Raw genomic sequence first — 57671 nt, 5'->3', positions numbered from 1 at the left:
GCCACGAACTGTGCACCGCCGGAGAGCTCCGTGCTCGCGAAGCCGACACCGGCATTTGCCAGCGCGAACAGCGGCATGATTCCGTAAGCGACCCAGGGATGCAGCGCCGTCTCCACGCGGATGACAGGCGGCACGATCTCGGGACGGGGCGACCGCACCGGCGTGATCAGGCCGAGGACGACGCCTGCGAGCGTCGGATGGACCCCGGCCATGAGAAAGCCCGCCCAGACGATAAACCCAGGCACCACATAGGCGTACGCCGAACCAAGTCCCATCCACTGAAAGCCAAGCACGACCAGAACGCCGAGCGCAGCGACGGCGAAACCGTTGAGATCGAGTCCGTTGGTGTAGAACGCTGCGATGATGAGAACCGCGATGATGTCGTCGATGATGGCGAGCGCCAGCAGAAACACCCGAACATTGCCCGGGATCGATCTTCCGAGCAGCGCGAGCACGCCGACGGCGAAAGCGATGTCGGTTGCTGTCGGGATCGCCCAGCCTTGGCTGCGGCCCGGAGCAGCGTTGAAGCTCAGGTAGATCAGCGCGGGAACGACGACGCCGCCGACAGCCGCGAGCACCGGCAGAATGGCCTGATCAAACCGGCTCAGTGCGCCCTCGTGGATTTCGCGACGGATCTCCATGCCGACGACCAGGAAGAAGATCGTCATCAAGGCGTCGTTGATCCAGAAATGCAGCGACCTCTCGAAGGCGAAGTCGCCGAGGCGAAGCGGAATCTCCAGGTGCCAGAGATCATGATACAGAATCGGCGAAGGGTGAGTTGGCCCAGAGCAGCGCGGCCGCGGCGGCCACGAGCAGCACGATGCCGCTGATGGCCTCGACATGCAGGAATTGCTGGAGTGTGGAAAGCGCCCGCTCAACGAAAAGAGGCGCTTTGGGCAGGTCCCTGCCGGGCAGTTGGTCGTTCATGGGCACAAGCATCCGGCGTGGCGGCCCGACCATCGCTTGACCTGTCGCTGCCACATGCAGCGAGCACCCGGACGTGTTCTACACGGCGCCGGGCATAAGGCAACCCTGCTCCACGCGCATATGGGTCCAGCCCATGCGGCGGGAACTCCGGAGCGGTAAGGATCGTTGGCACACCTCACGACACATCCTGACGGGAACCCCATGTGCCGCTGGATCGCCTACCGGGGCGAGACGACCTCGTTCGAGCCTTACGTCACCGAGCCAGAGCATTCGCTGATCGCGCAAAGCATCCGCTCGCTGCAATCGACGGCGGGCTCGAATGGCGACGGCTTCGGTCTCGGCTGGTACGGCGAGCACCCGGAGCCTGGGCTTTATCGCGAGACACGCCCCGCCTGGTCGGATGAAAACCTCCGCTACCTCTGCCGCCATCTCCGCTCGCACCTGTTCTTCGCCCATGTGCGCGCCGCCACCGGCACGGCGGTGACGCGGCAGAACTGCCATCCCTTCGCCTGCGGCCAGTGGATGTTCATGCACAACGGCTTCGTCGGCAGCTGGAATCGCCTGCGTCGGAAGGTCGAGGCGCTGATCCCCGACGCCTACTATCCGTCGCGACTGGGTTCGACGGACTCCGAAGCCGTGTTCCTCGCCATCATGGGCGCCGGTCTCGACAGCGATCCGGTCGGCGCGACGCACCGCGTGCTGCGGTCGCTTGCCGGTCTCGTCAACGAAGGCGAACACCGCGAGAGGCTGCGATTCACCAGCGCGGTCGCGAACGGCCGCGATCTCTACGCCTTCCGCGTTTCGGTCAACGATGCCGCGAACACGCTGTATTTTCGCAGAATCCGGCGGCCAGGTCGTCGTCGTGTCCGAGCCGTTCGACAAGGAAACGGACTGGACCGAAGTGCCGCCCAATCACGCTCTGATCGCGCGCGCGTCCGAAAGGGTGAAGATTGTTCCGTTCGACCTTGCAATTTCCAGTGTGTCCGGCGCGGAACCCGCCTCCGTCAGGAGGATTATCGCCCGCAGGTAATACCATCGCCGGGTGGACAATGACATTGGCTTCGGACGTTTTGAAACTGCTGCGCCTCGATTCCTCCGACGACAAGCAGCACCTCGTTATTCGCTCGGCCGGTGGCAGCGGCAAGGCGGCCGAATATTCATTCGGCATCGAGGAGGAGTATTTCCTCGCCGATCGCCGGACATTCGAGGTCGCGATCGAAACGCCCAACGCCCTGTTCGAGATCGGCGAACTGGTCCACCGGCGGCCAGGCCATGCGCGAGATGCTGCAATCCCAGCTCGAGGTCGCTACCAATGTTCACGTCGACGTCAATGACGCCCGGGAAGAACTGAGATTTCTGCGCCGCGAGGTCGCCAACGTCGCCGCGCAATATGGCTTCGTCATCATGGCCTGCGGCACCCATCCCACCGCAGTCTGGCGCATGTCGCAGCCGAGCCCGAGGCCGCGCTACGAGGAGATGATCGAGGATCTCCGCAGCATCGGCCACCGCAACATGATGTGCGGCATGCATGTGCACGTCCAGCTGCCGGATCCCGAGAAGCGGATGGCCGTGATGCGGGCGATGCTGCCGCATCTGCCGCTGTTCATCGCGCTGGCTGCCTCCTCCCCGTTCTGGAATTCTCACAAGACGGGACTGAAGGGCTACCGGTTGGCCGCCTATAGCGAGCTGCCACGCACCGGCATGCCAGAACTGTTCGAAAACCGGCAGGACTACGACGCCTATGTCGGCGCACTGCAGCGCTCGGGCGTGATCCCCGACGAGAGTCACATCTGGTGGGCGATGCGCCCGTCCATGAAGCATCCGACGCTCGAGCTTCGCGCACCCGACACCTGCACCTTCGTCGACGACGCCCTCGCGATCGCCTCGCTCTATCGCTGCCTGACGCGGCACCTCAACCTGCGGCCACATCTGTCGAAGGAGGTCACCGTGGTCGAACGCGCGATCGCGGTCGAGAACAAATGGCGCGCCCAGCGTTACGGCACCGACTGCATCTTTGCTTCCAAGGATGGTCCGGTCACGATCTCCGAGCTGCTTACGCGCGTCATCGACGACACCGCCGAGGACGCGGCCGCGCTGAACTGCGCCGCGGAGGTCGAGCACTGCCGGACCATCGTGGAACGCGGCAGTTCGGCCGAGTTCCAGCTTCGCGCCTATCGCGAAACCGGCGACGACATCGCATCGGTGTCACGATGGATTGCTACAGCTACGATGTCAGGGACCAGTGCTCCGATCGGACGCAGTGCTCAGGCGCCGACATAGCGTCCGCACAAGCTTCGAAAACGATAAGGGCGCTGCGGAGTTTTGCCGTGGCACGGAGAACGCATGACCGAGATCACCTGTTGCGCAGGCTGTGGTCACAGCCTGGTCCCCATGCTGACCAGCAAGGGCTCGACGGAGTTCACCTGTCTCTGGTGCGAAAGCATCAACGCCCGGGCAATGGACATGGCGAAGTGGACGGACAGCCCAACGGGCAAGCCCCAACGGTCCTCGGCTGCACATTCCCCATCGCGCCTGCCGCCAAATTAGACAAACGGCGGCGCATCCGGGGGTCGCACCGCCTACAAAGCGGGTAAGTCGTCCGGCGAGATCGGTCGACCTAACTACCGGTGCAACCAGCGGATTTTGCCTGCTCCGCCATGGCGCGCGAGCAGTCCCATCGCCGGAACCGAACTGGCCCAAAATTCGCAAAGCAGCGTTCAGACTTTCCGTCTCCGCTGCCCGCCAGATCGCGCGCGGATGACCGGCACAGATCGGAGAATGCCATGAACGTGCATGCTGCCGGCGATCTCAAATTCACCGGCCTCACCCGCCCGAACGGCGCGCCACTTCGCCTCAACGACCAGGATTTCGTGGCCATCGACCGCGACAAGAATGCGAAGTATGAGGCGACCTACCGGCCGCAGGCACTCTACAACCGAGCGAACGAAGGCTTTCACGCCAACAACGAAACCTTCCTGCTGCATGAAGTCGCGACCAACCTGCCGATCTACCGCCCGGACACCGGCCCCACCGATTTCCACCTTCATCTGCCGCCGGGCGGCTTTCAGCTCGTGCTGGTCACCTCAGGCGCATTCACCTTCGACTACGACGGGCGCTTCTACAATGTAGGCCCCGGCGCGGTAATGTTGCAAAGCGCGATCGTGCACCGCCAGTTGTTCTACACCTGGTCGGGACTGTCGACGGAGGAGAACCTGAAGACGGCGCAGACCGTGGTGCCGGACCCTATCTCGATGGGCTATTCTGGCAAATTCCTCGAAGCCTTCATCACCGACCCCACGACCTTTCCGAATCCGACGATCGTCGGTCCGGACCAGATCAACGAGGCCGAGACGCCACGCGTGGCCTGGAATCATCCGCTGCATGATCGCCCGGCCGATGCTGGCTTCTGGCTGCAGGACCCCCTGGCGCTGGATGCGCTGTTCAAGCCGCTGACCGACAATTCGGTCAAATCGGCCACGGCGGTCTATGTGCGCGATATCGGCATCGAGATTCCGAGCGGCCATCTCGTCACCGGCCACATCATCGCAACCGACCCGCGCGGCCAGTCGCTGCTGCCCAAGAGCACGTCGATCGCCGCCGACGCCGCCTTTTTGCCAAGGGCGAGGTCGTGATCTACCGCGTCATTCGCGGCACGGCCGAGTTCAGGAAGAAGTCCGGCGAGAGCTTTGAACTCTCCGCCGGCGACGTCGTGACGGCGGGCAAGGAGTCGGTCAGCCTGATCGGCCTCGGCGAGAACACCCAGGTGCTCCGGCTCGGCCTGCTCAAGGGCATGAACGAGCTGCGCAGTTGGACCCCGACGCAGCGCGATGAGATCGACGGCCTCGCCGGCCAGATCATCACGCAGAGGGACGTTCGCCCCCTGCGCACCGAGGGCAAGCCGGTCGGCTATCTGTACGCCTAGCCCAAAAGAACGGCCCGCCGAAGCGGGCCGTCGAACTCTCATTTAGCGGAGCGATCCGCCGTAGAGCTGCCGCTCCTTGCGGACCTCTTCCGCGCCATAGGGTTTGCTCGCGGGGTCGAACGACGTCCACCCGGTCTTCTGCCAGGCGGCGCTACGGTCCCGCAAATCGACGGACGACTCGTTCAGGATCGTATCGAGGCGCGCGCGATCGCTATCGGCGACCCGCGCGGACACGAGCGTGCCTCCGCGGCGAACGCCCTCGGCATAGGAGTCTGCATCCTCCTTCGAAATGCCGGCTTCAGTCAACGCTCCAACGACGCCGCCGGTCGCAGCACCAGCGGCCGCACCGACCGCAGTCGCGGCGAGCCAACCGGCTGCCACGACCGGGCCAAGACCGGGGATCGCCAGCAGGCCGAGCCCGGCGAGAAGGCCTGCGGTTCCGCCGACACCCGCACCGATGCCGGCGCCCTTGCCCGCACCTTCGGCACGATCGTCGACGCCATCGCGGTCACGATCCACCTTCTTGTCGGTGTTGAACCAGCTGTCTGAATTGTTGGCGACGATGCTGATGTCCGCGTGTGGCACGCCGGCAGCTTCGAGCCGCTGAACAGCCTGCTGCGCGTTGGTGTAGTTGTCGTAAAGACGAGAGATTGTAACGGTCATTTTGAGTCCTTGCTTACTTGGCCGAATTCACGTTGCCCTGGAAGTCGACGCTGACCGCAGTGGCTGATCCGCCCTTGCTGGCCTGGCCGCGCCAGACTCCCTTGTCGTCCTTCTTCAGTTCGGTGACGTTGGCGTAGCCGGCGTCCTCGATCCTGGACTTGGCCTGACCTTCAGTGAAACTGTTGCGACCCGCGACAGGCGCGTCGGAGTTGTTCTGCCCCGCACTGTTGACCGCGTTATTGTTCGGCCCAGACTGCGCCGGCGGATTCTGCGCTGACGCAGGAGTGAATGCTGTGGCCGCCGCGAATAAAGAAATGCAAACGAACAGTGATAGGCGCTTCATGATTGTCTCCAGTGACTAAGGAATGAGCCAAGCCCCCAACGGAGCTTTCGTTCCTACGTCGCACGCCGAGACATCGCCTGCGCATTCAAGTCTTGAAGAAAATCATCCACGTGACGGCCAGGATGAGAACCGCAAGTCCCACGCTCACACCAAGCAGCATCAGGACGCTGGGGCCCAGCTCGCCCTGGCGTGCTTCGACCGCCGTCTCCACGACGTGTCCACTCTTGTCTTTATCCATGACATTGCTCCCGAGGGATCGGCTTGACAGTGCGCGGCGCTGATAACGCGGTGCCGCGGCACAAAAGCCGCATGCGGGTTGATGCCGCACTCTGCGTGTTCAGGCCGAACCGTCGATGAGATCTCAAGCGCCCCCCGGTAGGTTCGTTCCTAAACGCGCTGCAGACGCAGGGAGGTTCGGTTCATCATCGCCGATGCTGGCACCAGCACGCGCAGCCTTGGCCGGCCTGAGAGCCCCCTTCTGACAGCGGCATTGCCCCGCCTGACCCGACTGTCGCGCTCATTAGATTTAGGAACCTCCCTCCATCCGTTCTGTTGCTTTTGCACGACATGACCCGTGAATGCGCATGCCGTCCCCAAAATGGAGATATGACCATGCGTGCACTCTGTTGGCACGGCAAAGGCGACGTTCGGATCGACACGGTTCCGGATCCCAAAATCCAGCATCCGCGCGACGCGATCATCAAAATCACCGCCTGCGCCATCTGCGGTTCTGATCTGCATCTCTTTGACGGCTACCAGCCGACCATGGAGAGCGGCGATATCCTCGGACATGAAAACATGGGCGAGGTGATCGAGCTGGGATCTGAGGTCACCAATCTGAAGATCGGCGATCGTGTCGTTGTTCCCTTCACGATCAGCTGCGGCAATTGCTGGTTCTGCCAGCAGGGATTGTTCTCCTGCTGCGACCGCACCAACCCGAACGCGGAGATCGCGGCCAAGGCCATGGGTCAATCGCCAGCCGGGCTTTTTGGCTTCAGCCATATGTTGGGCGGGTATTCGGGCGGACAGGCGGAGTACCTGCGCGTGCCGATGGCCGATATCGGGCCTATCAAGATTCCCGACAGCATCACGGACGAGCAGGCGCTGTTTCTGTCCGACATTTTCCCAACCGGCTACATGGCCGCCGTCAACGCGCAGATCGAGCCGGGAGATACGGTCGCGATCTGGGGATGCGGCCCTGTCGGCCAGTTCGCAATTCGCTCCGCCCTGATGCTGGGAGCCGGACGCGCCATCGCGATCGACGAAGTTGCTGAGCGCCTCGACATGGCGGAAGCCGGCGGCGCCGAGACGATCGATTTCTCGAAGTCCGACGTCCATGAAGAACTGATGCGGCGAACCAACAAGCGCGGTCCGGACAGCTGCATTGATGCGGTCGGTTGCGAAGCTTCGGGTCATGGCTCGGCGGACGCGGTGATCGACAAGGTCAAGGCCGCGACCTTCCTGGCAACGGATCGTGTTCACGTTCTCCGCCAGGCGATCATGGCCTGTCGCAAGGCGGGCACCATCTCGATTCCAGGCGTCTATGTCGGGATGGGCGACAAGATCCCGCTGGGCGCCGCCATGAACAAGGGACTGACCATCAAGACCGGTCAAACTCACGTCCAAGCCTATACCAAGCCGTTGCTCGCCAAGATCGTCGCGGGCGAAATCGATCCCAGCTTCGTGGTGACACATCCGGCCAGTCTCGAAGACGCGCCCGAGATGTACCAGAAGTTCCGCGACAAGGAAGCTGGGGTCATCAAAGTCGTGATGAGACCGGGACGATAGATCGGCGTCCCCACCTGCTCTCCAACAGCTGGCTCCAGCCAGCGAAAGTGCACATGCGCATCCTGAAAAAACGCTCGCCGTCGTTGGCGACCATGGCCCTTCGAACTCTCGGGAACTATCCCATCGCGTCCGCCCTCGTCGCCACGGCCGGCTTGATGGCCGCCGCCGCCGTCGTCAATCGGCGCCTTGCCGACAAGGCGCAACGCGATAACCCGCCTCAAGGACGGTTCATCGACATCAACGGGGTGCGCCTGCACTATGTCGAGCGGGGATCCGGTCGTCCTCTCGTACTGCTCCACGGCAATGGCAGCATGATCCAGGATTTCGAGTCCAGCGGTCTGATCGATCTCGCAGCCAAGGACTATCGCGTCATCGTATTCGACCGTCCCGGCTTCGGCCACAGCCTGAGGCCTCGCAACGTGGTGTGGACGCCTGCGGCGCAAGCCGACCTCTTCAAGGAGGCGCTTGCGCATCTGGGCATCGAAAAGGCGATCGTGCTCGGGCATTCCTGGGGCGCATCGGTTGCGGTCGCACTCGCAAGCAGACACCCGTCATTCGTCGAGGCTTTGATACTTGCATCCGGCTATTATTTCCCGACAGCCCGCACCGACGCGATGATGGCGATGGCCGGGCCGGCGATCCCAGGGTTCGGCGACCTTCTCAGTCACACGATTTCGCCGATCCTCAGCCGCCTGATGTGGCCCGCGATGCTGCGGCAGCTGTTCGGGCCGAAGTCCGTCCCGCAGAAATTCGACGGCTTCCCCAAATCTCTGGCGGTGCGCCCATCGCAGCTTCGTGCCGGAGCGGCCGAGGCGGCATTGATGGTGCCTTCGGCAATGCTGTCTGCGAAGACCTATGGCGAGCTTGCCATGCCCGTCACCATCCTCGCCGGCGAGGACGATGGCATCATCGACATCGACGAGCAATCCGGTCGGCTGCATGGAGAAATCAAGCACAGCAAGATGCGCCGCGTCCCGAATGCGGGTCACATGATCCAGCAGTCGGATACGGCCGACCTCATGGCTGCGGTCGACGAGGCCGCGGCGGAAACGCTGCATTGAGAACCTGATCATCGCGAGGGAATTATGGTCGCGCACGATCCGAATTAGGAACGTCCGATGCAGCTCTCGGTTGGCCCGGCATCTCCAGCAAATAAAGGTCTATCATGTACCATCACGTCAAGAAGCTCATGTTCACAGTGCGTGTCGACGAGCCCGATCCGCGGTTCGGCAACATGCTGCTGGAGCAGTTCGGCGGGGCCAACGGTGAGCTGGCCGCTGCCATGCAGTACTCCATTCAGGGTCTCAATTGCGAAGATCCGGACCGCAAGGATCTCCTGATGGATATCGGAACCGAGGAACTGAGCCACCTCGAAGTGGTCGGATCGCTCGCACGACTTCACTTGAAGCCGATGAAGTTTGATCGCGAAGCGGCCGAAGCCGATCCGCTGATTGCGATCGCCGGCGGCGGCGGCGTCAACCTGTTCAACTCTCAAGGCAGTGCCTGGACGGCGGACTACCTCAAGATCACCGGTGAACTCGACGTCGATCTGCGCAGCAACATTGCCGCCGAAGCCCGTGCCAAGATCGTGTATGAGCGCCTGATCAACTTCTGTGACGACGCCGGCACCAAGGATGCGTTGCAATTCCTGATGACGCGCGAGATCACCCACATGAAGGCGTTCTCGCGCGCGCTCGAGAGCATGAACAAGCCGGCATTCAGCATTGGCCGTATCGCTCCGACGCCCGGGCTGGTGGATCAGTTCCTCAACGATTCAACGGGGTCCGGCGACTACGGCGAAATCGACACCAGAGGACCGTGGAACGAGGGCGAGGACTGGGTCTTCATGGAATCTCCGGCACTCCAGACCGGCGATGCAGGCGCTGCGCCCTCGATCGTGGCCGAGAGTTCGCCGCCGGAGGCTCTCGTCGGTCTTGACGATCTGCTGATCGAGCAGCTGCGGGACCTCCTGCATGCCGAGAAGCAGGTGACGAAGGCACTGCCGCAAATGATCGAGGCCGCGCGCTACGACCAGCTCAGCGAATTGTTCAGCCTGCACCTCGCCGAAACCGAGGCGCAGATCGAGCGTATCGGGGAGTGCTTCGAACTGCTCGGGAAGAAGCCACGCGCCAAGGCCTGCAAGGGCATGCAGGGGCTCGTTGAAGAAGGCGACGAGGTGATCAAGGAAGGCGCAGGGAAGGATGACGCCGCCGCCGACCTCGCCCTGATCGGCGCGGCACAGCGCGTCGAGCACTACGAGATCGCCGGTTACACGACGGCGCGCAATCTGGCGCAGCAGCTGCGTCACGGTGCCGTCGTCGCGCTGCTTTCGAAGAATCTGGCTGAGGAGGAAAATGCGGATCAGTTGCTCAACCAGGTCGCGCGTTCTTTGATGTCGGTCGCGAAAATGCCCGCCGCGATCGAGCAGACCTCGGTCGAGGACGAGCCCGCCGGAGGTTGAGCGGCAGGACAGTAACGAACAATCCAGCGGCCCCGAGTGGGCCGCTGCGCTACTCCGCCGCCTGCCGCACGTGGCGCGCGGTTGGTGTCCGCATGGTGACGAGTTCTTCGGCCGCGGTCGGATGCAGAGCGATGGTCGAGTCGAAATCGGCCTTGGTCGCCTTCATCTTGATCGCGATCGCGACCACCTGCGTGACCTCGGCGGCACAATCGCCGACGATGTGACAGCCCAGCACGCGGTCGGTCGAGCCGTCGACGACGAGCTTCATCAGCACGCGGGTGTCGCGCCCGGACATCGTCGCCTTGATCGGACGGAAATTGGTCTTGTAGATGTCGACGTGGCTGAACTGCGCGCGCGCCTCGGTCTCCGTCAGGCCGACCGTGCCGACCTCCGGCTGCGAGAACACTGCGGTCGGAATGCTGGAATGATCGACCTGCACCTCGCGCTTGCCGAACACGGTGTCGGCGAAGGCGTGGCCCTCGCGGATCGCGACCGGCGTCAGGTTGAAGCGATGGGTGACGTCGCCGATCGCATAGATGCTGTCGACCGAGCTCCTGGAGAAATGATCGACCGCGATGCCGCCATTCGCGGGGTTGATGGCGACGCCGGCGTTCTCGAGGCCGAGATTGGCGACGGCCGGATGGCGGCCGATCGCGAACATCACCTGGTCCGAGGCAATGCTCGATCCGTTCGACAGATGCGTGGTGAACTCGTCGCCGTGACGATCGACCTTCGCGACCGTGCAGCCGGTCAGGATGGTGATGCCCTGCTTCTCCATCTCGCTGCGGACGTGAGCGCGGACGTCCTCGTCGAAGCCGCGCAGGATGTTGTCGCCGCGATAGATCACGGTGACGTCGGAGCCGAAGCCGGCGAAGATGCCGGCGAACTCCAGCGCGATGTAGCCGCCGCCCTGGATCACGATCCGCTTCGGCAGCTTCTCGAGGTGAAACGCCTCGTTGGATGAGATCACATGCTCGATGCCGGGAATCGAGGCGCCGTGGTTGGGCGCCCCGCCGGTGGCGATCAGGATGTATTTTGCTGTGATCTTTCGGTCGTTCTCGAGCAGGCGAACCGTGTGCTTGTCCTCGATCACCGCGCGGCTCTTGACGATCTGCGCGCCGGACTTCTCGACATTGGTCGTGTAAGCCGCCTCCAGCCGCGCGATCTCCTTGTCCTTGTTGGCGATCAGCGTCGGCCAGTCGAAGCTGGCGGGCGGGACGGTCCAGCCGAAGCCGGCGGCGTCCTCGAGTTCGTGTCGGAAATGCGAGCCGATCACGAACAGCTTCTTCGGCACGCAGCCGCGGATCACGCAGGTCCCGCCCATGCGGTACTCTTCCGCGATCGTCACGCGGGCGCCGTGGCCAGCCGCGATGCGGGCGGCACGCACGCCGCCCGAGCCGCCACCGATGACAAAGAGGTCGACGTCGAATTCAGCCATTGTCCACTCCGACCTCTGTCATCAACTCCTGACTAGATAGGTATTGTCAGATTTCCTTGCCACGCTTGCGCATCTCGGCGCGGAAGGCGCCCATCACGGTCTCGGCGAAGTTCTGGGCCCAGGAGTTCATGAAGGCCATGCTGAGGCCAATGGCGCGCGGCTCGGCAGCGATCAGCTTCTGTCCGAGCGGCGACTTGTAGAAGGTGACGAGGTCCTTCAGCTCCTGCTCGGTGAATTCGCTGGCGTAAATCTCTGCCATGCCTTGGCCGATCTCGTTCTGGCGGCCGGCGAGCTGCTGGGCGACGATCGGGGCGACCTCGTTGAGGTCCTTCTGGTAGTTGAGATTCTGCTGGGTCAGCGCGATCTTGGTCTTCTCGACCAGGCCGGGCACGGCGCCGGCATACATCGCGTTGGCGTTCTTGATTTGGAGGATCTCCTTGGCCGCCGCGATCGCCGCCGGCGTGGATTTCGGCTGGGCCGGTGCGGCGGCCTTCGGCTGAGCCGGCGCCGCCTGCTGCGCGACAGCCGGGGCTGCCGAAAGCGCCAGTCCCACAGCGAGGGTCGCGGCCGGCAAAAACTTCAATACGCTCGTCATTCCTAGTCTCCTTTCGGCTTTCGCCGTTCAATCACGCGGATTCCCTCGCCACCCGCCAAAACAGCCGAGCTGGCCAAGCCGATGAACAACCCATGCTCGACCACGCCGGGGATCGTGCTCAACGCCTTGGCGAGGCGTGGTGGATCCACGATACGTCCGAGCTGGGCATCGAGGATCCAGTGGCCGCCGTCGGTGACGAAAACGTGGCCGTCCTTGTCCCCGCCTTTGGCCTTGCGGACCGCCATTTGCCCGGAAACGCCGCTTTCCGCAAATGCCTTCTCGATCGCGCGGCGCGTCGCGCCAAGCCCGAACGGGATGACCTCGATCGGCAGCGGAAAGCGGCCGAGCGTCGGCACCCATTTGGTGTCGTCGGCAATCACGATCATGCGATCCGAAGCGGCCGCCACGATCTTCTCGCGCAGCAGCGCGCCGCCGCCGCCCTTGATCAGGTTGAGCTCGGGATCGATCTCGTCGGCGCCGTCGATCGTGATGTCGAGATGGTCGATCTCGTCGAGCGTGGTCAGGGGCACGCCGCAGCGCATCGCATCGAGGCGCGTCGCCTCGGAGGTCGGCACGCCGATCACCTTGAGTCCGGCGGCGACGCGCTCTCCGAGCAGCTCGACGAAATGCTTGGCGGTCGAGCCGGTGCCGAGCCCGAGCTGCATGCCGTCGCGCACCTCCTCGAGGGCGCGCGCCGCGGCCTGCCGCTTCAACTGGTCCATGTTCACGATGCGCCCGCCCCTGATTGAATAGAGTGTGCCGCCGAGTCTGGCCGCTTGCGGCGGCCTGTGTAGCCTCGTTTTCCTCGCGGGAACAGGCCCATAAGCTGATCTTATGGCGCCACCCCTTGCGCAGGTCCGGCCGGGCCGGTAGCGCTTGCACCATGACCTCCCCCTACACCCTCGTCTTCGATCTCGACGGCACGCTCGTGGATACGGCGCCCGACCTGATCACCGCGCTGAATTACGTGCTCGACCGCGAAGGGCTGCCGCCGGTGCCGATGGCCTCGGCCCGCAACATGATCGGTGCCGGTGCCCGCAAGCTGATCGAGCGGGGCCTGGAGGCCGAGGGCCGCAACGTGAGCGTCGCGGACATGGACCGGATGACGGCCGATTTCATCGCCTATTATGCCGACCACATCGCGGTCGAATCCCGGCCCTTCGAGGGGCTGGAAGCCGCGCTCGACCATTTTGCCGCCCAGGGCCATAGGCTGGCGGTCTGCACCAACAAGCTGGAATGGCTGTCCAAGCGTCTGCTGGACCAGCTCGACATGACCCGTCGCTTCGCGGCGATCTGCGGCGCCGACACCTTCGGGGTCCAGAAGCCCGATCCGACCATTTTTCGCGAGACCGTGGCGCGCGCAGGCGGCCAGGTGAAGGCCAGCATCATGGTCGGCGACGCCGGAACCGACGTGGGCGTGGCCCGCCGGGCCGGGGTGCCCGTGATCGGGGTCAGCTTCGGCTATACGGACGTGCCGATCGCCGAGCTGAAGCCGGACCGGCTGATCCACCATATGCGCGACCTGCCGGCGGCTGCCCTCAGCCTGATGACAGGCTAAGCCACTGATTTGGGATAACTATTTTTCGGAACCCTGCGTAAACCATCTATTATCTATGCGCGGTGCGCCGGTTGCCTGCCCGAAACGACACTCCTATGGTCCGGCCGGGGATGTGGCGGTTCGTCGCAGTAGAAGTGGATGGTCATGCATCGTGTCATCGCGATTGCGTTAGCGGGGGCGAGCCTCCTGGGGGCAACAAGTCTGGGGGCTGCTCCTCGATGCCCTCGATGTCCTGGGACATGTTCAAATCGGCGCCGCCGACCGTTCAGGTCCGGCTCGAATCCAGCCCTCCGGGCGCCGACGCCACGACCTCGCTGGGTTCGGGCTGCAAGACCCCCTGCTCCGTCTCGATTCCCGCTCCCGACGCGCCGTTCACGGTGGCTTTCGCGCTGCCGAAATATCAGCCGGCCAGCGTGCCCGTGAACGTGATCCGAAATCCCGGTGATTTCACCACGCCCGCCTCGGTGACGACAGACCCCAATCCGGTGTTCGCGGAACTTCAGCCCGCAGTGCCAGCGAAGCCGGTCCGCAAGCCGCACCGGCCGAAGAAGCCGAAACCGGCGGCTGCCGCTGCGGCCCCGGCGGAGACGGCTCCTGCCGCAGGCTCGCCGTTCCCCGATCCGAACGCGGGCAAGCGCTGATCTCCGTGCACTGCACGATTGTCCTTGTCGCATCTGATGCTTAGATTGCTTCCACAGCACCGTTGAAGCAAAAGGTGCGCCCGTCGCCGTAAGTGACAAGGCATTTGTATGAACGGACCTTCCGCGAGTTCCCGCGCCGCGCTGTCGAGCGCCATGACCGATCCGTTCGGGCGGACCATCTCCTACTTGCGCGTCTCCGTCACCGACCGCTGCGACCTGCGCTGCTTCTACTGCATGTCGGAAGACATGACGTTCCTGCCCAAGGCGGACCTGCTGACGCTGGAGGAGCTCGACCGGCTCTGCACGGCCTTCATCGCCAAGGGCGTGAAGAAGCTGCGGCTCACCGGCGGCGAGCCGCTGGTCCGCCGCAACGTGATGACGCTGGTCCGCTCGCTGTCGCGGCATCTGACGAGCGGCGCGCTGAACGAGCTGACGCTGACCACCAATGGCACCCAGCTCGCCAAGCATGCGCAGGAGCTCGCCGATTGCGGCGTCCGCCGCATCAACGTCTCGCTCGACACGCTCGATCCCCAAAAGTTTCGCGAGATCACCCGCTGGGGCGAGATCGACAAGGTGCTGGAAGGCATCGAGGCCGCGCGCGCCGCGGGCCTTGGCGTGAAGATCAACGCGGTGGCGCTGAAGAACCTCAACGAGGACGAGCTTCCCGAGCTGATGCGCTGGGCCCACGGCAAGGGCATGGGCCTGACGCTGATCGAAGTCATGCCGATGGGCGAGATCGGCTCGGGCCGCATCGACCAGTATCTGCCGCTGTCGCTGGTGCGCGCGCGCCTGGCCCAGCAGTTCACGCTGACGGATCTGGCCGAGAGCACCGGCGGGCCCGCGCGCTATGTCAGCGTCGCCGAGACCGGCGGCAAGCTCGGCTTCATCACGCCGATGACCCATAATTTCTGCGAATCGTGCAACCGGGTGCGCGTCACCTGCACCGGCACGCTGCACACCTGCCTCGGCCACGAGGATGCCTCCGATTTGCGCAAACCTCTACGTGCATCGGCTGACGATGCGCTGCTTGCGGATGCGATCGACCGCGCCATCGGGCTCAAGCCCAAGGGCCACGATTTCATCATCGACCGCCGCCACGACCGCCCCAGCGTCTCCAGGCATATGAGCGTGACAGGCGGCTGACGTTAACCGCCACCTGCGGCTCTATTCCCCTTACTTATCAACAAACTTCCGATTGACTGGCGGCACAGCCGCTGATTTTGTGCGTCTGCCTTAAGCCTTTTCGGCGGGACAAGCCGACGCGCCGGTCGGCGCGGACCAAGGATGGCAGGGCGAAATCGGGGGAGGACCTATCGTTGCAAGCGCTCTTGAAGCTGAGCCGCGGAATTGACTCGTTCACACGTTGGACCGGCAAGCGTCTGGCTTGGCTGATCCTGGTTGCAGTGGTCGTCTCCGCCGTCAACGCGATTATCCGCAAGGCATTCGATACCTCGTCCAATTCATGGCTCGAGCTGCAGTGGGTGCTTTTCAGCGTCGTCTTCCTGCTCTGTGCGCCATGGACCCTGCTCGACAACGAGCATATCCGGATCGACATCTTCAACAGTATGATGTCGAAGAAGGCGCGCAACATCATCGACGTCATCGGCCATGCATTTTCCTGCTGCCGCTGACGGTCGTGATGATGATTACCGGCGTCCCCTTCTTTGAACGTTCCTTCCAAATCAACGAACAATCGGGCAATGCCGGCGGCCTGCCGCAATGGCCGGCGAAATCGCTGGTCATGATCGCGTTCGCCTTCCTGTTCGTTCAGGGCGTTTCCGAATTGATCAAGCGAATTGCAGTGATGCGCGGGTTGATTCCCGATCCTCACGAATCGCAGGTGAAGACGATCGAAGCCGAGGTCGAGCACCTCGTCCAAGTGATCGAAAAGAAGTGACTGCGAGCGGCTTTTTTCGGGGGACTCTATGACCGCGTTTCTTATCGCCAATATGGCGCCGATCATGTTTGCGTCGCTGGTGGTCTTGCTGCTGCTCGGCTATCCCGCGGCGTTTTCGCTCGGCGCGGTCGGCCTCATCTTTGCAGTCGTCGGAATCGAGCTCGGCGAATTCCGCCCGGACTTCCTGCAGGCCCTGCCCGAACGCGTCTACGGCGTGATGAACAACGATACGCTGCTCGCGATTCCGTTCTTCACCTTCATGGGGCTGGTGCTCGAGCGATCGGGCATGGCCGAAGACTTGCTCGACACCATCGGGCAGCTGTTCGGCACCATCCGCGGCGGCCTCGCCTATGCGGTGGTGTTCGTCGGCGCACTGCTTGCGGCGACCACCGGCGTCGTTGCTGCATCCGTGATCTCGATGGGCCTGATCTCGCTGCCGATCATGCTACGCTACGGCTATGACCGGCGCGTGGCCACCGGCATCATTGCCGCGTCCGGTACGCTCGCCCAGATCATTCCGCCCTCGCTCGTTCTGATCGTGATGGCCGACCAGCTCGGCAAGTCGGTCGGCGACATGTACGAGGGTGCATTCATTCCGGGCCTGGTGCTGGCCGGGCTTTACGCAAGCTACGCCTTCCTCGTCAGCATGATCTTCCCGAAGGCCGCTCCCGGCCTGCCCAAGGAAGCGATCGGTTTCCGCGAAGACAGCGGCGACCGCGGGCTGCGGTCGCTCGGCGTGCTGTTCCTGGCAAGCTGCGGGTTCGGCTGGCTCATGATGCGGGGCTCCGAGACGCATGGCGCCGATTTCGTCGTGCTCAGCATGTTCTTCGGCATCCTGTTCGCCTTCTTCGTCGCTGTCGTAAACTGGTTGAGCGACCGGTTCTTCGGCTTCCGTTTCCTCTCCAAGATGGCGCAGCAAACCACCTTCGTGATGGTGCCGCCGCTGTTCCTGATCTTCCTCGTGCTGGGAACCATCTTCATCGGCATTGCGACGCCGACAGAAGGCGGCGCCATGGGTGCGGCGGGCGCTATCATTCTCGGCGCTGCAAAGCGGCGGCTGTCCTGGGATCTGATCCGCCAGGCCGTTGAATCCACGGCGAAACTGTCCGCTTTCGTGGTCTTCATCCTGGTCGGTGCGCGCGTGTTCTCGCTGACCTTCTACGGTGTCAACGGCCACGTCTGGGTCGAGCACCTGCTCACCTCTCTGCCCGGAGGCCAGATCGGCTTCCTGATCTTCGTCAACATCTTCGTCTTCGTGCTGGCGTTCTTCCTCGACTTCTTCGAGCTGGCCTTCATCGTGATCCCGCTGCTCGGGCCCGCGGCCGAACATCTCGGCATCGACCTGATCTGGTTCGGCGTCATCCTCGGCGTCAACATGCAGACCTCGTTCATGCATCCGCCGTTCGGATTTGCGCTGTTCTATCTGCGCTCGGTCGCACCGAAAGAGTCCTATATCGACCGGCTCACCAAGAAGCGCATGGAGCCGGTGACGACGGGACAGATCTATTGGGGTGCGGTCCCGTTCGTGGTCATCCAGATGATCATGGTGGGGCTTGTCATCACGTTCCCGTCGATGGTGATGCACTACAAGGGCGTGCAGTCGAACATCGATCCTTCCACGATCAAGATCGACATCCCGCAGATCGATCTGCCGCCGCTCGATTTCGGCCAGCCCAAGCAGTAGCGGTTCAACCCGCAGATCCCGAGCCGGTCTGACGACCGGCTGGGGACGCCTCCCGGACGGGCTGGAACTGCAGCGTGAACTGCGCGCCTCCGCCCGCCAGGTTCTCGACCGCGATCGTGGCGGCATGGTCGTCGGCCACGCCGCGCACGATGGACAATCCCAGCCCCGCGCCGTCGACGCGCTGACGGTCGCCGCGCCAGAAGCGCTGAAAGATCAGGTCGCGCTCCTCTTCGGCGATGCCCGGCCCGCAATCGCGCACCCGCACCGAGCCGTCCTCCCCGACCTCGACATCGACCGACGTACCCCGAGCGGTGAACTTGATCGCGTTTTCGGCGAGGTTGAAGATCGCACGCTGGAGCATCACCGCGTTGCCGTAGATCAGGACCGGCGCGTCCGTGCCCTTCAGCGCGATGTCCTTGTGCTGCGCGATCGCGAACGGTGCGATCGCGCCGACCACGTCGGCACAGACGGCGCGCAAGTCGGCCGTCTCGCCGGGATCGAGCACCAGCGTGTCGAGCTCGGCGATCTCCAGCAGCTGGACGACGATACGGCTCATGCCTTCGATGTCGTCATGGAGCGCTTGCCGTGCGGCCGCGTCATTCAACGTTTCGATCCGTGTCCGCAGGATCGTGAGCGGCGTGCGTAGTTGATGCGCGGCATCGGCCGTGAACTGGCGCTGCACGCGAAACCCGTCCTCGAGCCGGTCGAGGGCCTTGTTGACGGCGGTGACCAGCGGCATGATCTCGCGCGGAATCTGCTTCGTCGGCAGACGGATGTCGGTGCGTGCCGGCCCGATATTGCTGGCCTCCTCGGACGCCTTCCACAACGGCGCGAGCGCGCGGCGGAAGATGATGATGTCGGCGGCAAGCAGGACCAGCAGGATCGGAATGGTGATCCACCCCACCCGCCGGAAGAAGTTCGAGATGATGTCGTCGATGATGACGTCGCGATGCGCCAGATCCTCGGCCACGCGGATGCGCACGATCTTGCCGTCGATGATGCGGGTGACACTGGCGCCGGAAATTGTCTCGGACAACGGCGACGTCTGTGCCGCCGCGGCGCCGGTCTTGCGGCGCGAGGAGAACAGCAATCGGCCGTCGGCATCGCGGATGTCGTAGAGATAGCGACCGTAGGCTTCCGAATAGAGACCGCGGAGACTGTCCGGCAGGTTGAACGTCAGCAGGCCATCCGGTGCTGCAACGATGCGTTCGGCCAGCACTTCGGCCTGCGCGCGCATGCCATCGCGGTGCAACTGATCGACTTCGGAGTTGAGCAGCCAGAACAGCACCAGCGGCAGTAAGATCGCGGCTACCGCGACCGCCAGGATGTGCATGAACACGATGCGCGAGATCAGCGATTTGAACGTCGGCCTCGCGAACGACCCGCCGCCAAATCCGGTCCGAGCCACGCTATTTCTCCTCGGCCATGAGATAGCCGACGCCGCGAATGGTGTGGATCACGACCTTGGCGCCGTGTTCGGTGAGCTGCTTGCGCAGTCGCGAGACGTAGACCTCGACCGCGTTGGAGGCGACTTCGCCCTCGAGCCCGAAGATGTGGTCCTCGACGTTCTTCTTCGGCACCACCCGGCCCTGCCGGCGCAGCAGGATCTCCAGCACCGAGGTCTCGCGCGCGGAGATGATCCGCGGCTGGTCGTCGACGAAGATCTGTCGGCTCTCGGTATCGTAGACGAGGTTGGCGAGGCGCAGCGAACGGCCGAGCAACTGGCCGGGACGGCGCAGGATCGCCTCCAGCCGGGCCACCAGTTCCTCCATCGCGAACGGCTTTGCGAGATAGTCGTCGGCGCCGCTGCGCAGGCCGGTGACGCGGTCCTGCAAGCCGCCGCGCGCGGTCAGTACCAGCACCGGCAGTGGCTCCATCTGCCGCCGCAACTCGCGCAGCACCAGCAGGCCGTCGCCGTCGGGCAGGCCGAGGTCGAGGATCATCGCGGCATAGCTGACGCTGCTGACCGCCTCGCGCGCCTCGGCCGCGCTGCCGACGATGTCGCTCTCATAGCCGGCCGCCGCCAGCCCGGCGGCAACGAGCCGCGACAGTTCCGCATTGTCCTCGACGATCAGAAGGCGCATCGCATTCCCGCCGGATGTTCCGGTGCAATCACGGCTCGCGCCGCATCGTCGCTCTCTTCCATCATTCGCGCAGTTTCGGCCAGCAAAAAGGCGGGCTTGCCGGCCTTTTGGCGCCCCGTCAGGTTCGTGTAAGCCAATCAGGCGCGTGCGCACCAGCTCATCCCTCAAATCCCCGGGCTTGCGATATATGAACCAAGCGGTCTATATATAAGGAATGCGCAACCAGACCCCAGTGCAGTCGCCCCGTGGCCGTCCCCGAAGTTTCGACATGGACGTCGCAGTCGAACGCGCGATGGACGTGTTCTGGTCGCGCGGCTATCACGCCACGGCGCTCCCGGATCTGCTTCATGCGACCAGGCTATCGCGCGGCAGTCTCTACGCCGCGTTCGGCGACAAGCACTCGCTGTTCCTGCGTGCGTTGGATCGCTATATCGCCGATGCCCTGACCCGGATCAACATTGAACTCGCCCCCGACAGGGAGCCGGTCGACGGCCTGCGGGCCTTCCTTGCCGGCTACGTCGACCGCACCAGCGGTGCCAATGGCCGGCGCGGATGCCTGCTCGTGGCGACAGCCATGGAACTGGCAGGCCAGGACGCCGAGGTTGGCCGTCGCATCGCGGGCTTCTTCAAAGCGATGGAGACCAGGTTGGCGGCCGCATTGTCCCGCGCGAGGACGGCGGGCCTGCTGGCCGACGGTGTCGAGCCCTCGAGTGCCGCCCGAATTCTGGTCTGTTTCGTTGAAGGGCTGCGCGTGGTCGGAAAGACGGCCCCGGCACGGACCACGTCGAAGGCCACCGCTGACGCTCTTCTCGATCGCTTCATCAAGTGAGCACCCCAGTCATATGAACGATCATACCTCGCGTTCCGCCATCAGCGCATCTATATCTGGACCGATCGGTCTCGAAATGAAGAATGCTATGTCGGCTCTCCAGATCGTCTGCGCTCTCGCCGTTCCCCTGCTCTGGGGCTACCAGTTCGTGGCGATCAAGGTAGGTGTCACCGAGTTTCCGCCGCTGTTCTTCCTCGCGCTGCGCTTCCTCGCCATCGCGCTGCTGCTCGTACCCTTCGTCAAGAGGCCCACGCGCCGACAGCTTGGCCCCATTGCAGCCATTTCGCTTTTCCTTGGCGGACTGAACTTCGGGCTGTTCTATGTCGGCCTTGGCCTCGGCTCGGGAAGCATGTCGGCGGTCGCATATCAACTCGCCACACCCTTCACCGTCCTGTTGGCCTGGCCGCTGCTCGCGGAGAGACCGTCTCTCGTTACATCCGCCGGCGTTGTGCTCGCCTTCGTCGGCGTGGTCGTGCTGGCAGCGCAGCCCGGCCTGGCGGCAAACCCGCTGCCGCTGCTGCTCGTGGTCGGGGCAGCCTTCGCTTTCGCGGTCTCCAACGTCCTGACCAAACGCTACGGCCCTTTCGATCCGCTGATGCTGATGGGATGGTCGTCGCTGTTCACGGTGCCGCAGGTCATGGTGATGTCGCTGCTGCTCGAACACGGACAGTTGGCGAGCCTTGCGACCGCGGATGAAAATGGTTGGCTCGCCCTCGCCTACACGATTTTCATCGGCGGAATCGTCGGCTTTGGCCTCTGGTTCTGGTTGATCGCCCGCTGCTCCATGAGCCGCGTCGCTCCCTTCGGTCTGTTGCTGCCGGTGTTCGCCCTGATGTCGAGCGTGCTGTTTCTTGGCGAGCGCGTGACCCCGAGGTTGATCGTCGGCGGCCTGCTCGCAATCTCCGGCGTCGCCATTACGCAAGTCAGACCGAGCACTCGGCCACGCTGAGCGCCCACAGTCTCACTGAGCCGGTGCCTGCCGCTGAAAAGCGGCCCTGAGTTCAGCCAACTGGTCGCTTGTTGCTCCCCGCTCTGCGTCGGCCCGATCTGTCGGCAAGTCCACGTAAGCGATCGGCTGCTCGAACTGGCTCGCCGTGAAGTCGTACCTTTCGCCTCCGATCCGGTTGTAGAAATGATCGCCGGCCGGCCGAGGCGTCTTCAGCAACTCGCCGCCGAAGAGTTCGTGGATAAGCAGCGACGTCACGTTGCATTGTCCGGCTGCGGGATTGTGCGGGGTCCATTGGCTGGACGTCGACAACGACCACGCCTCGCGCAGAGCGCGTTGAATATCATCGGGATCGAAGCGCATCGACAGCTCCAACGGATCGGCGCCGAGATCAAATTTTCGGATTATTCGATAATCGCTTTATGCCGCTGTTTTGCCCGACGTGTCAAACGAGTTCGTTGCGCAGCCGAGCTCCAACTCCAACCCCGTCATTGCGAGCGTAGCGAAGCAATCCAGAATCATTCCGCAGAGAGACTCTGGATTGCTTCGCTGCGCTCGCAATGACGGTGTAGAAGCGGACGCGCGCCTTCCCGCAAATTGCCCCAGCAAGTCAAACTGTTGTCGGCCGCCATCGGGCCATTTCCCCACACCCCGCGTCTACTGTGCATGGGGTTGTTTTGCAGACTTTGAGTCCGCACATGCCGCCGCCAAAGAAAAACCCGGCCTCGCGAACGAGGCCGGGCCCAGTCGTCTTGCGACGCTTCGTAAGATCAGCCGCGGGTGCGCGAGCGGATCATGAAGCTGTCGTAGGTGTACTCGGCGACCTGCCACCACAGATATTCGTCGGAGCGGTAGGCCTGCATGGCGTCGATCGACTTCTTGAAGTCGGGGTTCTTGGCGGAGATCTCGCCCCACAGCTCGTTGGTCGACTTGAGGCAGGCTTCCAGCACTTCGTTGGTGAACGGACGAAGCTGGGTGCCGCCGGCAACCAGACGCTTCAGCGCCGACGGGTTCTGCATGTCGTAGCGCGCGGCCATCCAGCTGTTGGCGTTGGCGGTCGCGTTGGTGAGGATCGCCTGGTAGTTCTTCGGCAGCGAATTCCACTTGTCCAGATTGGCGAAGGCATGGACGGTCGGACCGCCTTCCCAGAAGCCCGGGTAATAGTAGTACTTGGCGACCTTGGCGAAACCGAGCTTCTCGTCGTCGTAGGGACCGACCCACTCGGCCGCGTCGATGGTGCCCTTCTCCAGCGCCGGATAGATGTCGCCGCCTGCGAGCTGCTGCGGCACCACGCCGACCTTCTGGAGCACCTGGCCGGCAATGCCGCCGATGCGCATCTTCAGGCCCGAGAGGTCCGCAACCGTCTTGATCTCCTTGCGGAACCAGCCGCCCATCTGGGTGCCGGTGTTACCGCAGGGGAAGCCGATCACGTTCGCCTTCTTGAAGAACTCGTTGCCGAGCTCCATGCCGCCGCCCTGGTACCACCAGGAGTTCTGCTGACGCGCGTTGAGGCCGAACGGCACCGAGGCGTAGATGGCCCAGGTCGGGTCCTTACCGACATAGTAGTAGGAGACCGTGTGGCACATCTCGACCGTGCCGCTGGTGGTCGCGTCGAGCGCCTGGAGGCCGGGGACGAGTTCGCCGGCGGCGAACACCTGGATCTGGAATTTGTTGTCGGTCATTTCGGCGACGTATTTCGCCACCTGCTCGCCGCCGCCATAGATGGTGTCGAGCGACTTCGGGAAGCTCGACGTCATGCGCCACTTCACCTCGGGCGAGGACTGCGCGATCGCCGGCGAGGCCACCGCGGCGGTTGCCGCAGCACCTGCTGCCGACACTTTCAGAAAATCACGACGCTTCATCTTCAGGCTCTCCTTGCTGGGGCGTTTCCCCGAACTTCCTCTTTGCTGCCGCACATTCCGGCGACGCGTTTTGGGCCGCGTCGAACCGAAGGGGCTTGACTGCCGTGGGCCTTTAACACGGACCGCACGGTTTCGGAACGCGACATTGGCATGACGGGGCTCTACGAAAGTCGCATGTCCCCAGCAGACTGGCCTGAAAGCCTCAAGCCGCGGCGATGACGCCCTTGAGCTGGTCCCGGACCTGGCCGGCAATGGCGCGATAGATCGCCGCATGGGGGCCGTCCGGCTCGCTGTCGACCACCGGACTACCGGCGTCGGAACTGGCGCGAATCGCCATGTGGAGCGGGATCTCCCCCAGGAACGGCACGCCCAGCTTCTCGGCCTCGTGGCGCGCCCCGCCATGGCCGAAGATGTCGGATTTCGTGCCGCAATGCGGGCACTGGAAATAGCTCATGTTCTCGACGATCCCCAGCACGGGCACGTTGACCTTCCTGAACATGGCAAGCCCCCGCCGCGCGTCGATCAGGGACAGGTCCTGCGGGGTCGAGACGATCACGGCGCCCTTCAAGGGCACGTTCTGCGCCAGCGTGAGCTGGGCATCGCCCGTGCCCGGCGGCATGTCGACGACAAGCACGTCGAGCGTGCCCCAGGCGACGTCGCGCAGCATCTGCGTCACCGCCGACATCACCATCGGACCGCGCCAGATCATCGCGGTCTCTTCCTCCACGAGGAAGCCGATCGACATGATGGCGAGGCCGAAGCGCCTGAGCGGAATCATCTTGCGCTCGCCGTCCAGCTCCGGCTTCTCGTGCAGGCCCGTCAGCCGCGGCACCGAGGGGCCGTAGATGTCGGCATCGAGCAGCCCGACCTTGAGGCCGAGGTCGCGCAGGCCCAGCGCAAGATTGAGCGCGGTGGTCGATTTGCCGACGCCGCCCTTGCCCGAGGCGACCGCGATCACGGCGGCAACGCCCGGAATCTCGGACTGCCGCGCCATCGGCGATTGGGCTCCGCCCTGCGGCGGCGGCTTGTGGGCATGGACCGGCTGCACGCCGGGCGTGCCGCGGCTCGGCGTAGGCGGCGGTGGCGGCGCGGCGCCGGCCTTGCGCTCGGCGGTCAGCGCCACCATCACGGTGGTGACGCCGGGAATGGCGCGCACGGCAGCCTCCGCTTCGGCCCGGACGGATTCCCACGCCCGCGCCTCGGCGGCATCGACGTTGATCGAGAAGAATACCTTGCCGTCGGCAGCGCTGATCGCGCTCAGCACATTGGCATTGGTGAGCGCGACCCCGCGGGGCGACTTGATCCGGGCGAGGCTGTCGAGAACCTGTTGCTGCGTCACGCTCAAAGCGCATCTCCTCGAGTTCAGGATGCCCCATTAGAGCGGAAACGGCCAAAAGGCTACTGCCTGCCGATATCACCAGCCATCTCGGCGGGAGAGGCCCCCTGCTCCAGCGCGGCCTCGTAATTCAGTTCGATCATGACGCCGTTGGGGTCGTAGACGAAGATCTGCCAGAGCTCGCCGCCGGGCACCTGGCGGGCGTCGAATTTCATACCCTTGGCGGCCAGCCGCTGCTTCATGCCGTCGAAGCCGCGGCTGACGAAGGCGACGTGGTGGACCACGCCGGAATCCGGCTTTTGCGGTTCCGAGGTTGGTGAAATATCGACGAGGTGCACCACCGGCTTGCCCTCGCTGTACATCCACGCGCCCGGGAAGGCGAAATTGGGCCGGGCGCCTTTTTCGAGGCCCAGCACGTCCTCGTAAAAGCGTACCGTCTCGGCCAGATGCCGGGTGCGGATGTTGAAATGATCGAGGACGCCGACACTTGTGCCGCCCATGCTTTCGCTCCCTTTTCTTGAAGTCCTTGGCTCCGCCATCCTAGCACAGGAGGCCGCCAAACGAAGCCGTTGCCCTCCGGCCTCAAGGGTTTATGGTGCGCCCGATCCGTCTTTCGGCGGAACCTCAAGAACGCCGGCTGGCGCCCCTCGCCCGGCTGCAACCGTAAAACTCAAGCTACGGACAAGGTACCACACATGGCTAAAGTCGCTTTCCTCGGTCTCGGCGTGATGGGCTTCCCCATGGCCGGACACCTCGTGAAAAAAGGGGGCCATGAGGTCACCGTCTACAACCGCACCGCGGCCAAGGCGAAGGAATGGGCGGACAAGTTCGGCGGCAAGACGGCGGCGACCCCGAAGGCCGCCGCCGAAGGCCAGGATTTCGTGATGTGCTGCGTCGGCAACGACAATGACCTGCGCTCGGTCACGATCGGCGCCGACGGCGCGTTCGCCGGCATGAAGAAGGGCGCGACGTTCGTCGACCACACCACCGCCTCCGCCGAAGTCGCGCGCGAGCTGGACGCGGCCGCGACCAAGGCCGGCTTCAAGTTCATCGACGCCCCGGTCTCCGGCGGCCAGGCCGGCGCCGAGAACGGCGTGCTGACGGTGATGTGCGGCGGCGCGCCGGACGTTTACGCCGGCGCCGAGCCCATCATCACGGGCGCCTATGCGCGGATGTGCAAACTGCTCGGGCCCGCCGGCTCCGGCCAGCTGACCAAGATGGTCAACCAGATCTGCATCGCAGGCCTCGTGCAGGGCCTCTCCGAGGGTGTCCATTTCGCCAAGAAGAGCGGCCTCGACGTCGCGGCCGTGATCGAAACCATCTCCAAGGGCGCGGCGCAGTCGTGGCAGATGGAGAATCGCTACAAGACCATGAACGAGGACAAGTACGATTTCGGCTTCGCGGTCGAATGGATGCGCAAGGACCTCTCGATCGCGCTCACCGAAGCCCGTCGCAACGGCGCCAATCTGCCGGTCACCGCCCTCGTCGACCAGTTCTACTCCGAGGTGGAGAAGATGGGCGGCAAGCGCTGGGATACGTCGAGCCTGCTCGCGCGACTCAATCGCTGACACCTGACGGATTGATACGCCGTGCTGATCGCGCTCGCCGCCATCTTCGTCCTGGCCTATGCGGCGATTGCCCTCGAGCATCCGATCGGGGTCAACAAGAGCGCCTCCGCGCTACTCGGCGCGGGCCTGCTGTGGACCATCTACGCCATGGCGACGGGCGACCACGCGCTGGTCGGCCGTCAACTCGATGAATCCGTAGCCTCGACTGCGCAGATCGTTTTTCCTGATCGGCGCGATGACCATCGTCGAGGTGATCGACGCCCACGACGGTTTTGAGGTCATCACCTCCCGCATCGGCACGACGAGCCAGGTCAAGCTGATCTGGCTGATCGGCTTCGTCACCTTCTTCCTCAGCGCGATCCTCGACAATCTCACCACCACCATCGTGATGATCTCGCTGATCCAGCGGCTGATCGCGCGGCGCGACGACCGCCTGCTGTTCGCGTCTCTCATCGTGATCGCAGCCAATGCCGGCGGCGCGTGGACCGTCATCGGCGACGTCACCACGACCATGCTGTGGATCGGCGGCCAGATCTCACCGCTCAAGATCATGGGCGCTGTTTTCCTGCCCTCGCTGGTCAATCTGCTGGTGCCGCTCGCCTTCATCAGCTTTTCGCTCAGAGGCAAGACCATCGCGGCGCCGTCGAAGGACAACGGGCTACTGGCGATCGATCGCTTCGAGCGCAACGTCATGTTCTATCTCGGGCTCGGCGTGCTGGTCGCGGTGCCCGCCTTCAAGACGGTCACCCATCTGCCGCCGTTCATGGGCGTCCTTTTCGGGCTTGGCATCGTCTGGCTGGCCGGAGAGCTCGTCCACCGCAACAAGGACGAGCACGTGCGCCGTCCACTGTCGCTCGCTCATGCGCTAACGCAGATCGACATGGGCTCTGTCGTGTTTTTCGTGGGCATCCTGCTCGCGGTTGCCAGTCTCGAACATGCCGGCCTGCTGTCCATGACGGCCAAATGGCTGGATGCGACGATCGGCCGCCAGGATATCATCGTCGTCGTCCTTGGCCTGCTCAGCGCCGTCATCGACAACGTGCCGCTGGTCGCCGCGACCATGGGCATGTACGACCTTGCCCATTACCCGACCGACAGCTTCCTCTGGGAATTCATCGCCTATTGCGCCGGCACCGGCGGGTCGATCCTGATCATCGGCTCGGCCGCCGGCGTCGCCGCCATGGGGCTCGAACGGATCGAGTTCCTCTGGTACGCCCGCCGCATCGCCGTCCCCGCGCTCGCGGGCTATCTGGCCGGGGCGGTCGTCTACGTCGCGCAGCATGCGTGGCTGCACTGAGCGGAACCAGCGCCAGGAATTAACGCCGCGTTAACGTAATTCTTTAGCTCCTTAAGTCACCTCTTAAGGATTTCTTGCCAGAGATAGACAATGCAGAAGGCCCGCGTCCGACGCGGGCAGGAATCGTGTTGCTTGATGAGTAACCCCGCTGAAAAGCCTGAAGTCGTGCAGCTTCCGGCCGAGCCAATCAGCGCTCCGTCGGCGAGCAGCCGACGGGCTGCGGCGCAGCGGGTGCGCGAAGCGCGCGACAAGTTAACGTCGACCAGCGGAACCCGGCCAGCCTTCGACGCCGAGATGCTGCGCCAATACGCCCAGACGCGGCTGTCGGCCTCCTATGTCGTGATGCTGCTGGTGGTCGCTACCGGTGTGCTGTTCGGACTGTGGATGCAGCCGATCCAGGCCGCGGCCTGGACGGCGGGCATGCTCTGCATTCACGCCGCGATGATTCGCAGCTGCCACCGCTTCCTGGCCGAGCCCACCTCACCGACCGCGACGCGGGCGTGGCGGACGCGTTTCGTCGTGCTCGACCTGCTCTATGGCCTGTGCTGGATGGCGATCATGATCCATCCCGTGCTCGACATGGTCACGGAAACGCTGATGATGTTCCTGATGCTGCTGGTGATTGCAGTATCGAGCATGCTCGCCGCCAATCTCCCGATCGCAGCCCTTGCCGCCACCGCGCCGGTTGCGGTTGCGATGGCGCTGAGCTTTGCGATGACCGGCTCGCTGGACAATTACATTCTTGCGGCGCTGGCGCTGGCGGCCGAGGGCTATTTCGTGCTGCTGGCGCACCGCCTGCATTCCTCGACCTTTGCCACGCTGGAGGCGCGCGCCGAGAAGGATGCGCTGATCGGCGAGCTCGAACAGGCCAAGGCGATCTCGGACGAAGCGCGCCACCGCGCCGAAGCCGCCAACGTCGCCAAGTCGCGTTTCCTCGCGCAGATGAGCCACGAGCTGCGCACGCCGCTGAACGCGATCCTCGGCTTCTCCGAGGTGATGAAGAGCGAGATCTTTGGCGCGCATGCGGTGCCGGTTTACAAGGAATATTCCGCCGATATCCATAATTCCGGCGTGCACCTGCTCAACCTCATCAACGAAATCCTCGATCTGTCGCGGATCGAGGCGGGCCGCTACGAACTGAACGAGGAAGCGGTCTCGCTGGTCGGCATCGTCGCCGATTGCCATCATCTGATGAAGCTGCGCGCCTCCAGCCGCGGCATCACCATCCACGAGGTGTTCGAGCAGGCCATGCCGCGGCTTTGGGCCGACGAGCGCGCGATCCGCCAGGTCGTGCTCAATCTGCTCTCCAACTCGATCAAGTTCACCCCGCAAGGCGGCGAGATCTGGCTCAAGGCCGGCTGGACCGCCTCGGGCGGACAATATCTCTCGGTGAAGGACACCGGCTCGGGTATCCCCGAGGAGGAAATTCCGGTCGTGCTCGCCTCGTTCGGCCAGGGCTCGAACTCGATCAAATCGGCTGAACAGGGCGCAGGCCTCGGCCTGCCGATCGCCAAGAACCTGATCGACCTGCATGGCGGCACGTTCACGCTGAAATCGAAGCTGCGAATCGGCACCGAGGTGATCGTCACCTTCCCGCCGGAGCGCGTGATGAGCGCACTGGCACCACTGTCGGATGATTCTCCGCCGCTGCAGCCGGGGAGCCCGACGAGAAGCGCCGGCCGCGCCACAAGCCGATCATGAGCGCGGGCACGGGCTCTTAACGAGATGCTTGCAGAAATGCGCGACCATCCTTCACTATGTCAACATGAGCAAAGAAACGCCGTGCGTCGCCGTCTGCATGATCGATCCCAGGACCAAGCTGTGCTTCGGCTGTGGCCGCACCTTGCCGGAGATCGCGCGCTGGCACGCCATGGAAAGTCCGGAACGCCTGTCCGTCATGGCGCTGTTGCCGACACGCATGGCGGACGCCGGACTCGTGCCGATCGCGGGATCACCGAAACGCGCCTGACCGGCCTGCGCGCCTTCGGAGGCGCGCGATGATCCGCTTCCTGCTCGTTCTCATCATGCTCGCCGGCACGGCAGGTGCGGTCGTCGCCTATGGCGATCCCGATCAGATCGTGCGCGCGAGCAACAGGGTCTCGCACATCTTTCGCGGACAGACCGCGTCGCCCCCCGGCCGTGCAGATCCCGCGTGGCCAGGGCGGCGAATTCGCGCTGCGTGCCAAGATCAACGGCGTCGCCGCACCCATGGTGATCGACACCGGCGCCACCTCCGTGGTGCTGACCTGGGAGACAGCGAAGGCGATCGGACTGCCGCTCGATATGCTCGAATACGACGTCGATCTCGAAACCGCGGGCGGTCACACCAAGGCGGCTCGCCTCACGCTCGACCGTCTCTCCGTCGGCCACCTCGTCGAGAAGTCGGTGCCGGCGCTCGTCGTGCAACGCGGACAGATGAAGACCAATCTGCTCGGCATGAGCTTCCTCGATCGCCTGGAGAGCTGGGGCGTGCGCGCCGACAAGCTGATGCTCACCGGCTATCCGGAACTCCAGAGCAACCATCGCCGCTCACGCATGACGGTCGACTAACCGACTTACGCCGCCGCCTCTGCCGGCACGCGCGCACCGACACGCGCGATTGCATCGCGCAACACCTCGATGCCGGCGCCCGGCTTCACCCCCTGCTCGGCAAGATGGCGACGGAAGGCGCGTGCGCCGGGCACGGCGTGGAATGCGCCGACAAAATGCCGCGTAATCGCATGCAGCCGCGTGCCGCGCGCCAGCTGCTGCTCGATATAGGGCATCATCGCTTCGAGCGCGTCCTGCATGGTTGCATGCGGCGCAGCCTCGCCAAAGATGCCAGAATCGACGGCGAGCAGCCGCCACGGCTCCTGATAAGCAGCGCGGCCGAGCATCACGCCGTCGACGTTTTCGAGATGCGCTTTCGCCTCTTCGATGCTCCGGATGCCGCCATTGATGATGACAGGTACGTTCGGCATCGCGCGCTTGAGCCGGTAGACGCGATCGTAGTCGAGCGGCGGGATATCCCGATTCTCCTTCGGCGACAGACCGTTGAGCCAGGCTTTCCGGGCATGCACGATCAGCGCGTCGCAGCCGGACGCGACCACCGCGCGCGCGAGCGTATCCAGCGCGACTTCCGGATCCTGGTCGTCGATGCCGATGCGGCATTTGACGGTGACGGGAACGGCAACCGCACGCTTCATCGCGTCGACGCACCTCGCCACCAGCTCCGGCTCCGCCATGAGACAAGCGCCAAAGCGACCGTCTTTCACGCGGTCGGACGGACAGCCGACATTGAGGTTGATCTCGTCATAGCCAAACTCCACACCGATCCGCGCAGCCGTCGCGAGCTCGTGCGGATCCGATCCGCCAAGCTGCAGCGCCACCGGATGCTCCACCGCGTCGAACCCAAGCAGCCGGGCCCGGTCCCCATGAATGATGGCGCCAGTGGTCAGCATCTCCGTATAGAGCAGCGCCCGCCGGCTGAGGTGACGGTGGAACACCCGGCAGTGCCGGTCCGTCCAGTCCATCATGGGTGCCACGGAAAAGCGATAGCCTTGATATTTCAACAGTTTATCATATCCTCTCAATGAGAAGAACGTGTCCACTCCAAACTAGCCGAAATTGCACACGTTTGTACCCGTTTTTGACCTTCTGGTGCACACGAAAGCCGGAGTGCACACGCTTGGCGACCTACACACAATTGGCATCTGGAAACTGGCGTGTCCAAGTCCGGCGCAAGACCCGTTATGTGGCCGAGACGTTCCGGAGACGCAAGGATGGCGAAGAATGGGCCTCGCTCAAGAGCGAACTCGGCAATGTGAAACTGCCCGCTCTCAACAGAGAGCAGCCGATACAGAGAGCGGCCGATCGAGTTCGGAAGAAAGGACCCGAGGAATAAGGAGGGAAATGACCAGAAAGTACTTCTGCTCAACTAACAGGTTATGACGCGTGGGAGGTCGTGGGACCAAACTATTCACGTTGAAATTCGGACAATCATTGATCACATGCCTTCCCTGATTACTCTACCCACTCCATCATGAGCAGGTTTGAGCAAGCCGTGGCCAACGAGATCGCTGTCACTCAAGCGAGAGCCATTCTAGCCGGCGGCCCACGGGCCTCCCTTCCTAGTCTAGATGCTGCGATAGCGTTGGATAGAGAGAAGATCGGGCACCATTCCGAGCCCGAGCTCTTCGCCCAGTTCGACGGTGCCGTTCCTGACGTTGCCGATCGGGCCACAAAAACGATCGCGCAAAAGATTGTCGTTGGTATCGACCTCGAGCCAACCGTCGCCACCAACGCCGGCCAAGAGATGCGCCGACGCAAGTAGTCCGATGCCACCGCCGAGATAGTGAGGGCAGAATGTCTTACCCGACTTCAGAATGTCACGCGCGAGAAGCGCGCCGACGCTGAGCCCACCCCATTTGGCGATGTCGGGCTGAACCACGTCGAGCACGTCTTCGGCGAGAACCTCCCTGAATCCCTCGACACTGGAAATGTTTTCGCCAGCAGCAAGCGGCATTGTCGCGGCTAACCGCAGCCTGCGCCATTCCTCACGTGGCCGGTCGGCGCGGACCGGCTCCTCGAGCTCAGCGCAGATCGAACTCAACCAGCCGCGGCAACACCTCCAATGCCTGATTCACCGACCAGGCCTGATTGGCATCGGCGGCGAGCATGCCGGTGCCGACAATACCGCGCAGCGCAGCGAGGTTGGCGAGATCTGTCTCGGCGCCGAAGCCGACCTTCAGCTTCAGCGCACGATGGCCGCGCTTGAGCGCGGCCTCCGCTGTCTGCGCCGCGCCGCCGGGGTTGATACCGCTGGCGTAGACCTTGATCCGGCTCAACTGCCCGCCGAGCAGCCGCCAAAGCGGCAGGCGATGGCGGCGCGCCGAGATATCCCACAGCGCGAGATCGATACCCGCAATCGCTTGCGCGAATGGGCCGGGCTCGCCGCTTTGAAGCGCGAGCACTTCGGTTCCCTTCGTCAGAGTTTCGAAGGCCTGAGCGGGGCTGTCGAACCTGCGTCCGACAAGGCTCGGCGCAAGCACCTCGTTGACGAGCCGGGCGCGGTGCTCGGCGCCGGGAGCTGGAAAGTTGGACCAGGCTTCGCCCCAGCCCTCGACACCGTCTTCGTCGACTGCGCGAACGAAAACGGCGGGACGGTCGAGCATCCTGCCGAACGACGTCACCACCGGTCTCGCCAGCGGATAGCGATAGCAGAACGCCTCGATCGAACGGATGGTGAAGCTGTCGGACATGTTGTAGATCCTGCGATCGAGATGAGACCGCGCGGAACCGCCACCCATCTCAATAGGCGCGCGCGAAGTCACCTTCCTGCTTGATATCGGTGAACACCGGAAAGCGCGCCTTCCACGGCGTTCCTTTGGCGGTGGTCAGTTGGTTGAGCCGTTCCAGCACGCCGAGCCCGTCTTTGCGCAGGCTTGCCGAAACTGCCGCACGGTCCGGGAAATTCTTCAGGACGGCGTCGAGCCAGATGGTACGGCCGGCGAGGAAGCCGCTCGCGCCCGCCGCATAGGAGTAGTCGAGGACGCGCTCGAATTGCTCGGGCGCGGCGCCGCCCGACAGCAACACCCAGGGGATGCTCCGCGCGCGGCAGATGTCGCCGATCGAATCGAACTCCTTCTGCGCAGCTTTCGCCTCCGCGCTGCCGTCACGAGCCGGCAGGCTGTTGGCCGCAAGCGGGCTCTCCAGCTTGAGGAGATCGACACCATATTCGGGCCTGGCGAACTCGCGCACGCTGTCGATGACGAGACCAGGAAGCTTGCCCGGCGATTCCACGTAGTCGGCAGTGTGATTGGCACTGCCGAGGAAGGGATAGACCAGCAGCTCCAGAACATAGGGGATGTCGTGCCGGGCGCAGTCTTCGCCGATCTCGCGCACGAAACGCTTCTGATGTTCGTTCACCGCTGCATCGGCGTCCGGCCGGTACCAGGCCAGTACCTTGACGGCATCGCCGCCCATGGCGCGGATCTTCTCCACACTCCAATTGGTGATCGCGCGCGATTTGCGGCCGCCCGCGGTTTCCTCGACGCGGTGCTCCTCCAGCGTCATGATCAGGCCACAGCGCGGCGGCAGCAGATCGATCGCGGCGGGCACCGCGAAATTCGGGTCAAACAGCATCGAGCTGCAGTGCGGCGAAAGGTTCTCCACGAGAAGACGCTTGGCCGCCGTGACGTCGGAATATGCGACCTGGTCCCGCGCAATGCCTTTTGCTTTCGCAATGGCATCGAACAAGGGCGGCCGCTGATCCAGCGCGACCATGCGAAAGTGACCATCCGCGTCAGCAAGCCGTGCCAGGCCGCGGTTCTTTCCAATCGTTCTCATGGCTTCGTCCTCATGAATGCAAGACACTCGTTGATATCGGGGATTCCGTTACGCCCGCCGGGGTGGCGGCATTTCATGGCGGCCGTGGCCGCCGAAAACGCCATGGCCGCGCCCACGTCGAGCCCGGCGCCGATCGCCAGCGCATAGGCTCCGTGGAAGACGTCTCCCGCGCCCGTCGTGTCGACGACGTCGACGACATAGGCGGCCTGCCGGTGCAACTGGCCGGTCTCGTACCAGCTCACGCCGCCTTCGCCGCGCGTGACGGCGACGACGCGGCAGCCGAAGCGCCCGAGTGCGCCGAGAGATCGGTCTTCGGCCGAGCCGATAAAGGCGGTGAGCGCGGGCTCGGAAAAGATTGCGTGGTCGGTCAGCGGCAACAGTCGCTCGAACACGTCAGGTTCGGCCATATCGCCGTCGAGTACCGTCGGAACGCCGCGTGAGCGCGCCTCGCGGAACAGCGTCGCGGCGCCCTCGACCCAGCGCGGGTCGGCCAGCACGGACGATGCGCGCGCGACGGCCTCGAGCGGAAGCCAATCCGCGGCTTCAGGATAAAGCCCGCGGAAATTTACGATCTGCCGTTCGCCTGAGCTGTCGACGATGACACCGGAGACGGAAGAACGACCATCGGGAAACAGCCGGAAGTTCTCGACATCGACGCCTTCGGCGGTGAAGGCCGTTTTCATCTCATGGCCGGCGGCGTCATTCCCTGCCCGCCCCCAGAAAGCGACGGATGCGCCGAGCTTTGCGGCCGCGACGCTCGCATTGGCGGCCATGCCGCCGCCAAGCGTGCCGTAGCCGGTGGCCCTGATCTTCTCGCTTCCCCCGCGAACTGGCGATCGACGCGCCAGACCTGGTCGAGCGCCGACAGCCCGAGGCAGATCACCTGCACGCACCTGGCCATGGACGCGACGTCCGCCAGCGCTGAGAGATCGCCGATGTTTGCCGGCGCGCTCACCGCAGAACCTGCCCGTTGGCGGCATCGAACAGATGCGTCTTGCCCGGCTGCAGGCGCAGCGCGATGCGATCGCCAACCTTCGGCCGCAGAGTCGGATCGACCCGCGCGATCGCGGAGACGCCGGCGAGATCAAAATGGATCAGCGTATCCGAGCCGAGCGGCTCGACGAGCTTGACGTTGATGGCAATGCCATCGGCAGCATCGGCGGCGACGGCGAAATGTTCGGGACGGATGCCGAGCACGGCGCTGCCGGCCCTGCCCAGGCGGCCGGCGGCCTCGCCATCCAGCGGCACGGCGATTCCACCTTGCGAGAGGATCGCGCGCTCCTGACGCCACTCGACAGGGAAGAAGTTCATCGCGGGCGAGCCGATGAAGCCGGCGACGAACTGGTTGGCGGGCCGCTCGTAGACCGTCTCCGGCGTGTCGTATTGCTGGATCGTGCCGCTCTGGAGCACGACGATGCGGTCGGCCATGGTCATGGCCTCGATCTGGTCGTGGGTGACGAAGACCATGGTGGTCATCAGCTCCTGCGACAGCGCCTTGATCTCGGCGCGCACCTGTCCGCGCAGTTTTGCGTCCAGGTTGGAGAGCGGCTCGTCGAACAGGAAGGCCTTGGGATTGCGCACGATGGCGCGCCCCATGGCAACGCGCTGGCGCTGCCCGCCAGACAGCTCCTTCGGCTTGCGGTCGAGATAGGGCTCGATGTGCAGCAACGCCGCGGCTCGCTTCACCCGGGCGTCGATCTCCGCCTTCGGCGTCCCCCGCAGTTCCAGCGCGAACGACATGTTGTCGTAGACGCGCATGTGCGGATAGAGCGCGTAATCCTGAAATACCATTGCGATGTCGCGCTGCGCGGCCTGCACGCCGTTGACGCGCTTGTCGCCGATATAGAGGTCGCCCGACGAGATCGGCTCGAGGCCAGCGATGATGCGCAGCAGGGTCGACTTGCCGCAGCCGGACGGACCGACGAACACGACGAACTCATGGTCCGCAATCTCCAGATTGAGATCGGGGATCACGGTGAAATTGCCGTAGCGTTTGGTGAGGTTGCGGATCGAGATCGATGCCATGATCAGTCCAGTGCCAACACGGGCTTGATCAGCTCGCCTCTGGCGAAACGGGCAAAATTCTCAGGAAGGGCCGACAGCCCGAACTCACCATCGACAAGGACGCGGTATTCGTCCTTGTATCTGCGCAGTAGCTCCACATTCGGCTCGAAATCCGAGACCGGGAAATAGAAGGTCCGGATCATGTAGAAATCCTTGCGGCGGAAAACCTTGCCTTCCTCGATAATCCAGGGCGCCGCATTTTCACCGACCAAGACCAGCGCGCCGCGCGGCAGGACGAGCTCGATGCCGAGATTGCGCGCCACATGCGCGCCCGAGCACTCCATGATGAGGGCGAAGCGCTTCGAGGTATCGCCGACCGGGTGCGCCTTCGCACCAAAGGATTGCGCGATCTTGAGCCGCGCCGCGTTGGGATCGGCGACGCGGATATCGTCGTAACCGAGCGCGCGAAGCGCCAGGACTACGCCGAGGCCGACGGGTCCTGCCCCCATAACGAGAACGGCTCCGGCCTCTCCGGCTGGCACCACGCGGCTGACAAAGCGCACCGCGTGCGCCGACGTGCCAATGGTGTCGAGCAGCAACGGCGCGAGGCTGTCTTCGATATCGTCAGGCACCGGCAGCAGGCAGTTCTCCGGCACCGGCACGTATTCGGCATAGCCGCCCGGCCTGTTCCAGCCAATCAGGCTCGACACTTCCAGGCACATCTGGGTATCGCCACGCTTGCAGGCCGCGCAATGGTCGCAGTGCAAGGGGATATAGACGGCGCAGCGGCGACCGTGGAAGCGGTGGCCGGGCTGTTCGACCACGCCAAAAATCTCATGGCCGGCGGTGAATTCGGCGCCCTTGTGCCAGAGCTTGAAATCGGAGCCGCATAAAGCGGTGCGCGAGACGCGCACCAGGACTTCACCCGCCCCGACGTCGGGTATCGCCACGCGCTCGACGGTAATGCGGTCGTCGCCATGGAAGACCGCTGCCTGCATGACCGAATTCGGACGAGGTGACAGATTCATAGAGACCTAGCCTTTCACTGCGCCCAGAGTCAGCCCGGACACCAGCCAGCGCTGCACCAGGGCGGCCAGCACCAGCGGCGGTAGCGCGATCAACGTCGCCGCCGCCATGAGGGCGCCCCATTGCGTCGAGCCTTCGCCGATGAAGTTGAAGGCCGCCGCGATCAACGTCTTGGTGTCGCCATTGGAGAGCACCAGCGCAAACAGGAAGTAGTTCCACGAAAAGACGAAGGCGAGGATTGCGGAGACCGCGACACCGGACGCCACCAGCGGCATCGCGATGCGCCAGAGGATGCGCGTGACGCTGCATCCGTCCACCTGCGCCGCCTCGAACACACTGCGCGGGATGGCGTCGAACGACGGCAGCAAAACCCAGATCACGATCGGCAGCGTGATGACGGCATGACTGATGATCAGCGCGGTATAGGAGCCGATCATGCCGATCTGCCGGAACATCACGTACCACGGCAGCAGGAACAACGTGCCCGGCGCCATACGCGCCGCCAGCGTCAGGATCGCCGGCCACGTGATCCGCGTCCAGGACACGGCGAACGCGGCAGGGATTCCGAACAGCAGTCCCAGCGCGGTCGAGCCGACGGTGACGATGAGGCTGTTGAGCGCGTAGCCGAGGAACGGCGTGGTCCTGGTCAATTCGGCGTAGTTTTCCAGCGTCGGGGAGAAGACCAGCGTCGGCGGATAGGCGGTGACCTCGAACGACGGCTTGAACGATGACAGCACCATCCAGACCGTCGGCGCCATGATGAGCACGCCGGCGAGCACGAGCTGGATCGAGTTGAGCCAGCGGATCCAGCGGTCTGTATTGGCGGCATCGTTCATGACGTCACCATGCGACTGCGCCGCGGAGGCGGTTGAAGGCGAGCACGGCACCGAACACGATCGCCGTCAGGGTCAGCATCAGGGCGCTGGCATAACCGATGTTGAAGAACTCGAAGCCGACCCGGAAGCCGTAGATGTTGAGCGTGTTCGAGGCGTTGCCCGGACCACCCTGGGTGGTGATGTAGATGATGTCGAAGAAGCGCAAGAGATCGACGCTTCGCAGGATGGCCGCGGTGACGATGGTCGGCAGAAGCAGCGGCAACGTGATGCGCTGGAAGGTCTTGAACGGAGACGCTCCGTCGATCTGCGCAGCCTCGTAGACGCTCGGCGGCAGGGATTGCAGGCCGCCCAACACGATCAGGGCGACGTAAGGCGTCCACTGCCAGCTGTCGATCAGCGCCACGGTTGGGATGACCCACGTCGGCGAGGCCAGCCAGTCAGACGGCGGCAGCCCGAACGACTGGAGAATATAATTGGCCGCACCGAGCGATGGATCGAGGATCACCAGCCACATCATGCCAGCCACCACCGGCGGCATCATGAATGGCGAGATGAACAACGAGCGCACGATGCCCGGCAGCCGCTTGGCGTGGAACAGTACCAGCGCCAGCCAGACGCCGAACACGAGTTGCAGCACCAGCGACAGCAGGAACAACGCAATGGTGATCCACAGCCCGTGCCAGAACTCGTAATCGGAGATCAGCTTGGAATAATTGGCTAGACCCGCGAAGGACTGCTTGCCGGTCGAGGAGAAGGTCTGGAAGCCGAGCCAGATCGTATAGGCGACCGGAAACGCAATCATCGCAACCGTGAAGATCACGGCCGGGGCCGAAAGCGCCGCCATCTCCAGCTTCTGCCGGTCCTGCGTGAGTGTCGCAGTCGTATCAGACATGCGTTCGTGTCCTCGATCGAATTAGACGCCGGCCGGCAGCGAGCCGGCCGGCATCGGGCGTTCAGTTCAGCGCGATCAGCGCGTCGAGCGCCTTGTCGGCATCCGCGCAGGCCTGGTCGATTGGCTTCTGCTTCAGGATCAGATCCTGCACCGCCTGGCCGATGAACTCGCGCGATTGCGGATTGGCGACGATGGGATAGCCGACTTCGGACGTGCCCTTGGTGGCGAGCACATCGAGCGCAGCCTGCCATTCCTTGCGAACCGGCTCTTCGTCGATCCACTTGCGGTATTCGGGATCGTTGGCGACCGACGGCCGCGGCGGGGCAATGCCCTGGAGCGCCATCTTCTTCTGCACCTCCGGGCTGGTCGCCCATTGCACGAAATACCAGGCCGCATCCGGTTGCTTGCTGTGCGAGGACACCGCCATGCCCCAACCGATCGTGGTCGGCACCTGGCCGGCTTCGCCCGCCGGGAACGGCAGCAGGCCAGTATCCTTCAACCGCGCGCCGCCATCCATCACCGTGCGCAACTCGTTCGACGACTCAAATGCCATCGCGGCGCGGCCGCTGCGGTAGAGCGCCGAAATCTGCTGGAAGCTGTAGTTGACGACGCCTGGCGGTCCGAAATCGCGCAGCAGCCGGCTATAGGTGTCGAGCGCTTCCTTGCCCTTGGCCGAGCACAGGTTCGACTTGCCGTTGGCGATATAGGTGCCGCCGATATTGTGCAGCATGTTGCTGAAGGTGTAGGCGACCGCGGGCTTGAGACCGCGGGAAACGAACGGTGTCACCGTGCTGTCGCAAGTCTTGATCTTCTCGGCCGCAACCTCGACGTCCTTGATGGTCTTCGGCGCATCGAGGCCGCACTTCTTGAAGATGTCGGTGCGGTAATAGAAGATCGGGCCTTCGAGATTCATCGGCATGCTGGTGAGCTTGCCGCCGAATGTCGCGGCCTTGAGCAGAGCCTGGCTCAGCCCGTTCGGATCATAATCCTTTGCCACATCGTTCTTGGCCATCGCGGTAAGATCGCCATACCAGCCGGCGGCAGCGAACTGCTCGCCCTCGCGCGAGGGCAGCGTCATGAACACGTCGACCTCGTCGCTGTTCGCATTCATGACGGTGACCAGACGCTGGCGCATCTGCTGTTCCTGATAACCGTCGACCTTGAGGGTCATGCCGGTCAGCTTCTCGAAATCGGCTTTATAAGTCAGCAGCGCCTGCGAGACCGGATTGTTGTTGGCGAGAAAGGTGACGGTCTTGCCCTTGAACTTCATCCAGTCGAAATCAGCCGCGCGTGCCTGCGCACTGACGGCAATCGCGAGAACGGGCAGCGCGACATGCGTCGCGAGCATCCTGGCCTTCATCGAACTCTCCTCCCGGCTGGCCGCCATAAGCTGGCGGACCATTTTGAATGCATTCAGCATCACTTGAAAACGGTTACAAAATAGACCTCATATCCGCCGTGTCAAGCGATGGACAAGCCCTAATATCTGAGACAAACTGGTGCTCCTGCGCTAACGCACAGTCGGCGTGGCCATATGTAACGTTACATTCATGAGACTGACCAACGTCAAATCCGTGAAACAGGGCATCCGCGCCGTGGCGGCGCGCGCCGGCGTATCGACGGCGTCGGTCTCGCGTGCCCTCAACCATCCCCATGCAGTCAGCCCATCCCTGCGGGCACGCATCGAACAGGCCATCGAGGCGCTCGGCTACATCCCGCATGCGCCCGCACGCATCCTGTCGTCACGGCGCTCGCGCACTCTTGGCGCCATCGTGCCGACGATCGACAATACCATGTTCGCGCGCGGCATTGCCTCTCTGCAGCAGTACCTCTCGTCGGTCGGATACATGCTGTTTCTCACCACGAGCGGCTATGATCTCGACGTCGAGCTGGAGCAGGCGCGCAACCTGATCAGCCGCGGCGTCGACGGCCTGGTGCTGCGCGGCGATTGTCATCATGACGGATTGCGCAAGCTGCTCGCGGACAATGCGGTGCCCTTCATCAATGTCGGCATCTATCAGCCCGACCGCCCTTACCCTTGCGTCGGAACCGACAACGAAGCTGCCGCTCACCGCGCGGCTGCACATGTCATCGAGCTCGGGCACCGCCGCATCGGAATCGTCTCGGCGCTTCAGCGCAACAACGACCGCGCCAGCGCGCGCGTCGCCGGCTTTCGCCGCGCGCTCGTCGAGAACGACCTTGAGCTGCCCCCGCAATGGCACGTCGAGGTACCTTATACGCTCGACGATGCGCGCGAGGCGGCGCGCTATCTCCTCTGCCTCGACCACCGCCCGACTGCCGTGGTGTGCGGCAATGACGTCATCGCTTACGGCGTGCTGCTCGAGGCGGAACGCAGCGGCTTTTCAGTGCCGCGCGACTTGTCGGTCATCGGCTTCGATGACCTCGACTGGAGCCGCCATCTGCGACCGAGCCTGACCACGATCCATGTTCCGACCGGAGAAACCTGGCAGCGCGCGGGAGAATATCTGGTGCGCAACCTCGCTGGCGAGCAGACCATCATCCACCGCGAAATCGACTTCTCGCTGGTGGTCCGCGAATCGACGGCTCCGCCCCTCAAATCCTGAGACCTCCCGATGAATTCCAATTTTTCGTTGCCCCCGGCTTTCATGCCGTCGTAATCGGCGGTGCCGGCGACATTGGCTCCGCGATCAGCAACCAGTTCTGCGATCTTGGAGCGACGGTAACGGCAACCGGTGCCAATGAGGCCGATCTCGCGCGCACCTTGCTCAAACCACGTGCGGACCTGACGCTCGCGACGTTGGATGTGACGAACGACGCCGCCGTGACGTCATTCGCGCGAGAGCAGAAGCGCGTCGACGCGCTCATTAACTGCGCCGGCATTCTCGCTCGCGACAAGGAATTCGAGATCGAGACTTTCATGAAGGTGCTCGACGTCAATCTCACCGGCACGTTCCGGACCTGCATGGCTTTCCGCCCGATGCTGGCGGAGCAGAAGGGCTCGATCGTCAACATCGCCTCGATGAATGCGACCTTGGCGCTGCCGCGGATTCCAGCCTATTGCGCCAGCAAGGGCGGCGTCGTGATGCTGACCAAGGCGCTCGCTCTGAAGTGGGCTGAGGAAGGCATCCGCGTCAATGCGGTTGCGCCCGGCTATATCGAAACAGCCATCAACGCTCCGGGTCGAACCGATCGCGTGCATTATCAACGCATCGCCGACCGCACCGCGTTCAAGCGCTGGGGACAGCCGGAGGATGTCGCGGGCGCCGTCGCTTTTCTTTGCATGCCGGCTTCGCAATACGCGACCGGCACAGTGGTCGCGGTGGATGGCGGGTTTCTCGCGGGGTAGCGGCCAGCACAAAACGACATCGTCCGCTCTTCGAGAAGAAAGCTGCCGATCCTATGCAACCGGCCGGAAACCTAGCTTCTCATTCGCAATAGACTATCGGCTTTCGCACTTCACAGGCCTACCCACCCTAGATGTCGTAAGATCTTTCTCGATCTCTCGGTGCACACGTCGTGTACACGCACCCCTAACCGATTGATAAACCCAGATTGGGTTGCGACACTTATCGACAAACAGGAAGCTGTTGCTGCTTCCGACGCAGGCGCCTCACTACAGCTTGTCTCGAGGATTTCCTTGTCCGTGATCTTGAACTCCTCAATATCGAGACGATTGAGGTCGGCGATATAGACCGGTGGCACGACGTTTCTCCAGTCCCGGAATATGTCTAGACATTATCCGTCGCCTTGAGGGTGTTAATGTCACGCGCGGCGCGAGGGCGACGCATTCATTCTCATCTGTGCTCCAACATTAGGCCTTTTTAACGCTACAGATGCCCCATCGATTCAAGCGGCCTCGTCTCGCAAATGGTACCAGCGATACAGCATGCGCTGGCCGATCCGGCGGAACGGAGAGAACGTATGGGTCGGCAACGGCGAGTTGAAGATCGGCAAGTCCTCGCCCCCGAAGCGTTGCCCCGCGATCATCTGCGCCATGCGTCGCCCCGCCTGCGCCGAATAGGACACGCCGTTGCCACCGTAACCGAGCGCGTAGACGAGCTTGCTGCGGCTGTCAGGTTTGACGATCCTGGGCATCATGTCGTGGCTGACGTCGACCCAGCCCCACCACGAATAGTCGATCTCGATGCCCTGCAGCGCCGGAAGCTTGCGATGCAGCCCATCGATCAACAATTGCAGATGCTTGGGATGGTCGGCGTCGGCGCCGGTGATCGAAGAACGGCTGCCGATCTGCACGCGGTTGTCGGGCAAGAGCCGATAGTAGAACCGCAGCGTCCTGGTGTCGGTCAACACCAGCCTCGTCTTGAATCCAGTCGCCTCGAGCTTCGGCTACGGTCAACGGCCGCGTTACGATCGAGTTCGATAGGATCGGCATGCAGCGGCCACGGAGCAGCGGCGTCATGCCGGGTGCAGTGTAAGCGCCAGTGGCGATACCGACCGCACGCGCCTTCACCGTTCCGCTTGGCGTGCGCAGATGAAACGCGCCGCCGCGTTCCTCGATCTCGATCACCGGACTACCCGGATGGATCTTGGCGCCGGCCGCGCGCGCCATCTGCTGATAGCCGAAGGCGAGCTTGGCTGGATGTACGCCGGTGCCGCGCGGCTCCAGCACCGCGCCAACCGCTTCAGCCTCGTTCAGGTAATCGCGGCGCAGTTCGTCCGCTCCGATCACGCGGGTCGGCTCGCCAAACACCTTCGTGAGCACTTCGGCTTCGGCGGCGATCTTGTCGAGATTGCGTCTGCGATGCGCGATGTAGAGATGCCCGCCGCGTTGCGGCTCGCAATCGACCGGGCTCTGCCGGACCATGTCCTCGAACGTGTCGAAACCGTCGCAGATCTCGGCGTGCATCCGCTTCGCGACATCGAGGCCCCAGCGCGCAATCCATTGTGAGCGGGTCAGGCGGCCGGAGGCATTCTGACCCTGGCCACCATTGCGCGTGCTGCAGCCCCAGGCGACGCGGTTGGCTTCGAGTACCAGCGGCTTGATACCGTGCTCGCGGGCCAGGAAGGTCGCGCAAGCAAGACCGGTGAATCCGGAGCCTACGATCGCGACATCGGTGTCGACATCGCGCGTGATGGGACCGTCGTCTTCCGGCGGCGCACCGGCGGTCGCGAGCCAGTAGGTAGGTGCGTAGTCGCGGTTGCGGCCGGGGCTTTCGCTCACGAGCGGATCGTAATGCGGATCATAGGCGGCAAGCGGCGGTATCTTGACCGGCTTGTTCATCACGCAACCGCCCTGCCCGTCTTGGCCGGCTGCTGAGGCCGATCCTTGCGGAACGCGCTCTTGCTGCAAATCCTGTTGCCGCGGAAGCCGAACAAGTCGCAGCCCTCGGCCTCGATCCTGCTGCCGTCCTTTGTCGTTGCCCGGAAAATCCATTCCGAAATGCCGCGATCGCCGAACACCGCGTGGCGCGTGCACTCCCAGCTGACATCCGGAAACATCGCGAATGTGCTCTCGAACGCGGCGCGGACGTCGGGGGCACCTTGGATGCGACGGCCGCAGATCTCTGGCCCGGCGGCGGCATCGAAAACAACATCGTCGGTCATTCCGGCCATCACGCCGGCGCCGTCATGGCGATTGAAAGCATCGAACACCTGCTCCAGGGTCTTCAACCGCTCGTTTTCCAGATCGGACATTGGAATCCTATGCTGACTGACCGCCGCAGCATTCGCCGCGACGGGCCGCGGTCCTTCTCACGGCTTCGCGGGCAATCTGTCACGACGGGCGGCCGCGTCCTTAGAACCAGATGGGGCGCGATCTGCGGACCAGAATGCGCACGCCCGGAACTGGCCCAATCGCTTGACACGGGCTGGACCTTCGCCCAGGCGGCGAAATGGCCAAGGTGGCGCCATGATCGATATCGCCACACGCATCAATCCCGCCGTTTCGGCAGTGATCTCGCAGCTTCAGGGCCGCCATCTCATCGCCAACGAGCTGGTTCCGGCGGCCGCCGGCGCCACGCTCGACGTGATTGATCCGGCCACAGGTCAACTCATCGGTGTCGCTCCCGCCGCGCAATCGAAGGACGTCGCGCGCGCAGTGGGCGCTGCAGTGGCGGCGTATCCAGGCTGGGCGGCGACGCCGGCGCGGCAGCGCGGCAAGCTGATCGCCGACGCCATCCACCGGCTCGCTGACCACGCTGAAATCATTGCGACCGTGCTGGCGCTGGAGACCGGCAAAGCCATCCGCACCGAATGCCGTGGCGAGGTCACCACCGCCATCGATATCGCTGCTATGTATGCGGGCCTCGCATCTGAGCTCAAAGGCGAGACGCTGCCATTCGATCCGCAGATCCTTGCCTACACCAGTCGCGAGCCGCTCGGCGTGGTGGCTGCAATCCTGCCATGGAACGTGCCTCTCGTGCTGATGATGCTCAAGATCGCGCCAGCGCTGATCGCAGGCAATACGGTCGTGGTAAAGGCCTCCGAGGAGGCGCCCTTTGCCACGATCGAGATGGCGCGGCAACTCGCGGAGCTGTTGCCGGCCGGCGTCATCAATGTGATCTGCGGAACCGGGCGGGACTGCGGCGCGGCACTGGTCGAGCATCCCGCGGTGGCCAAAGTGACCTTCACCGGCTCGCAGGCGGTCGGCGAATTGATCTACCAGACCGCAGCACGCAAGATCATTCCAGTCAGCCTCGAGCTCGGCGGCAAGAGCCCGATGATCGTCTATGGCGATGCCGACCTGGCCCGCGTCGTCGCCGGCGCGATCGCCGGCATGCGCTTCACCCGGCAAGGCCAGAGCTGCACCGCGGCGAGCCGGATCTATGTGCATGCCTCGTTGTTCGACGCAGTTTTCGCTGCGTTGCAAGAAGCCGCCGCTAAGCTTGTGATCGGTGATCCGCTCGACGAGGCAACCGACATCGGCACTGTGATCTCACAACGTCAGAAAGCCAGGATCGAGTCCTATCTTGCGATCGGCGAACGCACGGCCGGCGCGAAAGTGATGCGTTGCGGCGAACTGCCCCGCGCGGGCCACCTCACCGATGGACTCTTCTTGCAGCCGACCATCGTCACTGGGCTCAACGAAGACAGCCCGCTGATGCGCGAGGAAATCTTCGGGCCCGTCGTCTGTATTCAGTCGTGGGACGAGGAAGACGACGTCATCGCCCGCGCCAATGACAGCGAACTCGGCCTGGCGGCGACCGTGTGGACGCACGATTTGCGCACAGCTTTGCGTGCCGTGCGGCGGATCGACGCCGGCTATGTCCAAGTCAACCAGAACCTGACGATCCAGCCCAACCTCAGCTATGGCGGCTTCAAAAAATCGGGCCTTGGCAAGGAAGCCTCGCTCGAAGCGATGCTTGAGCATTTCACCAGGAAAAAACCGTCGTCATCGACATGAGATGACAATCGCAATGGATGCGCTGATCACTGCGGCGCAGGCAAGCTTTCTGGCCAGCCTGCCGCCGCTCCCGACAATCGTCGCCACCATGACCGCGGTGATGATCGCAGCGGTGCTGCGCGGCTTCACCGGCTTCGGCTTCGCGCTCGCGGCGGTCCCGCTGATGGGACTGTTGTCTGCACCTTCCAAGGCGGTGCCGGTCGCGGTGCTCCTGCAGTTTCTTGGCGGCCTCAACGATCTCAGGCGAAATCATGGTGACTGCCATTGGAGGTCGTTGCGCTGGCTCATCGTCGGCGCGGTGATCGGCTCCCCCTTCGGCGCGGTGGCGCTCTGCGTCGCGCCAGCCCCTGTGGCGCGCATCGTCATCGCCCTGATCACCGCGGGCGCAGTCTATGTCCTGGGCCGCGGTTTCGCGCTGGAGGAAGTTCCATCGCGGCTGGTGACAACCGGGGTCGGTGCCGTCGCTGGCGTCTTCAACGGGCTTGCGGCAATGCCGGGCCCGCCGGCCGTGGTCTATTACATGTGCGGTCCATTCCGTGCGGTCGCTGCGCGCGCCTCGCTTCTGGTCTTCTTCCTTGCTACCTCGATCGCAGCTTTTGCTAGCATCGCTTTGGTTGGACTCGCAAACGCAAGCGTGGTGTGGCTGTCGATCCTGGCGCTACCAGTCATGTTCGGCGGCACCTGGATCGGCGAGCTGGCCTTTCGCTACGGTAGCGAGAGCCTGCACCGCCGCGTCTCGATCGCAAGCCTCGGCGGCGTGGCGCTGCTCAGCGCGCTCAAGGGCGTCAGCGAGCTGATGTGAAAGCTCCGCTCAGGTCCGCCTGCCGAGGTAATCGGCAACGACCCGACCGAGCTTCTCGATTCCGACCTCGATACGATCGGTGCGAATGGAGGAGAAGCCGAGCCGGAAGCAATGCAGGCTGACATTCTCATCCATCGAGAAGACTGCGCCAGGCTCGATCACAACGCCCTGGGCGAGTGCGACCTGCGCCAGCGGGGTCGTGTCGATCCCTTCAGGACAGGCGATCCAGTAATTGGTCGAGCCCGGTCCGCGCGAGAATGTGCAATCGGGCAAATGGATTGGTAGCAAACGATCGAGGATCCTGGCTCGCTCGAGCAGCACCCGGCCGACCTGCGCGAGATGCGTGCGATAGTGACCAAGGCCAATGAACAGCGCGGCGACGCGTTGATTGTTCAGCGGCGGGTGGCGCAGCATGAGCCGCCGCAGCGCGCGCAATTCCCGGATGACCGGCGCCGGTGCGACGACGTAACCAAGGCGAAGGCCCGGCGCCAGTGCCTTCGACAGGCTGCCGACGTACAGTACGCTGTTGTCGCGGTCGAGGCTCTTCAACGGTGGCAGTGCCTCCGATTCCGGCATCAGTTCGCCCTCGTAATCGTCCTCGACCAGCACCACATCACCGACCTTTGCGGCCTGCAGCAGCTCCAGCCTCCGTTGCAGCGGCATCACGGAGGCAGTCGGGCACTGGTGGCTGGCGGTCACATAGGCTAGTGCGCAGTTCGTGAAATTTTCGTCTGGCAGAAGGCCGTGGACGTCGGAGCGCAGCGGAATCACGTCTGGCGTCAGCATCCGGAAAATGTTGCGCGCATCGGGATAACCGGGCTCCTCGATGCCGACCCTGGTCTGTCCGCCGACGAACAAAGTCGCGATCAAATACAACGCGTGCTGGGCGCCGATCGTCATCATGATTTCGTCGGAACGGGCATGGATGCCACGGCGCGGCAACACCTGGAGCTGCAGCTGCTCGATCAGCGCAGGATCGTCGCCATCGATCAGGTCGCGGGCCCAATTATTGATCTCGGGCACGCTGAGTGCGGCGCGCGCACTTTCCCGCCAATCGTTGGTCGGGAACAGGCTCGGGTCGAACTGGCCGAAGATAAAGGGATAGGGCTGCGCCTGCCAATCAGCGGGCTTGCTGATATTGCGATGTGCCGACGGCCGCACCGCGAACCGCGTCGACCAGTTCAGGTCGTCGCGACTTGCGGCCTCCGACGGCCTCGGCCGCGCGGAGGCGACCTTCTTGGAAAGGCCTGCGACGAAATAGCCACTACGCTGGCGGGAAACAAGAAAGTTCTGGTCCACCAGCTGCTCGTAGGCAATCACCACCGTGTTTCGCGCAACCCTGAGCACAGCTGCGAGGTCGCGGCTCGACGGCATTCGCATGCCAAGCGGTAGTCGGCCGTCCTCGATCGCGGCCACTATGATCTGCCGGATCTGCAATTGCAGGAAGGCACCGCCGCGATCCATATCCCGAAACAATGCGCCCCAAAACAACTCGTCGCTGCCCAACGGCGAGGCAGTTCCAAGGGCATTTGCCGCGTTTGCGTGCGACGCGGCAGAATGGGTATCGAGCTGCAGCAATTTTCCCAAGACAATTAACCTGCAAACTTAGGGGCCCAGACGGGCACCGGCATTCCAACATGTCGGGTTTGCAGCTCCCACGCAAGAAGCCTGCCACTGAGCCCAGCGCCACGCGAATGGTGCTGGCCCCATTCGAGCTGACCATCTGGCGCTAGTGCGGTCTCTTCGGCCGCTTCACCTTAGCATCTGCAAAATTACCTTGGGGGCTCGACCTCGTGAGCACAGGCACCATCGTCTTCGCCGCCCGTAAGATCATCACGATGAACCCGTCGCGGCCGGTCGCGACGCATGTTGCGGTGCGGGAAGGTCGTATCGTCGCCACAGGGACGGCGGAGGAATTGTGCGTCGGCGACGCAAAGCTCGACACCAGCTTCATTGACAAGGTGTTGATGCCCGGCTTCGTCGAAGGCCATAGCCACATCATGGAAGGCCTGATGTGGCTGATGCCGTATGTCGGCGCCTTCGACCGCCGCTCCCCGGAAGGTCGCCTCGTCGAGGGTGTCGGCGATATCGATGCGATCGTTGCACGGCTGCAGGAAGCCGAGGCCAAGCTGCAGGATGATCGCGCGCCGCTCTATGCCTGGGGTTACGATCCGCTGCACATCGGCGGCAATATGCTGAGCCGTCACGATCTCGACCGTGTCTCGACAAAGCGGCCGGTGATCGTGGTGCACGCCTCGTTCCACATCAACAACGTCAACAGCCATACGCTCGAACGAGCCGAGTTGATGCACGCAACCAACATCTCCGGCGTCGTTGCTGGCCCTGACGGACTGGCGAGCGGCGAGCTGCAGGGCATCCCGGCTCGGATGCGGCTATTTAGAGCACTCGGCAACAATCTGCTGGCTGGTAACATCACGGAGGCCGACGTCAACCGCTACGCCGCATCCGCTTGCGTGCAGGGCGTTACGACGATTACCGATCTGCACAACGATCTGACCGATCAGACCGTCGAGGTCTACCGCAATGCGACACAAACGCCCCATTTCGGCGTCCGCCTGGTGCCGGCCCTGGCCTCGGCGTCGCATAAGCCCGAGCAGGCGATCGCCAAACTCGAGATGTTGCGCGAGCACTGCAACGACAAGCTCCATTACGGCATCGTCAAGCTGGTGGTCGACGGCTCGATCCAGGGCTTTACCGCGCGGCTGCGCTGGCCAGGCTATCATAACGGCGCCAGTAACGGGCTTTGGTACATCGCGCCCGAAGAATTGCCGCGGCTGGTCGACGCCTATCACCGCGCCGGCATCCAGCTCCACATCCACACCAATGGCGACGAGGCAACCGAGCTGGCGCTTGACGCGATCGAGGCGGCGCAGACGGCGACGCCCCGGCCGGACCATCGCCACACGCTGCAGCATTGCCAGATGGCGGATGCAGCTCAGTTCCGACGGATGAAGACGTTCGGCGTGTGCGTCAATCTGTTTTCCAACCACATCTACTACTGGGGTGACTCGCACTACGCACTGACCATGGGGCCTGAGCGCGCGGAGCGGCTCGACGCCACCGGCACGGCGCAGCGGATCGGCGTACCGTTCGCGATCCACTCGGACGCGCCCGTGACGCCGCTGGCACCGCTGTTCACCGCCTGGTGCGCAGTGAACCGGACCTCCTCAGGCGGCCGCGTGCTCGGCCGCGACACGGAAGCACTCACCGTCGAGCAGGCGCTCGCCGCTGTGACGATCGGCGCCGCTTATACTTTGAAGCTCGACCATCTGGTCGGCAGCATCGAGACCGGCAAATATGCTGATTTCGTCGTGCTGGAAGACGATCCCCTCTCAATCGCCCCACAGGCACTGAAAGACGTCGCGATCTGGGGCACGGTGCTCGGCGGCGTCGCCAGGAAGGCCCCGCGCGCATGAAGCCGTCGTCCGCGACCGTTCCTGTCACTGTGATCGGCGGCTTCCTTGGGGCGGGCAAGACCACGTTCGTCAATCATCTGCTCGCAACCGGCACCGCGCGCACCGCGGTCCTGGTCAATGATTTCGGCGAGATCAACGTCGACGTCTCATTGATCGCGAGCCATGACGGAGATACGATGACGCTGACGAATGGCTGCATCTGCTGCAGCATCGGCACCAGCTTCATCGATACGATGTGCCGGGTTCTTGACGCACCGGTGCCGTATGAGCGGATCGTGATCGAGGCCAGCGGCGTCGGCGATCCCTGGAAGATCGCCGAGATCGCGCTGATCGAGCCAACGCTGCGGCTCGACCGCGTCATCGTCCTCGCGGACGCAAGCCGGATCGCGGAGCTCGTCGACGATGCCCGTGTCGGCGATACCGTGCGCGGCCAGTTCGATCGTTGCGACCTCGTATTGCTGAACAAGAGCGATCTGGTCAACATGGACGAGTTCGCAAGTGCGCGAGAGGCTATACACAGGCTGCGGCCGGACCTCCGCATCATCCAGACTGCGCGCGGCGCAATGCCGAAGTTGACACAACTCGAGACCGGGCGGCAGGTCAGCGCGTTTCGCGTCGATTCGCCGTCGCTCGACGGGATCGATCATGGCACTCAGTTTACGAGCTGGTGCTATCGCCGCAACGGCGCGTTCGATCGCGCAGCGCTCACCGCCGCGCTCGCGGACATGCCGCCGCAGCTTCTGCGCCTGAAGGGCTCTTGCCGGTTCGTGGGCGAGGACGGCTTCGCCGTTTTCCAGATGGTCGAGAAGGTCTCGTCGGTGTCATCCGGCTCGATCGACGACATCGGTCGCACCGCCGACATCGTTCTAGTCGGCGTCGGCACGGCCGACTTGCCGCCGGCCGCTTCACTCGAAGCCATTCTTGACCGCGCACTCGTGGTCGAACCCGTTCCTTTCTGCTCATTTCATCCAGCGGAGTCCTGATCCATGATGTTGTCCAAGCGATCTTTCCTCTCCGGCGCCCTTGGCGGAATGGCCATGGTCGGACTGCCGTTCGAGACGCGCGCACAGTCCGCCGGCGCGGGCGGCGGCACGCTGGTGGTCGGCAGCAGCCAGGTGCCGCGCCACTTCAACGGAGCGGTGCAGTCAGGCATCGCAACTGCTATGCCGAGCTCGCAGATCTTCGCGTCGCCGCTGCGGTTCGACGAGAACTGGAAGCCTCAGCCATACCTGGCGAAGTCCTGGGACGTCGCGGCGGATGGATTATCGGTCACGCTCAAACTGGTCGATGACGCCGTATTCCATGACGGCAAGCCGGTGACGTCGGACGACGTCGCGTTCTCGGTGATGACGATCAAGGAGAACCATCCGTTCAAGACCATGCTGGCCGCGGTGGACAAGGTGGAGACGCCCGATCCGAAGACTGCGGTGATCAAGCTCGCCCATCCGCATCCGGCGATGCTGCTGGCGATGTCGCCGGCGCTGATGCCGATCCTGCCGAAGCACGTCTATGGCGACGGCCAGGACATCAAGACCCATCCGGCAAACCTGAAGCCGATCGGCTCGGGCCCCTACAAATTCGTCGAATACAAGCAGGGCGACTATTACACGCTCGAAAAATTCGACAGATTCTTCATCCCGGGCCGGCCGAAGCTCGACAAGATCGTGGTGCGGCTGATCTCGGACCCGAACGCACTGCTGGTCTCGACCGAGCGCGGCGAGATTCATGCCGCTCCCTTCATCACCGGCGTGCGCGACATCGAGCGCCTCGAAAAGGTGCGGGACCTTGTCGTCACCGACAAGGGGTTCGGCGGCATCGGCGCGCTGAACTGGCTTGCCTTCAACACCAAGAAGAAGCCGCTCGACGACGTACGGGTGCGCCAGGCGATCGCTTACGCCGCGAACCGCGACTTCATCGTCAAGAAGCTGATGGGGGGCAAGGCAACGCCTGCGACGGGCCCCATCGCTCCGGGATCGCCGCTCGACGAGACCAATGTCGAGCAGTATAAATTCGACCCGGAAAAGTCCAAGAAGCTGCTCGACGAGGCCGGGCTGAAGCCCGGCGCCGACGGCATGCGCGCCAGTCTCACGATCGACTACATCCCCGGCGGCGACGAGCAGCAGCGCAATGTCGCGGAATATCTGCGCTCCGCGCTCAAGCGCGTGGGCCTCAATCTCGAGGTCCGCGCCGCGCCGGACTTCCCGACATGGGCGCAGCGGGTGTCGAACTATGATTTCGACCTGACCATGGACAACGTCTACAACTGGGGCGACCCCGTGATCGGCGTCGACCGCACCTACCTGTCCTCCAATATCCGCAAGGGCATCATCTGGTCGAACACCCAGCAATATTCCAACCCCAAGGTCGACGACATCCTCGGCAAGGCCGCGGTCGAGACCTCGCCGGAGAAGCGCAAGGCGCTGTACTCCGAATTCCAGAAGATCGTCGTAGAGGACGTGCCGATCTACTTCATCAACGCGACGCCCTATTACAATGCCTTCGCCAAGGGTCTTGGCGGCCTGCCGACCACGATCTGGGGCGTCGCCTCGCCGCTCGACGAACTGTACTGGGCAACTCCGCCGAAGACCTGATTTAACCTCACGGACGACAAGACCCTTCGCCGATGACCCTGCTCACCCATTTGTTCGGAAGGCTCGCCAACGCCGCCATGCTGCTACTGGCGGTGCTGGTGTTGAATTTCTGCCTGATCCACGCTGCCCCCGGCGATCCGGTGCAGGTGATCGCCGGCGAGATGGGCGGTGCATCGGCGGAGGTGATTGCTGCGCTGCGCGCCAAATATGGGCTCGATCACAGCGTGCTGGAGCAGCTCGTCACCTACCTGCGCAACGTGCTGATGGGTGATTTCGGCTATTCCTACTATTTCAACCAGCCCGTGCTAGGGCTGATCGCGCAACGGCTGCCAGCGACGCTCTATCTGGCGTTTGCTTCGGTCGTCGCGGCAGTCGTGATCGGAACTCTGCTCGGCGTGGTCAGTGCGCGACGTCCGAATGGGGTGCTCAGCCACGCCGTAACCGTGCTGTCGCTCGCGGGCTACGCGGCGCCGATCTTCTGGACCGGCCTGCTGCTGCTGCTGCTGTTTGGACGGGTCTGGCCGGTCCTCCCCGTCAGCGGCATGTCCGACGTGGTGCATCCCAAGGCGGGCCTGGCCTACGCGCTCGACGTCCTGACCCACCTCATCCTCCCATCCGCAACGCTGGCCCTGGTGTTCGTCGCGCAATATTCGCGGCTGGCGCGGGTCAACATGATCGACGTCCTGTCGTCCGACTATGTCCAGACCGCGCGTGCCAAGGGGTTGCCCGAGAGCGTCGTGATCTTCAAGCATGCGCTGCGAAATGCTCTGATCCCTATCGTCACCGTGGTCGGTCTGCAGTTCGGCAATCTGTTCGCCGGCGCCGTGCTGGTCGAGACGGTCTACAGCTGGCCGGGCATGGGCCGGCTGGTGTTCGACTCGATCCTGCGCCGAGACTACCCGACTCTGATGGCGGTGCTGTTCTTCTCCGCAGTGATCGTGATCGCCGCCAATATCGTCACCGACCTCTTGTACCGTCTGATCGATCCGCGCATTCGCGGAGGCGCACGATGAGCACGATGGAGCAAACCCTGATCGTGGCCCGGATCGAACCATCACACGTCGAAGGCGCCGCGAACACGGTCTCCGAGCAGACACCCCCAACACCGGTACGGCCCGTCGCGACAGCGGCGTCGCCGGCCCGCGCGGCCCTGCGTCAATTCCTGCGCAGCCCCTCGGGCGTGGCAGGCGCGATCCTGCTACTGTTGTTGATCCTCGCCACGATCTTCGGACCAATCCTCTATCCGACCGATCCGCTCGAGATCGTCGGCTTGCCATTCTCGCCGCCGGACGCCGACGCGCTGCTCGGGACTGACTATCTCGGCCGCGACGTGCTGGCCGGACTGATCTATGGCGGGCGCGCGACGATGACGGTCGGCGCGGTCGCGGCGCTCATCACCATCGTCATCGGCGTCAGCATCGGTGCACTCAGCGGTTTTTTCGGCGGCTGGATCGATACCCTGCTGACGAAGATTTCCGAATTCTTCCAGGTGCTGCCGCCGCTTCTGTTCGCGATGGTCCTGGTGACGCTGTTCGGGCCGAAGCTGACGACCATCACCATCGCCATCGGCGCGGTGAGCTGGCCCGCGGCGGCGCGGCTGACACGCGCGGAGTTCATGCGGCTGCGCGACCTCGACTTCATCAAGGCCTCACGTGCCGCCGGCGCCGGCAACTGGCACCTGATCATGCGTGTCGTGCTGCCGAACGCGCTGCCGCCGATCATCGTGTCGGCGACCCTGGCGATCGGCGTCGCCATTCTGTTCGAGGGCGGTTTGAGCTTCCTCGGCCTCGGCGACCCCAACACCATGAGCTGGGGCCTGATGATCGGCCAGAACCGCAACTATGTGCTCGACGCCTGGTGGGCGGTGACATTCCCTGGCGCGGCGATCTTCCTCGCGGTGCTGGCGGTGAGCCTGGTCGGCGATGGCATCAACGATGCGGTCAATCCGCGGTTGCGACGGAGGTGATGATGGCGCCGGTGCTTTCGGTCGAAGACCTCAGCGTCAGCATGACGGACCGCCACGGCGAACTCGTCCCGGTGCTGGAGAACCTATCCTTCACCGTGGACAAGGGGCGCACCATTGCGCTGGTCGGTGAGTCCGGCTGCGGCAAGAGCATGACCGCGCTCGCAATTATGCGGCTTCTGCCCGAGGGTTTTGTCGTGACGTCGGGTCGCATCCTGCTCGCAGGCGAGGACGTGCTTACCGCGCCCAACCGGCGCATGCGGGCGCTGCGCGGTGATGCGGTTTCGATGGTGTTCCAGGAGCCGATAACCGCGCTCAATCCGCTCTATACGGTCGGTGACCAGATTGCCGAGGCGCTGCATTATCACCGAGATCTCAGCCGCAGGGAGGCCGCCGAACAGGCTGTCGAACTCCTCAGGGCCGTGCAGATTCCGGCCGCTGAGCAGCGCGCCAAAGCCTATCCGCACCAAATGTCCGGCGGCATGCGCCAGCGCGTGATGATCGCGATGGCAATCGCGTGCAAGCCGAAGCTCTTGATCGCTGACGAACCGACCACAGCGCTCGATGTCACCGTGCAGGCGCAGATCTTCGATCTCCTGGCGAAGCTGCAGGATGAGACCGAGACTGCGATCGTGCTGATTACCCACGATCTCGGCGCCGTCGCCGAGCTCGCCGACGACATCGCGGTGCTCTACGCTGGCCGCTGCATCGAGACCGGTCCGTCACAGCAGATCGCGGACCGTCCCCGCCATCCCTACACCCGCGGCTTGCTCGCGTGCGTGCCGCATCTCACCGTGGGCCAGCCGAAGCCGCCTGCCTGGGTCGATCTCGGCGAAATCCCCGGGATGGTACCCGCACTTGGCAACCGCGGCCCGGACTGCGCCTTCCTGGCGCGCTGCGCCAACGCAACGGAGGTGTGCCGATCGCGGCCACAGCCGCCCCTCGGAACGATTGATTCAGGACATGCTGTGTCGTGCTGGCGTGCCAGGGAGATAGCTGCATGAGCGCGCAAGAGGCCATGCAGCAGGCCGACGGCAATCCGTACCTGCTCGACGTCAACGACCTTGTTGTGCACTTCGGCACCGGCCGGCAGCGGCCGTGGGCAAAGCGGTCAGTGGTTCACGCCGTCGACGGCGTCAGTTTCCGGGTGAGGCGCGGCACGAGCTTTGGCATCGTCGGCGAAAGCGGCTCGGGCAAATCGACCACGGCGCAGGCGATCATGCGTCTGGTCCCCGCGACCTCCGGCCAGGTCGTGTTTCGAGGCGAGAACATCATGCCGCTCACTGGCGAGCCGCTGCGGCAGACGCGCAAACATCTGCAGATCGTATTCCAGGATCCGTTCTCCGCGCTCGATCCGCGCCGCCGCGCAGGTGACCAGATCTCGCGAGCCGCTCGACCTCCTCAACGTCGGTACCCGCAGCGAGCGCGACGAACGGGTGCACCGCCTGCTCGCCGAAGTCGGCCTGCCGCCGGAAGCCGCCGATCTCTTTCCGCATCAATTCTCTGGAGGCCAGCGCCAGCGGCTCTGCATCGCGCGCGCTCGCGCCCGAGCCCGAGCTAATTGTGTGCGATGAGGCGGTGTCGGCGCTCGACGTAGCAATCCAGGCGCAGATCCTCAACCTGTTAAAGAAGCTCCAGCGCGAACGCGGGCTCACATACATCTTCATCTCGCACGACCTCGGCGTGATTCAGCGATTTTGCGACGAGGTTGCGGTCATGTATCTCGGCAAGATCGCCGAGCAGGCGCCGTCCTCGACGCTATTCGCTGCGCCGCGCCACCCCTACACTTGGTCGTTGGTGTCGGCGGCCGTGCCCCCGGCCCGTTACGCGACGCCTTGAAGGCGAAATATCTGGTCAGGGGTGAGCCGCCCTCGCCGGTCAACCCGCCGCCGGGTTGCCGCTTCGCCGGCCGGTGTCCATTCGCGGTCGACCGCTGCCGGACGGAACTGCCTCATCTCGACACGGCCGGGCCGGAGCACTTTGTCGCCTGTCACCGTAAGGATGAACTTGGCATCCCGGATTTCTCGCCGAAGGCGGCGTAAATTGTTCGCGCAAGAAGCTGCCCCGGTCACGCACACAACGCGCCTTCGCTTCGCCAGCTTCGCAGATTTCCCGCCGCGGTCGTCGCATCCACTTGCCCACAGCCAACGATGTTCGTTGCAAAACCTCATCGACGAACCGATGGCGCTGCTTGATCAGCCGCGAACGCGCGACTATTTCCTGTCGCTCTTCGCCAGCAAAGGTTTGACACCGAGGATCTCTCAACGGACGGACTCCTTCGAAATGGTACGCAGCCTCGTCGCCAATGGGTTCGGCCACTCACTCCTGACTTTCGTTGCCCCGTATCACGTAGTTGGACATGGCAAGCTCAGTTCGAGACCCCTGCCGGGCCTGAAGCGATCACAAAATCCAGTACTCGGCAGCCTCTACCGCTTTCGTGCGCCACGGCTTGTCGATGAGCTCAACAAATCGATCAGTGCGGTGGTGCAAATGCTCCATATCTCTGCAACATGAGCTCCGCACTGCCTACCGAAACGATCTTCACGGTCGGACATTCCAACCGGTCTCTGCCGGAATTTCTCGATGTACTCTATTCGGCCGACGTACGG

At 63.8% G+C, this 57671-nt stretch carries 45 protein-coding genes and 11 pseudogenes (2 of these 56 running past the window's edge); 31 read left to right on the top strand and 25 right to left on the bottom strand.

Features of this window, described 5'->3' with window-relative positions; genetic code table 11:
* Positions 1-927: pseudogene (gene nhaA / locus ACQ86E_RS26960) on the bottom strand (Na+/H+ antiporter NhaA); it reaches 310 nt to the left of the window's first position.
* Between the two features lie 201 nt (positions 928-1128).
* On the opposite strand from nhaA, the pseudogene ACQ86E_RS26955 reads away from it, so the two are divergent.
* From ACQ86E_RS26955 to ACQ86E_RS26945, 3 pseudogenes are all read left to right on the top strand, one after another.
* Positions 1129-1957: pseudogene (locus tag ACQ86E_RS26955) on the top strand (class II glutamine amidotransferase).
* A gap of 19 nt (positions 1958-1976) precedes the next feature.
* Positions 1977-3207: pseudogene (locus ACQ86E_RS26950) on the top strand (carboxylate-amine ligase).
* Between the two features lie 503 nt (positions 3208-3710).
* Positions 3711-4849 (top strand): annotated as a pseudogene (locus tag ACQ86E_RS26945) (hypothetical protein).
* Positions 4850-4891: 42 nt separating this feature from the next.
* Here ACQ86E_RS26945 and ACQ86E_RS26940 read toward each other — a convergent pair.
* The 3 genes from ACQ86E_RS26940 to ACQ86E_RS26930 all read right to left on the bottom strand — a co-directional run bounded on the left by ACQ86E_RS26940 (position 4892) and on the right by ACQ86E_RS26930 (position 6093).
* Positions 4892-5512, bottom strand: coding sequence for a general stress protein (locus ACQ86E_RS26940; protein ID WP_431202569.1), 621 nt, complete (start codon positions 5510-5512; stop codon positions 4892-4894).
* A gap of 13 nt (positions 5513-5525) precedes the next feature.
* Positions 5526-5855 carry a hypothetical protein gene (locus ACQ86E_RS26935; protein WP_431202568.1) on the bottom strand — a complete coding sequence of 110 codons (330 nt, stop codon included), beginning with the start codon at positions 5853-5855 and terminating at the stop codon, positions 5526-5528.
* A gap of 85 nt (positions 5856-5940) precedes the next feature.
* Complete coding sequence (locus tag ACQ86E_RS26930) at positions 5941-6093, bottom strand: hypothetical protein (RefSeq protein ID WP_431202567.1); 153 nt, start codon at positions 6091-6093, stop codon at positions 5941-5943.
* A 374-nt stretch (positions 6094-6467) separates the two neighbouring features.
* On the opposite strand from ACQ86E_RS26930, the gene ACQ86E_RS26925 reads away from it, so the two are divergent.
* The 3 genes from ACQ86E_RS26925 (at position 6468) to ACQ86E_RS26915 (ending at position 10104) form a co-directional block, all read left to right on the top strand.
* On the top strand, positions 6468-7643 hold the full coding sequence (locus tag ACQ86E_RS26925; RefSeq protein ID WP_431202566.1) for a zinc-dependent alcohol dehydrogenase: 1176 nt from the start codon (positions 6468-6470) through the stop codon (positions 7641-7643).
* Positions 7644-7696: 53 nt separating this feature from the next.
* On the top strand, positions 7697-8704 hold the full coding sequence (locus ACQ86E_RS26920) for an alpha/beta fold hydrolase (RefSeq protein ID WP_431202565.1): 1008 nt from the start codon (positions 7697-7699) through the stop codon (positions 8702-8704).
* Between the two features lie 104 nt (positions 8705-8808).
* Positions 8809-10104 carry a DUF892 family protein gene (locus tag ACQ86E_RS26915; RefSeq protein WP_431202564.1) on the top strand — a complete coding sequence of 432 codons (1296 nt, stop codon included), beginning with the start codon at positions 8809-8811 and terminating at the stop codon, positions 10102-10104.
* Positions 10105-10153: 49 nt separating this feature from the next.
* Here ACQ86E_RS26915 and gor read toward each other — a convergent pair whose 3' ends face one another.
* The 3 genes from gor to rpiA are packed head-to-tail and all read right to left on the bottom strand — an operon-like array spanning position 10154 to position 12865.
* Positions 10154-11542 (bottom strand): glutathione-disulfide reductase, encoded by a 1389-nt coding sequence (gene gor, locus ACQ86E_RS26910; protein ID WP_431202563.1) that lies wholly within the window; start codon positions 11540-11542, stop codon positions 10154-10156.
* 46 nt (positions 11543-11588) lie between these two features.
* Positions 11589-12137, bottom strand: coding sequence for a DUF2059 domain-containing protein (locus ACQ86E_RS26905; protein WP_431202562.1), 549 nt, complete (start codon positions 12135-12137; stop codon positions 11589-11591).
* Positions 12138-12139: 2 nt separating this feature from the next.
* Positions 12140-12865 carry a ribose-5-phosphate isomerase RpiA gene (rpiA, locus tag ACQ86E_RS26900; RefSeq protein ID WP_431202561.1) on the bottom strand — a complete coding sequence of 242 codons (726 nt, stop codon included), beginning with the start codon at positions 12863-12865 and terminating at the stop codon, positions 12140-12142.
* A gap of 155 nt (positions 12866-13020) precedes the next feature.
* Between rpiA and ACQ86E_RS26895 the strand changes: the two genes are divergently transcribed.
* From ACQ86E_RS26895 to ACQ86E_RS26875, 5 genes and pseudogenes are all read left to right on the top strand, one after another.
* A complete protein-coding gene (locus ACQ86E_RS26895) occupies positions 13021-13695 on the top strand; it encodes an HAD-IA family hydrolase (RefSeq protein WP_431202560.1) in 675 nt (224 codons plus the stop codon).
* 227 nt (positions 13696-13922) lie between these two features.
* Positions 13923-14336, top strand: a complete 414-nt coding sequence (locus ACQ86E_RS26890) for a hypothetical protein (protein WP_431202559.1) — start codon at positions 13923-13925, stop codon at positions 14334-14336.
* A 108-nt stretch (positions 14337-14444) separates the two neighbouring features.
* Positions 14445-15479 carry a GTP 3',8-cyclase MoaA gene (gene moaA, locus ACQ86E_RS26885; RefSeq protein ID WP_431202558.1) on the top strand — a complete coding sequence of 345 codons (1035 nt, stop codon included), beginning with the start codon at positions 14445-14447 and terminating at the stop codon, positions 15477-15479.
* Positions 15480-15652: 173 nt separating this feature from the next.
* Positions 15653-16233 (top strand): annotated as a pseudogene (locus ACQ86E_RS26880) (TRAP transporter small permease subunit).
* A 28-nt stretch (positions 16234-16261) separates the two neighbouring features.
* On the top strand, positions 16262-17917 hold the full coding sequence (locus ACQ86E_RS26875; protein WP_431202557.1) for a TRAP transporter large permease: 1656 nt from the start codon (positions 16262-16264) through the stop codon (positions 17915-17917).
* Positions 17918-17921: 4 nt separating this feature from the next.
* Here ACQ86E_RS26875 and ACQ86E_RS26870 read toward each other — a convergent pair whose 3' ends face one another.
* The gene (locus ACQ86E_RS26870) at positions 17922-19250 is read right to left on the bottom strand and encodes a sensor histidine kinase (protein ID WP_431206573.1); all 1329 of its coding nucleotides are present in this window, start codon (positions 19248-19250) and stop codon (positions 17922-17924) included.
* 76 nt (positions 19251-19326) lie between these two features.
* Entirely contained in the window at positions 19327-20001 is a 675-nt protein-coding gene (locus ACQ86E_RS26865; protein WP_431202556.1) for a response regulator, read from the bottom strand.
* A 268-nt stretch (positions 20002-20269) separates the two neighbouring features.
* Here ACQ86E_RS26865 and ACQ86E_RS26860 point away from each other — a divergent pair, with 268 nt between their 5' ends.
* A complete protein-coding gene (locus ACQ86E_RS26860; protein ID WP_431202555.1) occupies positions 20270-20830 on the top strand; it encodes a TetR/AcrR family transcriptional regulator in 561 nt (186 codons plus the stop codon).
* An 88-nt stretch (positions 20831-20918) separates the two neighbouring features.
* Positions 20919-21779, top strand: a complete 861-nt coding sequence (locus ACQ86E_RS26855) for a DMT family transporter (RefSeq protein ID WP_431202554.1) — start codon at positions 20919-20921, stop codon at positions 21777-21779.
* A 12-nt stretch (positions 21780-21791) separates the two neighbouring features.
* Here the strand turns inward: ACQ86E_RS26855 and ACQ86E_RS26850 are convergent, their stop codons facing one another.
* The 4 genes from ACQ86E_RS26850 to ACQ86E_RS26835 form a co-directional block, all read right to left on the bottom strand.
* Positions 21792-22139, bottom strand: coding sequence for a YunG family protein (locus tag ACQ86E_RS26850; RefSeq protein WP_431202553.1), 348 nt, complete (start codon positions 22137-22139; stop codon positions 21792-21794).
* A gap of 407 nt (positions 22140-22546) precedes the next feature.
* A complete protein-coding gene (locus ACQ86E_RS26845; protein WP_431202552.1) occupies positions 22547-23638 on the bottom strand; it encodes a TRAP transporter substrate-binding protein in 1092 nt (363 codons plus the stop codon).
* 202 nt (positions 23639-23840) lie between these two features.
* Positions 23841-24983: an Mrp/NBP35 family ATP-binding protein gene (locus ACQ86E_RS26840; RefSeq protein ID WP_431202551.1), complete on the bottom strand. Its 1143-nt coding sequence runs from the start codon at positions 24981-24983 to the stop codon at positions 23841-23843.
* Positions 24984-25036: 53 nt separating this feature from the next.
* Positions 25037-25474, bottom strand: a complete 438-nt coding sequence (locus tag ACQ86E_RS26835) for a VOC family protein (RefSeq protein ID WP_431202550.1) — start codon at positions 25472-25474, stop codon at positions 25037-25039.
* 195 nt (positions 25475-25669) lie between these two features.
* On the opposite strand from ACQ86E_RS26835, the gene ACQ86E_RS26830 reads away from it, so the two are divergent.
* The 5 genes and pseudogenes from ACQ86E_RS26830 to ACQ86E_RS26810 all read left to right on the top strand — a co-directional run bounded on the left by ACQ86E_RS26830 (position 25670) and on the right by ACQ86E_RS26810 (position 30389).
* Positions 25670-26542, top strand: a complete 873-nt coding sequence (locus tag ACQ86E_RS26830) for an NAD(P)-dependent oxidoreductase (protein ID WP_431202549.1) — start codon at positions 25670-25672, stop codon at positions 26540-26542.
* Positions 26543-26563: 21 nt separating this feature from the next.
* Positions 26564-27839: pseudogene (nhaD, locus tag ACQ86E_RS26825) on the top strand (sodium:proton antiporter NhaD).
* A 135-nt stretch (positions 27840-27974) separates the two neighbouring features.
* Positions 27975-29560 (top strand): annotated as a pseudogene (locus ACQ86E_RS26820) (sensor histidine kinase).
* A gap of 44 nt (positions 29561-29604) precedes the next feature.
* Positions 29605-29808 carry a DUF1289 domain-containing protein gene (locus ACQ86E_RS26815; RefSeq protein WP_431202548.1) on the top strand — a complete coding sequence of 68 codons (204 nt, stop codon included), beginning with the start codon at positions 29605-29607 and terminating at the stop codon, positions 29806-29808.
* 28 nt (positions 29809-29836) lie between these two features.
* Positions 29837-30389 (top strand): annotated as a pseudogene (locus ACQ86E_RS26810) (TIGR02281 family clan AA aspartic protease).
* A 5-nt stretch (positions 30390-30394) separates the two neighbouring features.
* Here ACQ86E_RS26810 and dusA read toward each other — a convergent pair.
* The 9 genes and pseudogenes from dusA to ACQ86E_RS26765 form a co-directional block, all read right to left on the bottom strand.
* A complete protein-coding gene (gene dusA / locus ACQ86E_RS26805) occupies positions 30395-31390 on the bottom strand; it encodes a tRNA dihydrouridine(20/20a) synthase DusA (RefSeq protein ID WP_431202547.1) in 996 nt (331 codons plus the stop codon).
* Between the two features lie 563 nt (positions 31391-31953).
* Positions 31954-33079 (bottom strand): annotated as a pseudogene (locus ACQ86E_RS26800) (mandelate racemase/muconate lactonizing enzyme family protein).
* Positions 33080-33128: 49 nt separating this feature from the next.
* On the bottom strand, positions 33129-34166 hold the full coding sequence (locus tag ACQ86E_RS26795) for a tagatose 1,6-diphosphate aldolase (RefSeq protein ID WP_431202546.1): 1038 nt from the start codon (positions 34164-34166) through the stop codon (positions 33129-33131).
* On the bottom strand, positions 34163-34939 hold the full coding sequence (locus ACQ86E_RS26790; RefSeq protein WP_431202545.1) for a PfkB family carbohydrate kinase: 777 nt from the start codon (positions 34937-34939) through the stop codon (positions 34163-34165). Before ACQ86E_RS26790 ends, ACQ86E_RS26795 begins: the two co-directional genes overlap by 4 nt.
* Positions 34940-35117: 178 nt before the next feature.
* Positions 35118-36191, bottom strand: coding sequence for an ABC transporter ATP-binding protein (locus ACQ86E_RS26785; RefSeq protein WP_431202544.1), 1074 nt, complete (start codon positions 36189-36191; stop codon positions 35118-35120).
* Positions 36192-36193: 2 nt separating this feature from the next.
* The gene (locus ACQ86E_RS26780) at positions 36194-37198 is read right to left on the bottom strand and encodes a zinc-dependent alcohol dehydrogenase family protein (RefSeq protein WP_431202543.1); all 1005 of its coding nucleotides are present in this window, start codon (positions 37196-37198) and stop codon (positions 36194-36196) included.
* Positions 37199-37204: 6 nt separating this feature from the next.
* Positions 37205-38032, bottom strand: a complete 828-nt coding sequence (locus ACQ86E_RS26775) for a carbohydrate ABC transporter permease (RefSeq protein ID WP_431202542.1) — start codon at positions 38030-38032, stop codon at positions 37205-37207.
* 4 nt (positions 38033-38036) lie between these two features.
* Positions 38037-38924 carry a carbohydrate ABC transporter permease gene (locus ACQ86E_RS26770; RefSeq protein ID WP_431202541.1) on the bottom strand — a complete coding sequence of 296 codons (888 nt, stop codon included), beginning with the start codon at positions 38922-38924 and terminating at the stop codon, positions 38037-38039.
* Positions 38925-38985: 61 nt separating this feature from the next.
* Positions 38986-40284: an ABC transporter substrate-binding protein gene (locus ACQ86E_RS26765; protein ID WP_431202540.1), complete on the bottom strand. Its 1299-nt coding sequence runs from the start codon at positions 40282-40284 to the stop codon at positions 38986-38988.
* A 190-nt stretch (positions 40285-40474) separates the two neighbouring features.
* Between ACQ86E_RS26765 and ACQ86E_RS26760 the strand changes: the two genes are divergently transcribed.
* Together ACQ86E_RS26760 and ACQ86E_RS26755 are read left to right on the top strand one after the other, a co-directional pair.
* Positions 40475-41509 (top strand): LacI family DNA-binding transcriptional regulator, encoded by a 1035-nt coding sequence (locus tag ACQ86E_RS26760; protein WP_431202539.1) that lies wholly within the window; start codon positions 40475-40477, stop codon positions 41507-41509.
* A complete protein-coding gene (locus ACQ86E_RS26755; protein ID WP_431206572.1) occupies positions 41407-42252 on the top strand; it encodes an SDR family NAD(P)-dependent oxidoreductase in 846 nt (281 codons plus the stop codon). Before ACQ86E_RS26760 ends, ACQ86E_RS26755 begins: the two co-directional genes overlap by 103 nt.
* A 500-nt stretch (positions 42253-42752) precedes the next feature.
* Here ACQ86E_RS26755 and ACQ86E_RS26750 read toward each other — a convergent pair.
* Both ACQ86E_RS26750 and ACQ86E_RS26745 read right to left on the bottom strand, forming a co-directional pair.
* Positions 42753-44148: pseudogene (locus ACQ86E_RS26750) on the bottom strand (NAD(P)/FAD-dependent oxidoreductase).
* Positions 44148-44561 carry a nuclear transport factor 2 family protein gene (locus tag ACQ86E_RS26745; RefSeq protein ID WP_431202538.1) on the bottom strand — a complete coding sequence of 138 codons (414 nt, stop codon included), beginning with the start codon at positions 44559-44561 and terminating at the stop codon, positions 44148-44150. The pseudogene ACQ86E_RS26750 and the gene ACQ86E_RS26745 overlap by 1 nt, the downstream one beginning before the upstream one ends.
* A 214-nt stretch (positions 44562-44775) precedes the next feature.
* On the opposite strand from ACQ86E_RS26745, the gene ACQ86E_RS26740 reads away from it, so the two are divergent.
* Both ACQ86E_RS26740 and ACQ86E_RS26735 read left to right on the top strand, forming a co-directional pair.
* Positions 44776-46269, top strand: coding sequence for an aldehyde dehydrogenase family protein (locus tag ACQ86E_RS26740; protein ID WP_431202537.1), 1494 nt, complete (start codon positions 44776-44778; stop codon positions 46267-46269).
* 1 nt (position 46270) lies between these two features.
* The gene (locus ACQ86E_RS26735) at positions 46271-47071 is read left to right on the top strand and encodes a sulfite exporter TauE/SafE family protein (protein WP_431202536.1); all 801 of its coding nucleotides are present in this window, start codon (positions 46271-46273) and stop codon (positions 47069-47071) included.
* Positions 47072-47080: 9 nt separating this feature from the next.
* On the opposite strand, the gene ACQ86E_RS26730 is transcribed toward ACQ86E_RS26735, so the two are convergent.
* Positions 47081-48547 carry a PLP-dependent aminotransferase family protein gene (locus ACQ86E_RS26730; RefSeq protein WP_431202535.1) on the bottom strand — a complete coding sequence of 489 codons (1467 nt, stop codon included), beginning with the start codon at positions 48545-48547 and terminating at the stop codon, positions 47081-47083.
* Between the two features lie 362 nt (positions 48548-48909).
* On the opposite strand from ACQ86E_RS26730, the gene ACQ86E_RS26725 reads away from it, so the two are divergent.
* From ACQ86E_RS26725 to ACQ86E_RS26685, 9 genes and pseudogenes are all read left to right on the top strand, one after another.
* Positions 48910-50508 (top strand): amidohydrolase, encoded by a 1599-nt coding sequence (locus tag ACQ86E_RS26725; RefSeq protein WP_431206571.1) that lies wholly within the window; start codon positions 48910-48912, stop codon positions 50506-50508.
* Positions 50505-51491: a CobW family GTP-binding protein gene (locus tag ACQ86E_RS26720; RefSeq protein WP_431202534.1), complete on the top strand. Its 987-nt coding sequence runs from the start codon at positions 50505-50507 to the stop codon at positions 51489-51491. Before ACQ86E_RS26725 ends, ACQ86E_RS26720 begins: the two co-directional genes overlap by 4 nt.
* A 3-nt stretch (positions 51492-51494) precedes the next feature.
* Positions 51495-53099, top strand: coding sequence for an ABC transporter substrate-binding protein (locus ACQ86E_RS26715; protein ID WP_431202533.1), 1605 nt, complete (start codon positions 51495-51497; stop codon positions 53097-53099).
* 32 nt (positions 53100-53131) lie between these two features.
* Positions 53132-54112: an ABC transporter permease gene (locus ACQ86E_RS26710; protein WP_431202532.1), complete on the top strand. Its 981-nt coding sequence runs from the start codon at positions 53132-53134 to the stop codon at positions 54110-54112.
* On the top strand, positions 54109-55065 hold the full coding sequence (locus ACQ86E_RS26705) for an ABC transporter permease (protein ID WP_431202531.1): 957 nt from the start codon (positions 54109-54111) through the stop codon (positions 55063-55065). Before ACQ86E_RS26710 ends, ACQ86E_RS26705 begins: the two co-directional genes overlap by 4 nt.
* Positions 55066-55067: 2 nt before the next feature.
* On the top strand, positions 55068-56066 hold the full coding sequence (locus tag ACQ86E_RS26700) for an ABC transporter ATP-binding protein (RefSeq protein ID WP_431206570.1): 999 nt from the start codon (positions 55068-55070) through the stop codon (positions 56064-56066).
* A pseudogene (locus ACQ86E_RS26695) lies at positions 56063-57104 on the top strand (ABC transporter ATP-binding protein). Before ACQ86E_RS26700 ends, ACQ86E_RS26695 begins: the two are co-directional and overlap by 4 nt.
* On the top strand, positions 57064-57576 hold the full coding sequence (locus tag ACQ86E_RS26690) for a LysR substrate-binding domain-containing protein (protein ID WP_431202530.1): 513 nt from the start codon (positions 57064-57066) through the stop codon (positions 57574-57576). Before ACQ86E_RS26695 ends, ACQ86E_RS26690 begins: the two are co-directional and overlap by 41 nt.
* Positions 57573-57671, top strand: the 5' end (the start) of a protein-coding gene (locus ACQ86E_RS26685; RefSeq protein ID WP_431202529.1) for a DUF488 family protein. It continues 471 nt past the right edge of the window; 99 of the gene's 570 nt are visible here — the first part of the coding sequence; its start codon is at positions 57573-57575; its stop codon lies beyond the right edge, outside the window. The genes ACQ86E_RS26690 and ACQ86E_RS26685 overlap by 4 nt, the downstream gene beginning before the upstream one ends.

This window comes from Bradyrhizobium betae, from assembly GCF_050632175.1.
In the GTDB taxonomy this organism is placed as follows: Bacteria; Pseudomonadota; Alphaproteobacteria; order Rhizobiales; family Xanthobacteraceae; genus Bradyrhizobium; species Bradyrhizobium betae_B.
The sequence above is the reverse complement of the archived record's forward strand: the minus strand, read 5'-3'. Positions and strand labels throughout refer to the sequence as shown.

Coding starts and splice junctions, on each gene's coding strand:
- ACQ86E_RS26940 (WP_431202569.1), bottom strand. CDS start 5,512: ATGACCGTTACAATCTCTCGTCTTTACGACAACTACACCAACGCGCAG.
- ACQ86E_RS26935 (WP_431202568.1), bottom strand. CDS start 5,855: ATGAAGCGCCTATCACTGTTCGTTTGCATTTCTTTATTCGCGGCGGCC.
- ACQ86E_RS26930 (WP_431202567.1), bottom strand. CDS start 6,093: ATGGATAAAGACAAGAGTGGACACGTCGTGGAGACGGCGGTCGAAGCA.
- ACQ86E_RS26925 (WP_431202566.1), top strand. CDS start 6,468: ATGCGTGCACTCTGTTGGCACGGCAAAGGCGACGTTCGGATCGACACG.
- ACQ86E_RS26920 (WP_431202565.1), top strand. CDS start 7,697: ATGCGCATCCTGAAAAAACGCTCGCCGTCGTTGGCGACCATGGCCCTT.
- ACQ86E_RS26915 (WP_431202564.1), top strand. CDS start 8,809: ATGTACCATCACGTCAAGAAGCTCATGTTCACAGTGCGTGTCGACGAG.
- gor (WP_431202563.1), bottom strand. CDS start 11,542: ATGGCTGAATTCGACGTCGACCTCTTTGTCATCGGTGGCGGCTCGGGC.
- ACQ86E_RS26905 (WP_431202562.1), bottom strand. CDS start 12,137: ATGACGAGCGTATTGAAGTTTTTGCCGGCCGCGACCCTCGCTGTGGGA.
- ACQ86E_RS26895 (WP_431202560.1), top strand. CDS start 13,021: ATGACCTCCCCCTACACCCTCGTCTTCGATCTCGACGGCACGCTCGTG.
- ACQ86E_RS26890 (WP_431202559.1), top strand. CDS start 13,923: ATGTCCTGGGACATGTTCAAATCGGCGCCGCCGACCGTTCAGGTCCGG.
- moaA (WP_431202558.1), top strand. CDS start 14,445: ATGAACGGACCTTCCGCGAGTTCCCGCGCCGCGCTGTCGAGCGCCATG.
- ACQ86E_RS26875 (WP_431202557.1), top strand. CDS start 16,262: ATGACCGCGTTTCTTATCGCCAATATGGCGCCGATCATGTTTGCGTCG.
- ACQ86E_RS26870 (WP_431206573.1), bottom strand. CDS start 19,250: ATGCACATCCTGGCGGTCGCGGTAGCCGCGATCTTACTGCCGCTGGTG.
- ACQ86E_RS26865 (WP_431202556.1), bottom strand. CDS start 20,001: ATGCGCCTTCTGATCGTCGAGGACAATGCGGAACTGTCGCGGCTCGTT.
- ACQ86E_RS26860 (WP_431202555.1), top strand. CDS start 20,270: ATGGACGTCGCAGTCGAACGCGCGATGGACGTGTTCTGGTCGCGCGGC.
- ACQ86E_RS26855 (WP_431202554.1), top strand. CDS start 20,919: ATGTCGGCTCTCCAGATCGTCTGCGCTCTCGCCGTTCCCCTGCTCTGG.
- ACQ86E_RS26850 (WP_431202553.1), bottom strand. CDS start 22,139: ATGCGCTTCGATCCCGATGATATTCAACGCGCTCTGCGCGAGGCGTGG.
- ACQ86E_RS26845 (WP_431202552.1), bottom strand. CDS start 23,638: ATGAAGCGTCGTGATTTTCTGAAAGTGTCGGCAGCAGGTGCTGCGGCA.
- ACQ86E_RS26835 (WP_431202550.1), bottom strand. CDS start 25,474: ATGGGCGGCACAAGTGTCGGCGTCCTCGATCATTTCAACATCCGCACC.
- ACQ86E_RS26830 (WP_431202549.1), top strand. CDS start 25,670: ATGGCTAAAGTCGCTTTCCTCGGTCTCGGCGTGATGGGCTTCCCCATG.
- ACQ86E_RS26815 (WP_431202548.1), top strand. CDS start 29,605: ATGAGCAAAGAAACGCCGTGCGTCGCCGTCTGCATGATCGATCCCAGG.
- ACQ86E_RS26795 (WP_431202546.1), bottom strand. CDS start 34,166: ATGAGAACGATTGGAAAGAACCGCGGCCTGGCACGGCTTGCTGACGCG.
- ACQ86E_RS26790 (WP_431202545.1), bottom strand. CDS start 34,939: ATGGCCGCCAATGCGAGCGTCGCGGCCGCAAAGCTCGGCGCATCCGTC.
- ACQ86E_RS26785 (WP_431202544.1), bottom strand. CDS start 36,191: ATGGCATCGATCTCGATCCGCAACCTCACCAAACGCTACGGCAATTTC.
- ACQ86E_RS26780 (WP_431202543.1), bottom strand. CDS start 37,198: ATGAATCTGTCACCTCGTCCGAATTCGGTCATGCAGGCAGCGGTCTTC.
- ACQ86E_RS26775 (WP_431202542.1), bottom strand. CDS start 38,032: ATGAACGATGCCGCCAATACAGACCGCTGGATCCGCTGGCTCAACTCG.
- ACQ86E_RS26770 (WP_431202541.1), bottom strand. CDS start 38,924: ATGTCTGATACGACTGCGACACTCACGCAGGACCGGCAGAAGCTGGAG.
- ACQ86E_RS26765 (WP_431202540.1), bottom strand. CDS start 40,284: ATGAAGGCCAGGATGCTCGCGACGCATGTCGCGCTGCCCGTTCTCGCG.
- ACQ86E_RS26760 (WP_431202539.1), top strand. CDS start 40,475: ATGAGACTGACCAACGTCAAATCCGTGAAACAGGGCATCCGCGCCGTG.
- ACQ86E_RS26745 (WP_431202538.1), bottom strand. CDS start 44,561: ATGTCCGATCTGGAAAACGAGCGGTTGAAGACCCTGGAGCAGGTGTTC.
- ACQ86E_RS26740 (WP_431202537.1), top strand. CDS start 44,776: ATGATCGATATCGCCACACGCATCAATCCCGCCGTTTCGGCAGTGATC.
- ACQ86E_RS26735 (WP_431202536.1), top strand. CDS start 46,271: ATGACAATCGCAATGGATGCGCTGATCACTGCGGCGCAGGCAAGCTTT.
- ACQ86E_RS26725 (WP_431206571.1), top strand. CDS start 48,910: ATGAACCCGTCGCGGCCGGTCGCGACGCATGTTGCGGTGCGGGAAGGT.
- ACQ86E_RS26720 (WP_431202534.1), top strand. CDS start 50,505: ATGAAGCCGTCGTCCGCGACCGTTCCTGTCACTGTGATCGGCGGCTTC.
- ACQ86E_RS26715 (WP_431202533.1), top strand. CDS start 51,495: ATGATGTTGTCCAAGCGATCTTTCCTCTCCGGCGCCCTTGGCGGAATG.
- ACQ86E_RS26710 (WP_431202532.1), top strand. CDS start 53,132: ATGACCCTGCTCACCCATTTGTTCGGAAGGCTCGCCAACGCCGCCATG.
- ACQ86E_RS26705 (WP_431202531.1), top strand. CDS start 54,109: ATGAGCACGATGGAGCAAACCCTGATCGTGGCCCGGATCGAACCATCA.
- ACQ86E_RS26700 (WP_431206570.1), top strand. CDS start 55,068: ATGGCGCCGGTGCTTTCGGTCGAAGACCTCAGCGTCAGCATGACGGAC.
- ACQ86E_RS26690 (WP_431202530.1), top strand. CDS start 57,064: ATGAACTTGGCATCCCGGATTTCTCGCCGAAGGCGGCGTAAATTGTTC.